At 47.3% G+C, this 57,047-nt stretch carries 56 protein-coding genes and 1 riboswitch (1 of these 57 running past the window's edge); of the genes, 36 read left to right on the top strand and 20 right to left on the bottom strand.

Annotated features, from left to right (window positions below; all coding sequences use genetic code 11):
- The 7 genes from N836_RS72110 to N836_RS72085 all read left to right on the top strand — a co-directional run.
- A protein-coding gene (locus N836_RS72110; RefSeq protein ID WP_023077056.1) for an Rqc2 family fibronectin-binding protein crosses the window boundary here: on the top strand, positions 1-1,682 show its 3' portion. Its footprint begins 70 nt before the window's first position; 1,682 of the gene's 1,752 nt are visible here — the last part of the coding sequence; the start codon falls outside the window, past its left edge; its stop codon occupies positions 1,680-1,682.
- Positions 1,682-2,710: a tRNA dihydrouridine(20/20a) synthase DusA gene (dusA, locus tag N836_RS72105; protein WP_023077055.1), complete on the top strand. Its 1,029-nt coding sequence runs from the start codon at positions 1,682-1,684 to the stop codon at positions 2,708-2,710. Before N836_RS72110 ends, dusA begins: the two co-directional genes overlap by 1 nt.
- Before the next feature lie 120 nt (positions 2,711-2,830).
- Entirely contained in the window at positions 2,831-3,103 is a 273-nt protein-coding gene (gene yccX, locus N836_RS72100) for an acylphosphatase (protein ID WP_031294799.1), read from the top strand.
- A gap of 312 nt (positions 3,104-3,415) precedes the next feature.
- Positions 3,416-4,174, top strand: a complete 759-nt coding sequence (locus tag N836_RS72095; protein ID WP_023077053.1) for a flavodoxin family protein — start codon at positions 3,416-3,418, stop codon at positions 4,172-4,174.
- A gap of 117 nt (positions 4,175-4,291) precedes the next feature.
- Positions 4,292-5,599, top strand: coding sequence for an efflux RND transporter periplasmic adaptor subunit (locus N836_RS0139960; protein ID WP_023077052.1), 1,308 nt, complete (start codon positions 4,292-4,294; stop codon positions 5,597-5,599).
- Between the two features lie 5 nt (positions 5,600-5,604).
- The gene (locus N836_RS72090; RefSeq protein ID WP_023077051.1) at positions 5,605-6,789 is read left to right on the top strand and encodes an ABC transporter permease; all 1,185 of its coding nucleotides are present in this window, start codon (positions 5,605-5,607) and stop codon (positions 6,787-6,789) included.
- Positions 6,789-8,342 (top strand): TolC family protein, encoded by a 1,554-nt coding sequence (locus N836_RS72085; protein ID WP_023077050.1) that lies wholly within the window; start codon positions 6,789-6,791, stop codon positions 8,340-8,342. The genes N836_RS72090 and N836_RS72085 overlap by 1 nt, the downstream gene beginning before the upstream one ends.
- A gap of 30 nt (positions 8,343-8,372) precedes the next feature.
- Here N836_RS72085 and N836_RS72080 read toward each other — a convergent pair whose 3' ends face one another.
- Positions 8,373-9,773 carry a hypothetical protein gene (locus N836_RS72080; RefSeq protein WP_023077049.1) on the bottom strand — a complete coding sequence of 467 codons (1,401 nt, stop codon included), beginning with the start codon at positions 9,771-9,773 and terminating at the stop codon, positions 8,373-8,375.
- 242 nt (positions 9,774-10,015) lie between these two features.
- Between N836_RS72080 and N836_RS72075 the strand changes: the two genes are divergently transcribed.
- A complete protein-coding gene (locus tag N836_RS72075) occupies positions 10,016-10,432 on the top strand; it encodes a hypothetical protein (protein ID WP_023077048.1) in 417 nt (138 codons plus the stop codon).
- A gap of 242 nt (positions 10,433-10,674) precedes the next feature.
- Here the strand turns inward: N836_RS72075 and N836_RS76855 are convergent, their stop codons facing one another.
- Complete coding sequence (locus N836_RS76855) at positions 10,675-10,821, bottom strand: hypothetical protein (RefSeq protein ID WP_023077047.1); 147 nt, start codon at positions 10,819-10,821, stop codon at positions 10,675-10,677.
- 43 nt (positions 10,822-10,864) lie between these two features.
- Positions 10,865-10,947: riboswitch (Glutamine riboswitch) on the bottom strand.
- A gap of 579 nt (positions 10,948-11,526) precedes the next feature.
- On the opposite strand from N836_RS76855, the gene pgr5 reads away from it, so the two are divergent.
- Positions 11,527-11,724 carry a cyclic electron transport protein PGR5 gene (gene pgr5, locus N836_RS72070; RefSeq protein ID WP_023077046.1) on the top strand — a complete coding sequence of 66 codons (198 nt, stop codon included), beginning with the start codon at positions 11,527-11,529 and terminating at the stop codon, positions 11,722-11,724.
- A 585-nt stretch (positions 11,725-12,309) separates the two neighbouring features.
- Here pgr5 and N836_RS76850 read toward each other — a convergent pair.
- The 3 genes from N836_RS76850 to N836_RS72055 form a co-directional block, all read right to left on the bottom strand.
- Positions 12,310-12,471: a hypothetical protein gene (locus N836_RS76850; RefSeq protein WP_023077045.1), complete on the bottom strand. Its 162-nt coding sequence runs from the start codon at positions 12,469-12,471 to the stop codon at positions 12,310-12,312.
- Between the two features lie 456 nt (positions 12,472-12,927).
- Positions 12,928-13,263: a cupin domain-containing protein gene (locus N836_RS72060; protein WP_023077043.1), complete on the bottom strand. Its 336-nt coding sequence runs from the start codon at positions 13,261-13,263 to the stop codon at positions 12,928-12,930.
- Positions 13,264-13,284: 21 nt separating this feature from the next.
- Positions 13,285-13,659 (bottom strand): pentapeptide repeat-containing protein, encoded by a 375-nt coding sequence (locus N836_RS72055; RefSeq protein WP_023077042.1) that lies wholly within the window; start codon positions 13,657-13,659, stop codon positions 13,285-13,287.
- A 440-nt stretch (positions 13,660-14,099) separates the two neighbouring features.
- On the opposite strand from N836_RS72055, the gene acs reads away from it, so the two are divergent.
- Positions 14,100-16,085 (top strand): acetate--CoA ligase, encoded by a 1,986-nt coding sequence (gene acs / locus N836_RS72050; protein ID WP_023077041.1) that lies wholly within the window; start codon positions 14,100-14,102, stop codon positions 16,083-16,085.
- A gap of 80 nt (positions 16,086-16,165) precedes the next feature.
- Positions 16,166-16,642 (top strand): DUF29 domain-containing protein, encoded by a 477-nt coding sequence (locus tag N836_RS72045; RefSeq protein ID WP_031294793.1) that lies wholly within the window; start codon positions 16,166-16,168, stop codon positions 16,640-16,642.
- A gap of 101 nt (positions 16,643-16,743) precedes the next feature.
- Here the strand turns inward: N836_RS72045 and N836_RS72040 are convergent, their stop codons facing one another.
- Positions 16,744-16,971: a hypothetical protein gene (locus N836_RS72040; RefSeq protein WP_023077039.1), complete on the bottom strand. Its 228-nt coding sequence runs from the start codon at positions 16,969-16,971 to the stop codon at positions 16,744-16,746.
- Positions 16,972-17,065: 94 nt separating this feature from the next.
- Complete coding sequence (locus N836_RS72035) at positions 17,066-18,115, bottom strand: hypothetical protein (RefSeq protein ID WP_023077038.1); 1,050 nt, start codon at positions 18,113-18,115, stop codon at positions 17,066-17,068.
- Positions 18,116-18,454: 339 nt separating this feature from the next.
- On the opposite strand from N836_RS72035, the gene N836_RS74080 reads away from it, so the two are divergent.
- From N836_RS74080 to N836_RS72015, 5 genes are all read left to right on the top strand, one after another.
- On the top strand, positions 18,455-19,099 hold the full coding sequence (locus tag N836_RS74080) for a helix-turn-helix transcriptional regulator (protein WP_161635067.1): 645 nt from the start codon (positions 18,455-18,457) through the stop codon (positions 19,097-19,099).
- Between the two features lie 864 nt (positions 19,100-19,963).
- Positions 19,964-20,377: a hypothetical protein gene (locus N836_RS74075; RefSeq protein WP_023077036.1), complete on the top strand. Its 414-nt coding sequence runs from the start codon at positions 19,964-19,966 to the stop codon at positions 20,375-20,377.
- Positions 20,378-20,771: 394 nt separating this feature from the next.
- Entirely contained in the window at positions 20,772-21,287 is a 516-nt protein-coding gene (locus N836_RS72025) for a hypothetical protein (protein WP_152532317.1), read from the top strand.
- Between the two features lie 629 nt (positions 21,288-21,916).
- Positions 21,917-22,378 carry a hypothetical protein gene (locus N836_RS72020; protein ID WP_023077034.1) on the top strand — a complete coding sequence of 154 codons (462 nt, stop codon included), beginning with the start codon at positions 21,917-21,919 and terminating at the stop codon, positions 22,376-22,378.
- 466 nt (positions 22,379-22,844) lie between these two features.
- Positions 22,845-23,690, top strand: coding sequence for a hypothetical protein (locus N836_RS72015; protein WP_023077033.1), 846 nt, complete (start codon positions 22,845-22,847; stop codon positions 23,688-23,690).
- A 5-nt stretch (positions 23,691-23,695) separates the two neighbouring features.
- Here the strand turns inward: N836_RS72015 and N836_RS72010 are convergent, their stop codons facing one another.
- On the bottom strand, positions 23,696-24,037 hold the full coding sequence (locus N836_RS72010) for a hypothetical protein (RefSeq protein ID WP_023077032.1): 342 nt from the start codon (positions 24,035-24,037) through the stop codon (positions 23,696-23,698).
- Positions 24,038-24,304: 267 nt separating this feature from the next.
- Between N836_RS72010 and N836_RS0139950 the strand changes: the two genes are divergently transcribed.
- The 3 genes from N836_RS0139950 (at position 24,305) to N836_RS75080 (ending at position 28,364) form a co-directional block, all read left to right on the top strand.
- Positions 24,305-27,484 (top strand): carboxypeptidase-like regulatory domain-containing protein, encoded by a 3,180-nt coding sequence (locus N836_RS0139950; RefSeq protein ID WP_023077031.1) that lies wholly within the window; start codon positions 24,305-24,307, stop codon positions 27,482-27,484.
- A 166-nt stretch (positions 27,485-27,650) separates the two neighbouring features.
- Complete coding sequence (locus N836_RS72005) at positions 27,651-27,836, top strand: hypothetical protein (RefSeq protein ID WP_023077030.1); 186 nt, start codon at positions 27,651-27,653, stop codon at positions 27,834-27,836.
- A gap of 357 nt (positions 27,837-28,193) precedes the next feature.
- Positions 28,194-28,364 carry a DUF4278 domain-containing protein gene (locus N836_RS75080; protein WP_081717030.1) on the top strand — a complete coding sequence of 57 codons (171 nt, stop codon included), beginning with the start codon at positions 28,194-28,196 and terminating at the stop codon, positions 28,362-28,364.
- A 287-nt stretch (positions 28,365-28,651) separates the two neighbouring features.
- On the opposite strand, the gene murG is transcribed toward N836_RS75080, so the two are convergent.
- Entirely contained in the window at positions 28,652-29,737 is a 1,086-nt protein-coding gene (gene murG, locus N836_RS72000; protein ID WP_023077029.1) for an undecaprenyldiphospho-muramoylpentapeptide beta-N-acetylglucosaminyltransferase, read from the bottom strand.
- A 272-nt stretch (positions 29,738-30,009) separates the two neighbouring features.
- Between murG and N836_RS71995 the strand changes: the two genes are divergently transcribed.
- Positions 30,010-30,774, top strand: coding sequence for a nuclear transport factor 2 family protein (locus tag N836_RS71995; RefSeq protein WP_031294778.1), 765 nt, complete (start codon positions 30,010-30,012; stop codon positions 30,772-30,774).
- A gap of 7 nt (positions 30,775-30,781) precedes the next feature.
- Here N836_RS71995 and N836_RS71990 read toward each other — a convergent pair whose 3' ends face one another.
- Positions 30,782-31,171 carry a pentapeptide repeat-containing protein gene (locus tag N836_RS71990; RefSeq protein WP_023077027.1) on the bottom strand — a complete coding sequence of 130 codons (390 nt, stop codon included), beginning with the start codon at positions 31,169-31,171 and terminating at the stop codon, positions 30,782-30,784.
- A gap of 161 nt (positions 31,172-31,332) precedes the next feature.
- Positions 31,333-31,827, bottom strand: coding sequence for a peptidoglycan-binding domain-containing protein (locus tag N836_RS71985; RefSeq protein ID WP_023077026.1), 495 nt, complete (start codon positions 31,825-31,827; stop codon positions 31,333-31,335).
- Between the two features lie 232 nt (positions 31,828-32,059).
- Between N836_RS71985 and N836_RS71980 the strand changes: the two genes are divergently transcribed.
- Positions 32,060-32,662 carry an RNA polymerase sigma factor gene (locus tag N836_RS71980; protein WP_023077025.1) on the top strand — a complete coding sequence of 201 codons (603 nt, stop codon included), beginning with the start codon at positions 32,060-32,062 and terminating at the stop codon, positions 32,660-32,662.
- Here the strand turns inward: N836_RS71980 and N836_RS71975 are convergent.
- Positions 32,641-36,066, bottom strand: a complete 3,426-nt coding sequence (locus N836_RS71975; protein ID WP_023077024.1) for a response regulator — start codon at positions 36,064-36,066, stop codon at positions 32,641-32,643. The two genes, N836_RS71980 and N836_RS71975, sit on opposite strands and share 22 nt — an antisense overlap.
- A gap of 161 nt (positions 36,067-36,227) precedes the next feature.
- Here N836_RS71975 and N836_RS0139945 point away from each other — a divergent pair, with 161 nt between their 5' ends.
- Together N836_RS0139945 and N836_RS71970 are read left to right on the top strand one after the other, a co-directional pair.
- On the top strand, positions 36,228-36,776 hold the full coding sequence (locus N836_RS0139945) for a GNAT family N-acetyltransferase (protein WP_161635066.1): 549 nt from the start codon (positions 36,228-36,230) through the stop codon (positions 36,774-36,776).
- Between the two features lie 299 nt (positions 36,777-37,075).
- Positions 37,076-37,708, top strand: a complete 633-nt coding sequence (locus N836_RS71970) for a hypothetical protein (protein WP_235071199.1) — start codon at positions 37,076-37,078, stop codon at positions 37,706-37,708.
- A 66-nt stretch (positions 37,709-37,774) separates the two neighbouring features.
- Here the strand turns inward: N836_RS71970 and N836_RS71965 are convergent, their stop codons facing one another.
- Together N836_RS71965 and N836_RS71960 are read right to left on the bottom strand one after the other, a co-directional pair.
- Positions 37,775-38,893, bottom strand: coding sequence for a histidinol-phosphate transaminase (locus N836_RS71965; protein WP_023077021.1), 1,119 nt, complete (start codon positions 38,891-38,893; stop codon positions 37,775-37,777).
- A gap of 62 nt (positions 38,894-38,955) precedes the next feature.
- A complete protein-coding gene (locus N836_RS71960; protein ID WP_235071198.1) occupies positions 38,956-39,627 on the bottom strand; it encodes a YqiA/YcfP family alpha/beta fold hydrolase in 672 nt (223 codons plus the stop codon).
- A 13-nt stretch (positions 39,628-39,640) separates the two neighbouring features.
- Here N836_RS71960 and leuB point away from each other — a divergent pair, with 13 nt between their 5' ends.
- From leuB to N836_RS71930, 6 genes are all read left to right on the top strand, one after another.
- Positions 39,641-40,723: a 3-isopropylmalate dehydrogenase gene (gene leuB, locus N836_RS71955; protein WP_023077019.1), complete on the top strand. Its 1,083-nt coding sequence runs from the start codon at positions 39,641-39,643 to the stop codon at positions 40,721-40,723.
- A gap of 188 nt (positions 40,724-40,911) precedes the next feature.
- Complete coding sequence (locus N836_RS77800) at positions 40,912-41,229, top strand: hypothetical protein (RefSeq protein ID WP_051394721.1); 318 nt, start codon at positions 40,912-40,914, stop codon at positions 41,227-41,229.
- Positions 41,230-42,021: a prepilin peptidase gene (locus N836_RS71945; RefSeq protein ID WP_023077017.1), complete on the top strand. Its 792-nt coding sequence runs from the start codon at positions 41,230-41,232 to the stop codon at positions 42,019-42,021.
- Between the two features lie 103 nt (positions 42,022-42,124).
- Positions 42,125-43,063, top strand: coding sequence for an acetyl-CoA carboxylase, carboxyltransferase subunit beta (accD, locus tag N836_RS71940; protein WP_023077016.1), 939 nt, complete (start codon positions 42,125-42,127; stop codon positions 43,061-43,063).
- 172 nt (positions 43,064-43,235) lie between these two features.
- Entirely contained in the window at positions 43,236-43,751 is a 516-nt protein-coding gene (psbV, locus tag N836_RS71935) for a photosystem II cytochrome c-550 (RefSeq protein ID WP_023077015.1), read from the top strand.
- A gap of 167 nt (positions 43,752-43,918) precedes the next feature.
- Positions 43,919-45,106 (top strand): extracellular solute-binding protein, encoded by a 1,188-nt coding sequence (locus N836_RS71930; RefSeq protein ID WP_081717029.1) that lies wholly within the window; start codon positions 43,919-43,921, stop codon positions 45,104-45,106.
- On the opposite strand, the gene N836_RS75070 is transcribed toward N836_RS71930, so the two are convergent.
- The 3 genes from N836_RS75070 to N836_RS71920 all read right to left on the bottom strand — a co-directional run bounded on the left by N836_RS75070 (position 45,036) and on the right by N836_RS71920 (position 48,952).
- A complete protein-coding gene (locus N836_RS75070) occupies positions 45,036-45,755 on the bottom strand; it encodes a hypothetical protein (RefSeq protein WP_031294766.1) in 720 nt (239 codons plus the stop codon). The two genes, N836_RS71930 and N836_RS75070, sit on opposite strands and share 71 nt — an antisense overlap.
- Before the next feature lie 25 nt (positions 45,756-45,780).
- The gene (locus N836_RS71925; RefSeq protein ID WP_023077013.1) at positions 45,781-48,459 is read right to left on the bottom strand and encodes a TIGR03960 family B12-binding radical SAM protein; all 2,679 of its coding nucleotides are present in this window, start codon (positions 48,457-48,459) and stop codon (positions 45,781-45,783) included.
- Positions 48,460-48,631: 172 nt separating this feature from the next.
- Positions 48,632-48,952, bottom strand: coding sequence for an STAS domain-containing protein (locus N836_RS71920; protein ID WP_023077012.1), 321 nt, complete (start codon positions 48,950-48,952; stop codon positions 48,632-48,634).
- A gap of 359 nt (positions 48,953-49,311) precedes the next feature.
- On the opposite strand from N836_RS71920, the gene N836_RS71915 reads away from it, so the two are divergent.
- Complete coding sequence (locus N836_RS71915) at positions 49,312-49,506, top strand: hypothetical protein (RefSeq protein WP_023077011.1); 195 nt, start codon at positions 49,312-49,314, stop codon at positions 49,504-49,506.
- 72 nt (positions 49,507-49,578) lie between these two features.
- On the opposite strand, the gene N836_RS71910 is transcribed toward N836_RS71915, so the two are convergent.
- Positions 49,579-50,010 carry a hypothetical protein gene (locus N836_RS71910; protein ID WP_023077010.1) on the bottom strand — a complete coding sequence of 144 codons (432 nt, stop codon included), beginning with the start codon at positions 50,008-50,010 and terminating at the stop codon, positions 49,579-49,581.
- Between the two features lie 401 nt (positions 50,011-50,411).
- Here N836_RS71910 and clpS point away from each other — a divergent pair, with 401 nt between their 5' ends.
- Positions 50,412-50,702, top strand: a complete 291-nt coding sequence (gene clpS / locus N836_RS71905) for an ATP-dependent Clp protease adapter ClpS (protein WP_006516948.1) — start codon at positions 50,412-50,414, stop codon at positions 50,700-50,702.
- 146 nt (positions 50,703-50,848) lie between these two features.
- The gene (locus N836_RS71900) at positions 50,849-51,619 is read left to right on the top strand and encodes a CPBP family intramembrane glutamic endopeptidase (RefSeq protein ID WP_161635065.1); all 771 of its coding nucleotides are present in this window, start codon (positions 50,849-50,851) and stop codon (positions 51,617-51,619) included.
- On the opposite strand, the gene argF is transcribed toward N836_RS71900, so the two are convergent.
- Complete coding sequence (argF, locus tag N836_RS71895) at positions 51,600-52,523, bottom strand: ornithine carbamoyltransferase (protein ID WP_031294763.1); 924 nt, start codon at positions 52,521-52,523, stop codon at positions 51,600-51,602. The two genes, N836_RS71900 and argF, sit on opposite strands and share 20 nt — an antisense overlap.
- Positions 52,524-52,630: 107 nt before the next feature.
- Between argF and N836_RS71890 the strand changes: the two genes are divergently transcribed.
- On the top strand, positions 52,631-53,245 hold the full coding sequence (locus N836_RS71890) for a class I SAM-dependent methyltransferase (RefSeq protein ID WP_023077007.1): 615 nt from the start codon (positions 52,631-52,633) through the stop codon (positions 53,243-53,245).
- Between the two features lie 17 nt (positions 53,246-53,262).
- Here N836_RS71890 and N836_RS71885 read toward each other — a convergent pair whose 3' ends face one another.
- Positions 53,263-53,592, bottom strand: a complete 330-nt coding sequence (locus tag N836_RS71885) for a hypothetical protein (RefSeq protein WP_023077006.1) — start codon at positions 53,590-53,592, stop codon at positions 53,263-53,265.
- A 380-nt stretch (positions 53,593-53,972) separates the two neighbouring features.
- Between N836_RS71885 and N836_RS71880 the strand changes: the two genes are divergently transcribed.
- The 3 genes from N836_RS71880 to N836_RS71870 are packed head-to-tail and all read left to right on the top strand — an operon-like array spanning position 53,973 to position 56,831.
- Positions 53,973-55,130, top strand: coding sequence for a DegT/DnrJ/EryC1/StrS family aminotransferase (locus N836_RS71880; protein ID WP_023077005.1), 1,158 nt, complete (start codon positions 53,973-53,975; stop codon positions 55,128-55,130).
- A 28-nt stretch (positions 55,131-55,158) separates the two neighbouring features.
- A complete protein-coding gene (gene crtB, locus N836_RS71875; protein ID WP_023077004.1) occupies positions 55,159-56,088 on the top strand; it encodes a cyanoexosortase B in 930 nt (309 codons plus the stop codon).
- Positions 56,089-56,135: 47 nt separating this feature from the next.
- Positions 56,136-56,831, top strand: a complete 696-nt coding sequence (locus tag N836_RS71870) for a cyanoexosortase B system-associated protein (RefSeq protein ID WP_023077003.1) — start codon at positions 56,136-56,138, stop codon at positions 56,829-56,831.
- Positions 56,832-57,047 lie beyond the last annotated feature (216 nt).

Raw genomic sequence — 57,047 nt, 5'->3', positions numbered from 1 at the left:
GTTGTGAGCAAGTGGTGCAACAAGATCGTAATACTATCTGTCTGGCATTACGTACATTTGATCGGCGAGGATGGCTGACAATTTCCTGGCATCCTCAGGCTGCACGTATTCATATCGGTGCAGCTCCCCCCAAACGGCCCGACACATTTACCTTTAGTCAGCAGTTAAAGCATCAGTTTAGTGGGCTGGCCCTAACCAAAATCAGCTTTCTGGCCCCTTGGGAGCGTGCTGTCGACTTGCAGTTTGCTCGTCGTCCCGATGAGTCTGCAGAGTGGCATCTCTATGTGGAGATCATGGGGAGGTACAGCAATGTGTTGTTGACCAATGCACAGCAAGAGATTGTTACAGCCGCCCATCAGGTGAATGAGCAGCAGTCGAGTGTCCGCACCATTCGCACTGGTGGTCAATACAGACCACCACCGGCCATTGTGGGCACGTTACCCCGTTTGGATGAGCCCTTTGTCGACTGGCAAGAACGGATTAGCTTAGTGCCTGGCAAACTGAGCAAAATGATGGTGAAAAGCTATAGCGGTCTCAGTACGGCTCTGGCTAAACAGCTGATTGATGTAGCAGGACTCGATTCAAATCAAATCACTGATAGTCTGACCGGTGATGACTGGCAGCAGCTCTATGTGCAGTGGCAACGCTGGTTGCAATGTCTCGAAAAAAATGACTTTCAGCCAGCTTATACAGCCAACGGATATGCGGTCTTGGGTTGGGCCGGAGAGCCAGCGACCGGATCAATTCAACAACTTTTGAACAATTACTACACCAGTCATCTCAATCAGCAAATCTTTTCTCAGCTGCATCATCAGCTCATCCAAAAAACGAAAACTCTAACAGGCAAACTACGTCAAAAGGCAGCCAATTTTTATCGCCGTTTGGATGATTCTGACCAGGCTGAACACTATCGGATTCAGGCTGATTTGCTGATGGCCTATCTCCATGAATGGCGGCCAGGGATGTCGTCTATTCAACTACAGGATTTTGAGTCAGGTCAACCCGTTACCTTAGCGCTAAATCCCGAAAAAAATGCGGTGCAAAATGCCCAAGCCCTTTATAAGCGACATCAAAAATTAAAACGTACCCGTGATGCGGTGATGCCCTTGCTCGAACAGGTGGAAACGGAACTGCACTATCTTGAACAGGTGGAGTCTGCTTTGAGTCAGACCGCTGAATACACAAATGCTGACGATCTCATGGCGCTTGAAGAAATTCGTGATGAGCTGGTGCAGCAGGGATATTTAGACGACCCCTATCAGCGCCAGGATAAACAGCGTAGCCGGGACAGGCTGCCTAATTTTTATAGGTTTCAAACCCCGAGCGGTACAGAGGTTTGGGTCGGTCGTAATAATAACCAAAATGAGGCCCTGTCGTTTAGAGCCGCTAACGACTATGATTTATGGCTCCATACCCAGGAAATTCCTGGCAGTCACGTACTACTGCGCCTAGAGCCTGGCGCTAAGGCCAGTGACGATGATCTGGCGTTTGCAGCTAACATGGCGGCCTGGTTTAGTCGCGCCCGTCAGTCTGAGCAGGTGCCCGTGGTATACACCAAACCCAAGCATGTCTATAAACCGAAAGGAGCCCGTCCTGGCATGGTGATTTACAAACATGAACAGGTGCTATGGGGCCAGCCACAGCAGGCTAAAGCTTATTTGGCCGCGGTGGGAGATCAGTAATGAGTTTTGACCAACCCTGCCACTCCCGTCTCCATCCCCTCAGTGTGGCTCCCATGATGGATCGCACCGATCGCCATTTTCGCTACTTTATGCGGCAGATTACTCGGAAAACGCTGCTATACACCGAGATGATTACGGCTCAGGCGATTCTCCATGGCGATCGCAACAAGCTGCTCGGGTTTGATCCGGCTGAAAAACCCCTATCACTGCAGATTGGTGGTGATGATCCTCAGCTGCTGGCCAAGTGTGCCCGCATTGCTGAAGATATGGGCTATGACGAAGTTAATCTGAATGTGGGCTGTCCCAGTAATCGAGTCCAAAGTGGTAATTTTGGTGCCTGTTTAATGGCGCAGCCGCAGCTGGTGGCGGATTGTGTGGCATCCATGCAGGCGGCTGTGGATATTCCCGTGACGGTCAAGCATCGGATTGGGATTGATGATTGCGATCGCTACGAAGACATGGTGAAATTTGTCACCACCGTCGCGGTCTCTGGCTGTCGCAGATTTACGATCCATGCCCGTAAGGCATGGTTACAGGGGCTCAGCCCCAAAGACAATCGCAATATTCCACCCCTGCGATACGGCGACGTTTATCGCCTCAAGCAAGACCAGCCAGATCTGTGGATTGAAATTAACGGCGGCATCAAAACCCTGGCCCAGGCCCATCACCACTTACAACAGGTAGATGCCGTTATGATTGGCCGAGCCGCCTATGACACGCCCTATCTGTTTGCCATGGCCGATCGCGATATTTATGGCGCAACAGAGCCCTTAACACGTCACCAGATTGTCATGGCCATGCTGCCCTACATTGCCCGTTGGACCGAGCGGGGCACAAAGCTGCACTCCATCACCCGTCATATGCTCCAGCTATTTCACGGTCAACCCGGTAGTCGAGCTTGGAAACGTTACCTGACTGACAACAGCTGTCGATCAGGCGCTGGTGTTGACACCGTCAAAGCCGCCCTCGCTCAGGTACCAGAGCCGCTGAGTAGAATTACCTATAATGCGGCTCCTTTGTCAACCTGAGAGCCGATGACATTTTGAAAGACAAATACTTTAGCCACTAAAATTTCGCTTCTTAATAAAACTTAAGAAAATATTACGTTTTGATACAGAATGGGAGCAACAATTCGTTCACTCCTTTAGATGTCAAGAATAAAAATTACGGTTTATGGCCGGGTGCAAGGTGTGGGCTTTCGGTATCACACACGCAGAAAAGCGCAGGTACTAAATTTAACAGGCTATGTTATGAACAAGCCGGACCACACCGTAGAAATTGTTGCGGATGGTCCTGATGAGCAGCTGAAGGAGCTGATCGAATGGACTAAGACCGGGCCTGAGCGGGCTAGTGTTAGTCGTATTGAAGTTGAAGACTGTTTGCCAATTAATCGTTTTGATGAATTTGTGGTTGAGTATTGACTCGTTTACAGCAAGATAAACACTGGGCATTTTCCCTCACGCTACCTATTAATAACTCGCTATATTAGCCACGTTTTAGGTCTCTAAATTGTATTGGTCAATCCTTCGCCTGATCTGTAGGACTATGCCATTCAATGCTCATAACTAGATCAAGAGTGTTGGGTTAAATTTTTCACTGGATGCGTTGAAGGCGCTATCAGTAATGTCAAAGTAACATTAGGGCGGCGGTGCCGCTGGCTGAATAAACCTATATCACCTTGTCAGAACAATGTTGACTTGTGTAAATGGTTGTTGCATTTAAAGCTTTAACTTATGACAGAACAACTTGCTAAAATTACCCAGCATCAGTGTGAAAACGCGCCTGCGAAGTATGACGATCTCAAGGCACTGTTCTTGAATTGCACCCTCAATCGTACCCCTGTGCTCTCCCATACTCGTGGGGTCATCAATATTGCTAAAGAGATTTTTGAAGCAAATGGTGTACAAACTGAAGTGATTCGTCCTGTCGATTACGAGATCCCGGCAGGGCTAGGGCTAGATATGTCTGAGACTCCTGAATGGGACCGTGATGATTGGCCGCAGCTACAAAAACAGATCGATGAGACTGATATTTTGGTGTTGTGTACCTCTGTGTGGCTAGGAGAGAAAAGTTCGGTTTGTAACCGTGTGTTGGAGCGCATGTATGGTTACACCCACGTGCTGAATGAGAAGGGACAATACCGCGACTATGGCAAGGTAGGAGCCACGCTGATTACAGGGAACGAAGATGGTGTAAAACACTGCGCAATGAATATTTTGTTCTCTCTTTCCCATATTGGCTACACCATTCCTCCTCAGGCTGATGCGGGTTGGCTGGGTGAGGTGGGACCGGGGCCATCCTATTTAGATCCAGGTTCTGGTGGACCTGATAATGATTTTACTAATCGGAATACTACGTTTTTAGCCTGGAATTGTTTGCATTTGGCGCGGATGCTTAAGGACTATGGTGGTATTCCAGGTCACGGCAATCAGCCCAATGTTTGGGATGCAGGATGTAAGAGTGACTTTAAGAATCCAGAGCATAAAGTGTAGCTTAGGTTGAAACATCACTTCCTCAAATTCTGATCATGATTGGACACTCGCCGGTTAATCTTTGTAAGATCTGACCAATGGACATCATGGGCATTTGCCGTTTAGACCGCAAGAAGTATGACAGATGCTAGATCTCCAGAGCATTCTGGGGAAGCGTTGCTCACTACTGTGGAGCCGCTGAGAGCTAATCCTCGTTCATTTAGGTATCGCGCGATCGCACTCGGCATCGTCGGTATAGTGGGTTTGACAGGTCTTGCTGTCTGGGGCTACAGGCGTTATCGCAGCTCTGGTGCAGAGCCGATTTCCGTCCCTCTCTATGCAGTGGAGCGTTCGACTGTGGAGCTGACGGTATCCGCTGGTGGCACCCTGGCCTTAGGCGGACAGCAGACCCTCAAGTCGCCGCAAAATGAAGCGACAGTTGAGCAGGTGCTGGTGCAGGTACGTAGTGCGGTGGACGCTGGTCAACCCCTGGTAGTACTGCGCGATCGCAATGCGGAGCAAGAATTGCGATCGCAGCAGGTCGAAATCCAAAAATTCCAGCTAGACCTGCAGCGTAATCAGGAAAAAGTGACCGAGGTCCAGCAGCGAGTTAATGCTGCCATCGAGCAATATCAAGAATCCCAGGAACTGGCCGCCCAAGGTTTTATCTCCGAAGACGAGGTGCGCGAAGATCAAACGGAGCTAGACCGGGTGCGCTCCGAGCTAAAAGATGCTCAGTTAGCGGTTACTAAGACTGAGTTAGATCTAAAAACGGCATCTGAGAAACTGACCTTTTTGGAACAGCAGCTAAATGATCGGGTAGTGACGTCGCCTATTGATGGTGTAGTACTTGAAGTGCAGGTCAGTGCGGGGGAAGCAATCGCCACAGATGCCAACCTCCTGACTCTAGGGGACCCTCGCCAGGAAATTGTTAACCTGCAGCTTTCTACCCTGGATGCGGCTAAGGTCAGTCTCAATCAGCCTGCCCAAATTCGAGCCATTGGCCCTGATGCCCAGGAACATGAGGGGCGTGTTGTGGCGCTATCCCCCCAGGCTCTAGCGGGCACCAACGGTGGTAATTCTCAAGAAGGTCAGGCTAGAGTTACTGCCAAAGTCCGGCTAGACAGCGCCAGCCAAACCCTCATTCCCGGTAGTTTTGTTAGCGTTGAAATCATTACCGAGCAGCAGGAAGATGTGCTGGTAATTCCTCCAGAAGCGGTGCAGCGAGAGGGAGGCCAGCCGTTTGTCTGGGTGCGTAATCAGCGCGGCAACGCGACTCAACAGCCGATCGAATTAGGGCTACAGGGTTTGGACTTAGTGGCGGTAACCGATGGGCTCAATCCCGGTGACCAAGTTGCTTTGGTGCCACCGACACTCACCATTACTCCCGGTATGCCTATCAGTGACCCTGCCGAATTACTCCCCCCTGAAGCATTAGACCAATAACTGCCATGGGACTTCCCTTACCTGATTTGTTGTTTATGACCTGGCGCTCCCTGACCAATCAGTGGCTGCGCTCTAGTTTGACCGCCTTTGGTGTGTTTATGGGGGTGGGAGCCGTCAGCGCCACCCTGAATATTCAAACCATTACCCGTGAACAGATTGACCTGAAGTTAGCTGAGCGCGATCAGCCTTTTGTCAGCCCCTGGATTTATGTCAGAGATGGCCCTAATCCAGAACTGGATGAAGCCGTGCAACAATCCCTTAAGAACTCCATCGCTGAAATTCGTGCTATTAGCTCTATCAGTAACGTTTACAGCCTGAATACGGCCCAGTATGAAGCTCAAGAAGCGGAAATTCGTGCCCGTAGTGTGTCTCTTAACTATTTAGACACCACCGGTCGACGCATGTTGCAGGGACGTTTCTTTGATCAAGGAGATGTCGAACAATATCGTCCTGTTGCTCTGATTGATGAACAGTTAGCGGTGAGCTTATTCGAGGGGCAATCTCCCTTAAACAGGGCGATCTATGCGGACGGCAATCGGTTAGTCATTATCGGGGTGATGGAGTCCAAGTCTAACTCTGAGTGGGGTGAGGGTGGAGAGCTTTGGATGACTGAAACCTTTGCCACGGTCTTATCAGGTGGTTACAGCTGGAATTCGATCCAAATTAGCGCCCATTCTTTGACCCAAATTGGTGAATTAAGCGAGGCAGTTGATACCTTTCTAAGACAGAGCTTTCCTCAGGCAGAGGTACATGTCTGGAGTAATGCGGATGATTTACTAGAAGACCTGGAAGTGCAAAAAATTGCCTCTGCTGCCCTCACTGGTGTGGGGTTAATTGCCTTGGTGATTGGAGGAGTAGGCATTGCCAACATTACGGTAGCCGCTGTACTGGAGCGCACCAAAGAAATTGGCATTCGTCGAGCGATTGGCGCATCCAAGCTGGAAGTGATGGGGCAGTTTGTTTTAGAAGCCGTGATTTTAAGTTTGTTCGGAGGTGCGATCGCAGTGGCGACTGTCCATGGCCTGACCCGAGCCGCCACGACGGTTGTGATTGAAGCACCCTACCGCTTTTCCCCTCGTAATGCGGCGTTGTCCATGGGAGCCGCAGTGGCTGTGGGTGTGGGTGCTAGCTTTATCCCAGCCCTGCGAGCTACTCAAGTTGATATTGTGAAAGCCTTGCGGAGCGACTAATGCGACTACAAAAGCGGCTACAAAAATTGCTCATAGCGAGTGTTCTAGCAGTCCCATTTTCGATCCCAATCACCCAACCAGGGCTAACTCAACTGCCAGAGCTACCACCAGCTCAAAATCCTGAGGCTAGCCCCGCTGATGACTTGAGCCCATCACCAACCGACAACAGCCATACTCCTAGCTCTATACCCGCAGTCTCTGGGACAGACGACTCTAGACCGGCCTTGGCCTTAACTGAAGCAGATGTTGTCTCTCTATTGCTACAAAACAATCGTGAACTCAGAAATGAAGCTTTAGAACGCATCGCTCAACGGCAAGAATTAAGAGAAGCAGAGAGTATTTTTAACCCTGACTTTACTCCCACAGTCAGTGTAGTCGTCCGTGATAGAACCGATGATGCTACCGAAATTACCCGTGAAGCTCGTCTGGGAGGAGAATTGCTCACACCTTTGGGGACAACCCTGGAGGTGACTGTTGATGTGATAGACGATCAGGATGTAGAGCTAACGGTCACCCAGCCATTGTTACGCGGTGCTGGTCGGGCTGTTAATACTGCCTCAGTAGAGATCGCTCGTTTGCAAGAAACCAACAACCAGCTGGATTTACGCCAGCGGCTGATTACGGATATTACCGTTGGTGTAAGCACCTATTATGCTTTGATTCGTGCCCAGGCGAGCTTACAGATTCAACAGCTATCCTTTGAAACTCAACAGCAACAGAGACGTTCGATCGAGGCATTAGTGGAGGCAGGGCGGCGGGCTCAATTTGAGCTAGTGGAAATTGATGCTAATTTGGCTGCGACTGAAACGGATGTGTTAGAGGCTGAAAATGCTCTCGAACAGGCTAAATCAGATCTCTTGGATCTGTTGGATTTAGAGGATTCTATTGAGATCACCATTCCAGAAGAAATCTTGACTGACTTAGTTGTGCAAGAGGCTAAGGTACTACCTTTAGAGGAACTGGTCGAAGTTGCCTATGATAATCGTCCAGACTATCGTCAGGCGCAGCTGGATTTACAAATTGCTGAGCTAGATGAAGTGGTGGCTGTTGATAACCGCCGCTGGAACTTGGATTTGCGGGCCAATGCTAGCACAGGAGATTTTTCAGAGGCGTCAACGGAGCTGGTGCTGACCAGGCTGTTGGAAGATGAGTCAACAGAAACTGCATTTCAGCGTAATCAGGTAACCCAACAACAGCTGCGCAATGATCTAGAACGCTTGCAGTCTGATATTCGATTGGAGGTTGCTGACCAGCTGCGGGATGTAGAATCTGCTCGTAACCGGATTGAAGCAACGCGCCTGGCCCGTGAACTGGCTGAACAGCGGCTAGAGAATGCTCGCGAGCGGGCTCGTCGTGGCCGCACTCGGGATATTTTTGAGGTGTTGGAGTTACAAAATGATGTGGTTGAGGCACAGAACAGTGAGGTGAATGCGGCGATTGATTTAGCTGATGCGATCGCATCACTCAATCAATCAGTAGGGACCACCCTCACCGTATGGGCCGATCAGGTCGAGTCTAGCCAGCTGCTAACGATGCCCTCATCACCGGACTAGTAAACGAGTAAACGCGCTACTACCAGCTGACTAAGTTTTAGGCTGACTCTGGGGCTGGGTCAAATTAGGTAAGGAAAAACCTGATGATGCTTTGGCCTCCGTGCCTACGGCGACGTTCTTAGCATTCAGAGCTCCTCCCGATATCATGACGCCATTGTTGAGAATGGTTGTTTGTCTATCCTTTAAATCAGACGTGTCAATACCCTTGCTATCTAAAAAAGAGATAATGCTATCCAAGATGTTGCGCTCAACCAGCTTGATATACATATCCTTATCTAACTGTTGGAAGTATTGGCGATATTTATCAGAACTAGCGATCTCTCGAATATTGGTCGTAGCCCCATAATCAAATGTAGGGGTATTCTTCACGAAAGTTTTCAGCCTTCTACGATCTCGATTTTTTGTATACAGATTTATCAGTCTACCAATGCTTGAAATTGGTGCTTTGAAGCATAAATAGAGACTAGTGATGCAGAGTTCTCCACCTAATTCGGAAATCTTTCTCAAGGTAGGATTCTGTTGAATCTCATCAATAGCTCTGTACTTCTTTTTTAGTGGAGGTAAAACTGCATAAGAAGCCTCGCTAAATAAGTTATTGCCGACTTTTATAAATCGCAAAAAAATGGATAGAACGATATCACCTTTCCAGCTGAAAATGCGAAACACTTGGTAATGTCTAATCTCTTCAGTAGGTCGCTCAATAAATTTATCTAAAGTTTTTTGGTCGACCTGAGATATAGGAGAGGATAGATGATCTGGAAGAAAACGTTTATCATCTCGTATTTCCTGACCATTAATATATAACTCGTCTTTAATGGTCAGATTTTTAACTCTCAAGTCCTTAATATTTTTCCCTATATGCTCATGAATTTCTTTGATATTAAAATCTTGAGGGTTTTCTGTCACCCCAGCTAAATCATTTTTACCTTTGCCAATATTTAGTGCGAAAGACCACCCGCCAATTTCAAATCCAGCACCAACAAATGGGGAATAGCCGCTATAAACAATAACATTAGAGCTATTCCTATACTGGATAGCTCCTAACCTTTTCTGCGCATTGGAGTCACCGTCCAATATAGGAATATTTGGATTGAAATTCTTCCTGAGCAGGCTATTGGCGATTATCTTATATCGAGTTGCCCATGCTTCAAAAAAGGTGACTATATAGATTGCGATCAGTCCAGGGATCAAAAGTCTATAGCCAGAAATGAGAATGCTAAAGACAATACCCGTTATGATTAAATCCCTTCGATTCTTGCGCTTTCTAGAATTCAAACAATGCTTGAGAACTGTATTAATATCAATTCCAGAGGGTAGGTTGATAGCCTTGTAGTTGACATCGAGTGTTTCATCAATAACTCTATTGGCAAAGCCTTGATCAAGCTGTGCCGCGCCGCATAGGTACCTAGTCGTTTCTGTGTTTTGTGCCATTGCAAACCCTGTTGGTATAGCTGGAACTGTTTGATTAGCTACAAATCGGTTGATTTTTGGGAAGATCAGAATTACTTTTGACCAGATGTTGATAGGTAAACACTGTTCTTACGGTAAATAAAACAACAATAGAGATCTTTGACAGAAAAATATTTCTCATACATAGAAACTGTCTAACCATTGAAAAGTTAAGATACTATAGGCTAAATGTTGTTAGATAGGTCTCGATCTAGGAAAGCGTAATGATGGCCTCAGAAAATCATGGGTTTATTATTTCTGGCGATGCCAAAATAAACATTGGTAATGTCGCCGTTGGCAAAGGTGCAAAGGTTGAGAATTCTCAGTCAGAAATTCACAGTGCATCAGAAAACGCTGGGAAATCAGCCCAAGAAGATTTTGAGGCTGCCCTTCAAGAGTTAGTTGCTGCTATTGAATTACATCAATCTGCGATTCAAGATAAGGATGACATTATTCAACTAATTCAAACACTATCTGAGGAAGTGCATAAGGGAACACAAATGGAAAAACCTAACAAGTTTACCCTTAAGGCATTATTTCGCGAAGTAAAAGAGTCCCTTGGTTCTGTAGTGGAAATCACAGGCCAAATTGGAAATCTTCAAACTGCGATTAACGCTCTTATAGGGATTGCATTGCTCTAAGCTTATTTATTAATTGTGTAAAATTATACATGGTTAGGCAGTACCCATAGGGGTACCTTTATATAGTCTTTTCAGCTACTGCTTGGGTCCTTCTGCAAAGAGAACCTCTACATTTTAGGTAAGGCTCCGGGGAGCATCGTTCAAGGTAAATGTTAAAAAGCCCAATGGGAGAGCTCATCTGGCACCTCCCATTGGGCTTTTAATTTTGTAATGTCGGTCAATAAACGGTCTATTCGATTAGTCTAAATAGACTTGCTTTGCTCAATGTTTTGAATAGAACGCATGAGCATAGATTGCTGACGCTGACGGTTGTGCTGACGATTCAGCTGACCAAGCAGACGACCTTGCTTCGCAACAGGGATTGAGTTGTTAATGTGATCAAAAGTCATTGGATTCGTTTCCTCAAGAGACAATAAAGTTTCTAGTAACTGAGGTACGTTCCTTCGCGTAACAGCTGAGCCGCTACCTACTTCCGTCCTAAACCTGGCAAAAGCCATAGGCTTTGGATGAACGAAACTATTTCTGTATCTATTGTTACCGTTTGCTTCTCGATTGTCAAGTGATCTTGATAACATTGGGAATTCCAATATTCTGCTCACTGTGTCTTAGTTCGGACTACATGGGTGGTGGCGAGATGATGACGGGGGCTATTAACAGAGCTAAACAGCACTTGGTTGTGAAGGGCTGGGCGGTCAAATCTAGTCTGAATTGATAGGTAAACGTCAGGGTAGCCAGCTTTGTTTTACGTTGCTTGTGTTTCGGGATGCGATCGCTCTCTCAACGCATTCGCCCTTGCTACTCATCACTAATTCCATCCGCACTCAAGGCTGCAACCGTCCCATCGGCTACAGTTCAATTTCGCTATCCTTCTCCATCACAGCTATTGGGGGGTGCTGCTGTATGTTCTACTTTCCAAGCGCGAGCTCCAAATAACCCATATAAGAAAAATAAATGCAATACGTTGTAACGTTATCGTTACATTGCGTTACTATTGTTTACATAGGTTGCAGAGCGTTACTGCTATCACTGCCTTCAATCCTCTTGAAGTAACGGCTCAGAAAACCGTCTCAACACTTATTTTCAAGGAGCCCCCCATGTTTGCACCTCTTGTAATTTTGCTTCGTAGTCAGTTTGGCAAGCGTGAGTTTAATCAAATGCGTGGTAAGGTTATCGCCCTGCATTCAAAAGTAATCACAACAGTTTGCAACTGGTTTGGTGTTGACCGCACAGAGCGTCAGAATTTGATTCGCCTTGCCCGAGACAATGGTAAGAGACTAGGGTTCCTGGCATAATCTCCAAAGCTCTGAGTTCTTTTAGGAGCGGTTCAGACTGCGCTATTACTTCTTCCTCTCAACAGAGATACAACACAGCATGGCTCCTACTGTTATCAGTGGGAGCTTTTTTTATTGAGTTGATGTGGCTGATAGTTGAGTGAGCTTATGTAATAGATGTAATGATCAAGATCACAAATATTGAACTGGAATTCTAGAAGCAGATCCTGTTGCTTAATTCAGAGCAAAATACAGTGCTCGACACACTGTCATTCAGGGGGCATCTACCATGTATTTAACCTATCGCGGCATTAGCTACTACCCATCGGTGAAATCCTTAACCTGGAAACAGTTCTGCAGCCTGAGAAGATTTATCGTGGCGTGTTTTTTTAGCTACAGCAAGGCCATGCACAAGCACCCAACCTAGGCATTCAACTGACCTATCAAAGATCTCGTTACACTATTTAAAGAGTCTTCAGCGTTCGATACAGCACAGATAATATCCCCTGGCAGTTAAGCCAGGGGATTTCTTAAAGGAGAGTTGTGGCTGAGAAAGTGTTTAACACTTTTCTTCGCTGCTATTCTCTATTGTGAAAGGTAACCCTTTTAAGACTTCTTTTTGGACTGTTTTCGAATAATGATGATATCACCATCTTCATATTCGGATGCCTGAGGCTTTTTTGCTTGGGTGGGTTGATGTGCGCCAGCACCGTGAGACATGAGAAAGAGTAATACAAACGGCAATGAAATAAAGAAGACGGGGGACATTGCATTATCTCCTGCAAAATATTGGTAGATCTGATTGATCAGCTTAATTACTGGGAGGATGACTTCCTAAGCTGGCGCATATCATTGGATTATGGCTGTTCGCTTTTATTATGCCTAATGTAGTATCTGTGTAAAAACTCCGGATTTTTAGCAGACAGTTGTTCAATTGGTCTAGATCCTTAAGCCAAAATACGGAAACTTCATCATCAAGGCTGTACAGCTTATAAAAGCATTGTATTCCTCAATGCCTATGCCCGAGTTACCCATAGGGGTACCTTTCTGCAGCAGTTGCATGATGCCGGTGATGACTATTCTGGATTGAGGTTTTTTGACTGCTTCTAGCTTAAAGCCGTAGGTGATCACTGCACCTACGGCTACGGCTTGGACTGTGACTGGGTTAAATGGGTGAGCTTCAGGTCTGGCTAGCCTGTAAGGGCGCTAATTAACTGCTGGCTGTTAAATGTTGACAGAATGAGTTAGGACAAAAGTCATGTTTGACAAAGCCTTGATCGCATAGGGAATCTGGGCCGGTACGGTAATAAATCGTCCTGCTTCTAAAAAACGTGCCTCATTTTGAAAAGTCAGTTTTCCAGCTCCTTCAACAATGTGAATAGTGGCGTTATGTGGAGCTGTATGTTTATCAATTTCCGTGCCTGCGGTGAGACAGAATAAGCTACTTCGACAAACAGCATCTCTTGCAAGAATACGACTATAGACACCTGATGCAGGATATTGGATCAGGTCTGGCAAGTGGATAGAGGTTGTTGGAGGTGATGCTAAAGTGGCAACCATGACGATATAAAAAGAGGGCGGTTATTTCGCTTCAATTTCAACAGGGCACATGTTTGCCTGACTTGGATCAAATTCGTTAGGGAATCGTGTTGTTCCGGGGATATAGTCGGCATCTTGCAGGTTGGCATCGTTTAAACTGGTCTCTCGTAGATCAGTACCAATTAGCATCGCTCCACGTAAATCTGCATGGTGTAAGTCGACCTGGCTGAGTTTGGCATAACTCAGATCAACGCCACGCAAGTTTGCCTTGCTTAGATCGACGTTACTCAAATCGCTATAGCTAAGGTCTGACCCTTTGAGATCTGCATGGCTAAGGCTGGCATTTGCTAAAGATAAGCCAGAAAAATCTCTTTGGCCAAGATCGTAGTTTTGGAGCAGGTTAGTAACTTGAGACATAGCGCTGATACCTAAGACTAGAGAGCGTTGTTGTCTGGAAACTGCAGATAAGCTGAATATGGGGTAGGTAACTTTTGCATCTTAAATGCCTTAACTAATCTACCGAAATCCGGTGGTCTTTTAGATGATTAGAGGCGAATCTTGATAGTCTTTAATAGACAACAAATTTGTTGTTAAAGCCAATAACCGCAATAACAGTTTTGGATGTACATAGTTCAGCGCCCTAAGGGCAGAACATAACAAAATGTCAAATCGTTATTATTCTTTGGCAGGAACTTTTTCTTCGCCTCTTACTTTTAATTTACGTTTTTCAACCAAAATGAATTCTGGATCCCATTACGTCGAAAAATATTGAGAAACATGGGCGGTTTCGGCCTGGCTGCGTTTGCAACCTATAGCCTTCAATGGACCGCATCTAGAAACGCTAGTAAGACGACACTATGGCACAATCCACTAACTCACAGCCTGCTATCGAATCGATTCTGCACGAGCAGCGATTGTTTGAGCCTCCTGCTGATTTCGCTAACAGTGCCATTATCTCTGGCGCTGATCAATATCAGGCTCTCTACGATAAGGCAGCGGCTGATCCAGCTGCATTTTGGGCTGAGCTAGCTGAGCAGGAACTCCACTGGTTCAAAAAATGGGATACCGTTCTTGATTGGCAGCCTCCTTTTGCTAAATGGTTTGTCGGTGGCCAGCTCAATATTTCCTACAACTGCCTTGATCGTCACCTGGATACCCACCGTCGAGATAAGCCGGCGCTGGTTTGGGAAGGCGAACCGGGGGATGCCCGCACCCTCACCTATGCTGAGTTGCATGGTGAAGTATGCCAGATGGCTAATGTGCTCAAGGACATGGGCGTGGCGAAGGGTGACCGCGTCGGTATCTATATGCCGATGATTCCAGAGGCTGCGATCGCAATGCTGGCTTGTGCCCGTATCGGTGCGGCTCACACCGTTGTCTTTGGTGGTTTTAGTTCCGAAGCTCTGCGCGATCGCCTCAATGATGCCGAGGCCAAGGTAGTGATCACCGCTGACGGTGGCTTCCGCAAAGATAAGGCCATGCCCCTCAAGTCTGCTGTGGATGCGGCCCTGGCGGATAATGCGGTACCCACTGTAACTAATGTGCTAGTGGTGCAGCGCACCAAGCAGGATGTGGAGTGGACCGATGGTCGCGATGTCTGGTGGCATGATGTCAAGCCCGGTGCTTCCACTGAGTGTGCAGCTGAACCTATGGACAGTGAAGACCTGCTGTTTATTCTCTACACCAGCGGCACTACTGGTAAGCCCAAAGGCGTGGTCCATACCACCGGGGGCTATAACCTCTACACCCACATGACTTTTAAGTGGGCCTTCGACATTAAAGAAGACGATATTTACTGGTGTACGGCAGACGTGGGCTGGATTACGGGGCATAGTTACATTGTGTATGGTCCCCTGTCTAACGGTGCCACTAGTGTGATGTATGAGGGCGCACCCCGTGCTTCTAATCCTGGTTGTTTCTGGGATGTAGTGCAGAAGTACAAGGTCACCATTTTCTACACCGCTCCTACGGCCATTCGTGCCTTTCTCAAAATGGGGGATCAGCATCCCAATGCTCGCGATCTGTCTTCTTTGAGGATTCTTGGGACCGTCGGTGAGCCCATTAACCCTGAGGCATGGATCTGGTATCACAAGGTGATTGGTGGCGAAAAGTGCCCGATTATTGATACTTGGTGGCAGACGGAGACCGGCGGTTTTATGATTACGCCACTGCCGGGTGCGATCGCAACCAAACCCGGTTCAGCCACTAAACCATTCCCCGGCATCCTGGCCGATATTGTCGATGCTGACGGTAACTCAGTCGGTGCTAACCAAGGTGGTTATCTGGTGGTCAGGCATCCCTGGCCCAGCATGATGCGTACTGTTTACGGTGATGATGCTCGTTTCCGTCGCACTTACTGGGAGCACATTCCCCCTAAGGATGGTAAGTATGTTTACTTTGCTGGAGACGGTGCCCGCAAGGACGAAGATGGCTACTTCTGGATTATGGGCCGTACCGACGATGTGCTGAATGTGTCGGGGCACCGCTTAGGCACTATGGAAATTGAGTCGGCGCTGGTGTCGCACCCAGCTGTGGCCGAAGCGGCAGTTGTCGGTCGTAAGGATGAGATCAAAGGTGAAGATGTCTTTGCCTTTGTGATTTTGGAAGGTACTTACACCGCCAGCGATGACCTTGAGGCTGAGCTAAAGCAGCATGTGGTTAAAGAGATTGGTGCGATCGCACGACCTGGTGCAATCCGATTTGCCGATGGTCTACCCAAAACCCGCTCCGGTAAGATCATCCGCCGTTTTCTTCGTAACCTGGCTAGCGGTGAAGAACTCGTCGGTGACGCTACCACTATGGAAGACCAAAGCGTCCTAGAAAAGCTACGTTCTGAAGCATAAAGCACACATTTGAACGAATGCTGGGCAGCAGGGCTAGAATTAAACTAGCTCTGCTGCCTGATAAAAATCGAGGTGTGCCCTTGTCCCCACTACCTTCAAAGCTGACTGAGTCTCTTTATGAGACTGATTTTTATGCCTGGACTCAATACCAAGCCCAGCTAATGCGACAAGGGCAATGGCACCGGGTTGATGTTGCTAATGTGATCGAGGAGATTGAATCATTGGGGCGGCAGCAACGTCAGGAACTGCGCAATCGTCTGGCGATCCTGCTGGCGCACCTGCTCAAATGGCAATATCAGCCTGAGAAGCGAAGTCGTAGCTGGCTGGCAACTATTCGAATTCAACGCTTAGATATCGCCGATTTGTTAGATGACAATCCAAGTTTGCAGCCCTACATTGCGGCAGCTTTTCAAAAAGCCTATGCAAAAGGTGTACAGCTTGCTGTTAAAGAAACTAATCTTGCTAAGGGAAAATTTCCAGAAATTGCTCCCTACACCTCATCGCAGGCTTTATCGAATAGCTTCTATCCTGGTAGCCCCAGTGATTTAATCGATTAAGCAACCAGATAATAACTCTCTAGTACTCTATGGCGTAAGTTTGCCCACCATCAAATGTGGATGGGTGGATGAAATATCTGCTAAATTTCTGCCATCGGATACTAGTCCCTATCGTCCATCAATCTTGGATCAAAATCACTACTGTCGACTGCTTCGGCTAGCCAGCTGATCCCGTCTACTTCTTGCGTCCAAGCTTCTAACCGGGCAGCCTGGCTAAGGGCAATGTGATAAGGCAATGGACGGAAAGACCTCAGCTTGTCATTAGGTGGTTGTGACTTGGCTCTTTGATTCAGCAATGGCCGAGAAGAGGGCGGTTTAGGTCGATTCATAAATGCTTAAATATATAACCAGCTTGATTTTAAAGGGGCCATGCTGCGTTGTGGTGTGTGGTTAACCACACAAAACTTGGGTGTGGTAGTGCCCTTAGCTATAACGATGACTGTAATCAAAATTGAGTAATACATCTTCGTAATCTAGGTCGAGAAATCGATCCAAAGGCATATAAAGCCAGCGCAATGAAGAATCAGGATCGGCTTTGGTCATGCGAAAGCCAAGGGTGAGAGCAAAGTCTTCTGAGAGAGGATGAATTGCAATCGTATAGATATCACTCAGATTAGGGAAATCGTCTCGAATTTTTTTCAATGTGATCCGAGAATCTTCTATAAATTCACAGGCAGTCTCATAGGTCCAAACATTCAGTTCAATTTGCCAACTACGAACAAATACTGTGTAACAGTCAGGGTCTCCTTTAGTAGCGACTTTTATCGGATCTTCTTCTCTTACATCTAGCCGACTTAAGTGCAAACTTCGACTTGGAGAGAGATCAAATTTCTCTTCTGAATCAGGATGAGCGGGTAAAAAGGCAGCGAATCCGACCGGTTCTTTGGTGGACATGCGTCTTAATACTCTGAGGCCATCAGGATATTGTCGAGCCCACTGGCGGATGCCCCGTTTGATGTTGTGCAACATTGATTCAGGGCGCTCTGGGTCATAGCTATAGAGTTTTTCCAAGATGTTGGCAACAAGTGTAGCATCGTTGCGAGGATCAAAATTGTCGGGATAAAAAGAGTCATCCTTCTCCTCCTCAGGCAGCTCAAAATTTTGGGGAATGTTCAAGCTAACCCGCGTAGCTACACCATCAGCTTCACCCCGTCTCAGTAGCGTTTTAGAAGCGAGCTTATCCAACATTTGTCCAGCTGCCCTGGGGGTTCCTTGGGTTTGGGTATAAAATAAGTCAGCTGCATCGCTGTGGGAGCAGTAGAAGCTATCAATTTGGCGATTGAGGTGAGTAATCGGAGCATGGTTTATGCCCCGTTGTATCAGATAGCCGTAGCCCCAGAGGCGGACGAAGTAGGTAGCCTGTCTTCGAGTTATCCTTAAACCTGGCTGATGAACAATATGTTCGATGTATTGGTTTTGTATGGCTAGCGGAAACCACTCTTCTACATCATTTGGTTTTGGTCCTTGATTCATAGTGACGATGCTCCTTTATGCCATGAAAAAGGGGACTCAGAATTTGCTTCACCCCTACTTCACCCTGCTTGATGCTAGCTCATGCTCCTATGGGGTGCCACTATTCGCTTGAACACCCATCATGGCTTTAATCCTGGCTGCTGTGAGTTTGCGATCGCTACAGCTTCCTCGTCGTCACTGTTCAGCCAGATTGCGTAGGTTAGGAGTGTGATGAGTTGAACTCAACAATACCGAAGTCCGCCCTCTAAATATTGAGGTATTAGTGACCACTCATCACTTGTTCCCCCATCTTCAAACAGAACCATGGCGCTCAGTACCTTAAGCAACCTGTCAATCCCCATGGATGAGGTCTGCCAGAACCCATCCACTCAAAGCTCAAAATCAGCAAAAGCCAGTACTCACGACTTAGATCTGATTTTTGAAATACTGCTAGGACAATTCTTTCCGTTTCGAGGTTTTATCTTGTTTGACGCAGCGGGGCATCTATTACGTAGTACGACCAAAGCGGATGAATTTTGTACACTTTTGCATAAAGGTGCGAAGAGTCAAGCATTTGGAGTGATTGATCGCCAGTCTGTTGCAACCACCATACCTGAGCAGATAACGACGCTTTGCCAGTATCTAAGTGAGAGCTGTGATGAATTTCCCGACTACACATTGCAGCTTTATGATACAGCGTTTCTACCCGGAGGCATTCGTTTCTATCTCAATGTAGAGTGGATTGATTTAACAGACCAGCCAACAAAATGTATGTTGGTCACGATTGAAGATCTCACTCAAATTGCTCAGCATCGAGCAACAGCTGATGCCTATCGATACGATTTGACTGAGCGAGAGACTGAAGTCTGGACACTCTATCTGCAGGGGCTTTCCTACCGTGAGGTGAGCGATGAGCTGATCATTGCACTCAATACGGTCAAAAAACATATGAAAAATATTTTTCGTAAGTGCAATATCGAATGCCGTTGTCGGCATTTAGTTTAAACATGGTGTCGGAATACACCTCTAAGATGAATGCAGCAGAATGGATGGAGTGATTGCAATCCATCCATTCTGCTGTTTGAACTCAGTAACCACGCCATGGCTTGAGTGATATAAAACACATGATTGTATAGCCAGGATCACTAGCCTGATTCTGTAACAGGTTAAGGTAAAAATGTATTCTTAACTTAGAACAGCAACGGCGTCACACCTCATTTATGCTCTCCCCTGCCCCAGTTATGCAGCCTGTAAACAGCCACCCACCCGATCTGCTTGAGGTGCTGTCTTCCATGTGTCAGTTGTCGCAGCCTTACCCACCTCAACCAATCGCCCGCTGGATTCTGGAAGAAGGACAAGTCCTAGGAGTGCTCATCGCTTCATTTTCCTCACCCCTATGTCGTGATCATCTTAATGTTGACGCACCATATCAGACTTTTGGTTAGTGTTTATCCAGAGATGATTGGATATCCTTAATGTACTACAAGTAAATTCGCTCAATTTTTTAGGAAACTATCCGTAAAGCCTATAAATACAGAGATCACAATAGAAATTGCACTGAGGTCACAGGGATTATACTTAGGTCTGACTGCGGTATAGTTGCCAAATATTACAATCAATCTCCGTAATTCCTGATGTGTGATTTCAATCACGTATGAATGAACAGCGAGCATGTAGTACTACGGATTACCATTAGTTCTTTACAGTAACAAGTTAGATAACGGCTAGAAACCTGTCTGTCTGTTAGTTTGATTGCTTCCAGTCTATACATGCCTTTAAAGGTCAGTATAGATTGCCAGATTGTTCAATTTTCTAGACAGAGCACCAAACCAGTAAATCCCATCAGCCAATATTCCCTGAGGATTTGTCATGTTACGCATTGTGTTCCCTTTGGCTGCTGTTTTTTTAGCACCTTTTTTAGGCATACTCTCTCCAGCCTATGCAGAGTCTACGATTCGGCTGATTAACAGTGGCGTTTTAGAAATCGATCCTTATGATCAACAAGTTTTAGAGACAGTAGCTCCTGCTGTCCTTGAAATTTGGAGTGATGAGCCGGTCAACCTGCAGGTACTCTCAGCAAGCCTTGCTTCTGGTCCATCTTCCGATCCATCTGGCACACATCACAAGATACAAGTCAATGCAGGCGGTCGTCAGGGTGATGCTGGCGACCGCTTAGCATTACCGCCTGGATTTACCCAGGTCGAAATTAATATGCGAGTGATTCGACCTGAGAGTTTTGTTGTAGGCAACTACAACTATATGTTTACTGTATTAACTGATTAAGCTGTTTAGCAGTCAGCTTTATTGATTGAGCTGATGTAGAGCGAAGAATTGCGCTCATTAAAATGTTTTTAGATCTGAACATGAGCTCTCGGTATGCTGATAATACCGACTCTGAACAATTTAGGGTGGGTTGCGATCACATCTATCTGTTTGAGATATTTCATGGATATGGCTATTCAATATAAGTCACGATGATGCTACATCACAGTGAGCTCACTGCGACAACCTTTCGAAGGTGTGCTGAATTACGGCTATGTCTATGACCAACCATCAGGTGTAGAACAATATGTCTAGCAACAGTTTAGTAAATCTAAAGAGTGTGATGGAAAGTCCAACATATCGCCTAACAGTTTCGACCGTAACTAGTAGTCTTGTGGGTGCCTCATCATCATTAATGATGTTATCTGCATTATTCTCTACAAGTGCACTAGCGCAAGTTAGCTCTCCTAGCATTAATAACAGTTCAGCAGATATTCCCTTTGGTGCTGGAGCTCCGAATGCCTCCCCTTCAGTTGATATTCCCTTTACAGGAGTAGTACAGACGACGTGCACATTTGATACGCCAGATCCTGGGCGTCTTGTGCCAGTTGGCACTCCCATTGCTGAAGTCCTCAGTAGTCTGGCTTCAGGAGGCTTACCTGGTCAAGTTAATCTAAAGTGCAATGCAGATACCCAACTCATCGTGAATGAACCGACTCAGGTGGGTGGTCCAAGTGTCGTGTTGTCTTTGGCTGAGGCGTTTGTTGATTCTAACGTCGGTAATACAACATCCAATAGTACGCCTCTAGCGATTCCGGCAGGAGTTGATATTCCATTGCAGGTGGATATGAGAGTAACAGCGGAAGATACGCGTCTAGGGTTTCCACCAGGAACCTACACGTACAAGGTGACGCTCACAGTTGCGCCCTAACTGCTAAGTGAATAAGCAAAACTATCCATCAATCTGGGCTATCTCCGTAGGAGACGCTTCGCGAACGACTCCGCTCAGCCCTCATTTCTCTAAATTAGCTGGTTGAGCGGAGTCGAAACCAGCGGTGTTAGGGACGTTTACTTTCGGCTATCTACTTAATAGTTATTGGAGGCTAATCAATAGGGTGAAATACCCTATTGATTGAGCAGCTATCTGATTTAAATGCTGCTCACTAATGGTTGTCTTCACACTAATGGTTGGCTCGACCATACATTATCTTCAACCCTGATTGCTAAACATTATAAAAGCAATTGTTGAGGCCTCATTAAGTATGAGACAACCTCTGAGTCCTTAATGCATATAACCATTTCAGAGTGATTCCTGAATAGGTTTAATATTTAAGATGACAGTTTTTAAGACAATTGTCACAATTTTTGCTGTCTATAAATTAATAATTTTATATCGTATTTTGTGGTTTTTTCTTAATATTTTAATCTCTGTGTTTTTCCGGAGAAGAGATATCCATTAAGTAATCTTTATCAGACCTTTAAAAATAGTCATTTCTAAAAAAATGGCTTTTAATTAGGTCTTTGTTAATCAAGTTTTTCCCAATTCCTTGGAGGTTTATTATGATTCGGCACTTAGCTTTAGCATCTGTTCTAGCAATCGGTAGCAGTGTATTTCTTGCACCTACTGCTAAAGCACAGGATGCTTCCACAAATGTTCCATTTTATGGAACTGTTGAAGAGTACTGTAACTTTGACTATACCTACTATGGTTACCTAGCGCCCGATGCTAATCCCGCAACTGAGCTGTCTAGTACCAATCCTGGCGGTTATCCAGGTTATACCTATCTGACCTGCAATGGCGCTGCTCAGGTAGAAGCTACTACAGTCAGTAAGACTTCCGGTCCTGCCCTTGCTCCATTTGAGTCTACAGCGGTTCTGAATGATGATGACGAAGTTATCGTATTCGATGATCCTGTAGATATGGAGTTGATTGAAGTTGACCTTACAGTAAGTGAGGGTGGTGACCTGTTGACTCCTGGTGACTATGAGTTTGAAGTTACTGTCACTGCAACTGTCCTCTAGTAGTAGTGATTGAGTCCCTCTACATTGGATGAGATGGAGGAAAGATATTCTGCATTGGCCTAAGGCTTTTAACCCTCAAGAGTGTTTCCCAATTTAATACTCGTAGGAAATGACCTTTGAATGTAATAGAAAACCCTAAGTATGTTAGTTCGCTAACATTGTTGTCATTTTTTAGGGTTAGAAAAACCTTTGGTTTAATGGAAATCTCATCATCGAAGGGTGTGTCTACTATCTTTTAGAAGATGTCAGTAAATGTTGTCTTCAGAGGCGTTCCATTGAACGCCTGTACGGCAAAAATAGGATCTAATTAAATCCTCATTCCTTAGTTGGATGGTGAATGAAAATTGCTAGCTTGTTATTAGTAGAAATCCATCTGTGAATCTGGATGTTGTTTTGGCTTTTCAATAGTCAAAAAATGAGTGTGTAGTGTTTTCCTGTTTCTCGGTCTTTGTTGGATGTTGATGTCATGTTTAATATAAAGAAGTTATCTAGTTGTCGTTTTTTGACAGCGGTGAAAGCCTTGAACCTGAGTTTAGCTGGTTCGGTGTTATGGGCTGGTGCTGCGCTGGCCCAAGTTGGTCTGTCCCCTCTGGTAGTTGAGTTAGATGCTGAGCGTGGAAGAGCCCAAGGGGTGATTACAGTAACCAATGACACAGAGGATATTTTTCGAGCCAGAGTATACATGGAACCCTTTACCTATGATCAAGAAGAAGGGTTTCAAACAGTAGAATCATCGCCTCATGATTTATCACCCTATTTGCGATTCTCTCCCATCGAGCTTGAGGTGCCAGCTGCTGAATCACGTAAAATTCGATTTGTTGCGCAGCTGCCTCCTAGCCTGGCTGAAGGTGAATACCGAGGAGTATTGTTTACTGAAACTTTAGTTGAAACGCTCAATGAAGAAGGTGTCAGCGTTATTCTCAAAACGCGTGTTGGTTCAACGATATATGTGCGCCATGGGGATATTGCACCCAATTTAACTGTTAATGGGGCTGCCGTTGACTTAGAGGATAATCGGCTAGAACTACTTGTCAATAATAATGGTCCTGCTTCAACACGTCCAAGGGTGAACTGGCAACTATCCCAATCAGGTACTGAAGTAGCAACTGGAGAAACAGAACCTATTTCTATTATTGCCGGCGGTGGTCGTTCTCTGGGGTTGGGTAATCTTGGCGAAAGTTTGCCAAATTTGGGGCCTGGACAATATCAGCTCAGTGGTGAATTAATTTGGTCTGACGATAATGACTGGGAAACACTATCCTTTTCGGTGGATTTAACTGTGCCCAATGCTGTTTCCACTGTGAACCCTTAGCTACTTTAATGTGCTGTTATTGTGATGACGCCTAGTTCTTGATTGCGACTGCTATCTGGATAAGTATGTTCAGAGAGGCTAGGGGAAATTATAGGCTCAATATGGGTTGACTCATAATGTAGTCTAGTCTCTTCATTACAATTAGCTAGACGATTAGCCACTACAATTTGTGGGTCTAATTGTTCTACAGAAGATAACCCCTCAAAGGCACAGGTTACAGGTACAGTACCTGTAAAAAGAATGTCTGTGTTGGCATTCTCTGCATGTGCAGGTTGGATTTGAGTTAGCAGGCTGCCGCTCATGAAAAATGCGCTGGCAATACTCAGGCCATGTGAGTGTTTAGTCATGCTGATTGAGGTGATGAAGTCACTGAAAAACACAAATGAGGCGTAGAGGAACCATTTCACTTCTCTAGGCTAATCAGATCATTGCTACCAGTCCTCGATGGTCTCACCTGTTTCTTAATTAAGAATCTCTTGAGTGATTTCCAGTAAATTACGGAGTTATGGCCAGATAAGAAGTGGGTATAAGCGTTGCCTCGACACGCAAGTTTTCATTAACTCACGAGTGCTATAGAAAAAACTATTTGAAATCAGATTGGTTGTGAGGTTCCCATGTCCTACCCTATTGACGCTCCTAATCTTCCCCCAACATTATCGCTGCCGAAGCTAGACTCTAACTTGGAGGTTACAGATCAGGCTTTGCCGGAAATAACAACTGTGGTGACACCGCCTGTAACGTCACCCGATGTAGCCTCACTTCATGTAGGTAAGCAGGAGATGCCACAACCGTTATTTGCTCGGACTCGTAATCTAGAACCTGCAGTCTCTTTTAGTCCTAAAGATGAACAAATGCTACAACGGCCTGAGTTTGCTGAGGTTTTGTTGTCAGGAGCTGAACAAACAGACGGTGGTGCAGTTGATAACTCTTTAGGTGGAGTTGTGGCTAATGAGATTATTGAAGATTCTGGTGTGTCGCCCGCTGATGGCGTTGCGGAAATAGGTGTTGCAGAGGTTAATGTTTCTGAATCTCTTTTAGACTCTCTTGAGTCTGAGCAGCAGGAGTCTGAGCTATTAAAAAATACCTTGAATGTTGTTGATTCTGGGTTCCTTGAGCCTGAGGAGCAACTGACGGAGCCATCAGATGAAACTGTCTTAGCTGACACTGAGACTGTAGAAGGGGCCGAGGAACTCAAAAATCTTGAGGAGGGAGAAACTGTTGAGCTTAATGCACCCAACGCGACTGCTGAAAATGACGCTGTAGAAGCGGATGAGAGACTGTCCCAGAGTGAGGTATTTGATGTTTTTCCTGTCGGGATTAATGTTAACGAGCGCAGTGTTTTACCAGGTGAGCTAGTCAAAGGAAAAATTGATGGTTCGGATGCGATTGATTTTAGTAATTGGTTAATTCCTTACGATGTTGTGGTTCAGGCGTTGCGTCTGCAGGTGGATGTGGATTCTGATGGGCAACTGGAAATTCGTTCACCAGGTTTAGTGACTCGCTTAGATCCTGACTCCATTCGGACTGATGATGATTTGGGCCTAGTCTTCTCGGTTCAAGATCTGCAGGATCAATTTAATGTGGTTGCTGAGTTTGATATTAGTGAGTACGCGGTTCGATTGAATCCTCCTTGGGTTGTAGGAGGGCGTGGGGCACGTCTATTTCGAACATCAGAGGTTCAATTAGAAGGCTTACCGTTAGTAGCAGCGCCTCAATCTACAATCACAGCGTTTGAGCAAGAGTTGGACGTTGTCAGTATTGGCGATCGCGATACGACATATCAGGGAGATTTCTCCGCAGTAGGAACACTCTGGAATGGCAGTTGGTATCTGAGTGTAGATCAGCCTGAATTTTCTGACTCACGCTCATGGGATTTAGCCGAAGCCCAATACTTTCGGCCTAGCGATCGGTTTGACCTAGTGCTCGGTTCCCAAGGACCTTTCTGGGATTCAGCTGGTTCCAATGATTTATGGGGAGCTACCTATGTGCAGCGACAAGGATATGATCCCAAGGATCAGCGTAATGGTGCTGCTGATGTAGGGCAGCGGTTACAATCGGGTAACCAGATTGGGCGGATGATCACCGGGGAAGCTGAGCCAGGAACGTTGGTTCAACTGACTGAAGGCTTTAGTAATCGAGTGATTGATCAGGTGCTGGTTGATTCGTCGGGGCTCTATCGCTTTAATGAAGTGGATGTTGGTCGCGATATCTTGAGCCGCAACTATCAGGTGTTGCTATATCCCAACGGTCGTCTGACTGATTTGCCAGAGGTGCGTGTTGTTAGTTTTTCGGATGTGGCAGGTCAATTACCAGCAGGTGCATCCGCCTGGGTAGCATCTGCTGGCTGGCAGCGTGATGCAGGGAATAGTTTTTTGGGAGATTTTGGTGAGCCGCGTGGCGGCCTGGCCTACCGTTGGGGGGTCTCAGAAGAGCTAACTCTAGGGGTGGGCGCAGTTTATGATGAGAATTTTCAAGGCTTAGGGGAATTATTTTATCAACCGACAGATATCCCCCTGCAGGTAGCGGCCCAAGTGCTGACTGCAGATGATGAGGGTACATGGGATGTGGATGCGGTGGTGCGCTACGACCCGTCAGACGATCTGAGCACTCGCTTTATCAGCAATCGGTTTGAACGTCGGTTTAATGTTGATTTGCAGTTAAGTCCTGAGGTAACACTGCTAGGTATTGCTAGCGATCGCGAAGCAGAAGCTGTAGGTGCACAGGTTGCCTTCGGAGGTGAAGATGCCTTCACCTTTGCTAGAACAACCATCAATACAGACGGTAATTTTCGTTGGAATTTCCTTCAGAATCTAGGCGATCTTGAGATTGATTCACGCGGTGATGAAGTCAGTACATTATCAGAAGTCAGCTATAACTTGTCCGGTTCAAATGCATTTGATTCAGGGCACTCAGTCTTTACCAATTACGAAACCCGTAGCCAAGAAAATAGCGGCAACCTTGTGTCAACGGGATGGCGCTACCGATCACGAGAGCGAGCAACCGATGGTAATTTTGCCTGGGAAGCTCAGTTAGGATATGCCACTGGTAGTGAAGGGTCTGGAGTAATTGCTTCAGCCCAGACAACGATAGTTCCCGGCTTATTGCTAAGGGCTCGATATCAAGGCGTTTCTGTAACATCTAGCGATGATTCTTTCCGTTTAGAGCTAGTATCTAGCATCAATTCTCAGCGAGGCTTCCGTCCGGGTGATCGACGCACTGATTTTCTCAGGCCCCAGGGAGGCATTCTGGTAGAACCTTACTTTGATCGTAATAACAATGGTCAGCGAGATAAAGCAGAAGAGTTCTACACAGAAGATGCGGATCTGTTGTTGGCGCTTAATAACGAATCAATTCGAACCTATCGACCGGAAATTAATGATGATGGTGTTTTAATGCGTACAGCTCCAGGTATTTATCGTTTGGACGTTGATCCAGCTGGCTTCCCATTGGATTGGCAGGCAGATGCGGGTGCAATGGCTGTGGAAGTTGTGCCTGGTAGCTATACCCCGGTCTCGATTCCTCTTGTACCCGCTTATACATTTATTGGGATTGTGACAGACGCTAGCGGTAATCCTGTAGCTGGCGCACGGGTTGAGGCAATTTCAGAGGATGGTAGCTCTCGGCGTTTTTCTGTTACGAATGATGCGGGTGTTTATGCCTTAGAACGTTTGGAACAAGGAAACTATCAGTTGCAAATTAATGGCCAACCTGCCGAGCCTGGCTCTGTAATACTGACCGAAGAGACTGAATTTTATCAGGAGTTGAATTTGCAAGCGCCAGCGGCTATAAAATAACCGTCCATTTCTGTTCTTTGTGATTGTAATCACTCACTTGTCTCAGGTAATTTCAGAAATGTTTTAAAGCCTTTTCAGACATTGTCCAGATTAGGTTCAGGTTACCTCAGCATTCTAGTAAGTGTTCGGTGCGGCCACACCTCATAACACTACTGGAGCCCCTCAGATGAAACGTACTGTATTTACTGCCATTGCTTTAACAACTGTGCTAGCTTTCTTTGCACCCCTTGCCCAGGCTGAATCTTTACGTTTTAGTCTCAGTAATGGTCAGCCAGATTCGATATATCGTCCCTTTGGGCGTTCGACTGAAGCGGTTGACAACAGTACCCTATCTGACCGAGGTGACCTGTAATAGAGACATTGACAGAATATGCAGAGGAAGATAGGGGCAAACAGCTTAGAGGCCCCGAAATTTGTGACCTCAAGTATTTCTCTGACCCCTCTAGCCCCATTCTTCCCTCCTTTGCTATGAGAATACTTTTGTATGAAAAGCTGCAGTGAGCTGCTCTTTCCAATAGTGGAAAAAAAACTATATAACTTTTCCATCAGTGGAAGACCTAAGCGATTTGGCTTAGCCATACTAAGGTCAAGTCAAGCGGAACACTGTCGGTTTTTTGCGTCTCTGGCTGATTGTATCCAGCACTGGCAGTATGCTGTCTAGTGCGCTAGGCCTCTCCCCTGCTCAACACACACTTATTCGGACTGACTTATGCAACTTACTCATCTCGGTGTACCCTACACGCCATCTACCCAGTCTATTGAAACTGTTGAAACCCAGACTAAACTCTCTTTTCTGGGTCGTGCGTTTACCATGAGAGCGCCTCTTGCAATACCGGCTAAGCCTACTTCTAACAGTCTCATCTATCGCGGTGTACGCTAGAGCTTAAGGCTTTGACCGTCTCAGGATACAGTGTTTGATACTACTGTGCTTCCTATTTTTCATTTGCTGTGACAAGCATCCAAGGTTCATCACGACACTTGTTATGGCCTCTGACGTTTTGTCAGAGGCCATTTTTTTCTTTAGTGAACCTACGCACTGACTTAAGGGCTTGGGATGCAACAATCCCCGCTAGATGTGCTGAATTTGGTGTTGTTTTTGGCTGTGTATTGCCGGATCTCTGATCGCGCTTTGACTGCTGAGCCAAGAGGATGGCCTCCGACCTAAATTTATTCCATTAGCTTTTGTAATAAATTTGCTACTTGCTCGGCGCTGTCATTGACTGCAAGGGCCTCGGCGGCTACCCGCATGCAGGCTAGTTCATCTGGAGTTTCGAGTAAGGCTAAAACTCGTTTTTGTAGCGTGTCGCCGTTGAGTTCTGCTTGTCGATAGACCTTGCTAGCTCCAACGCTACCAAAGGCATTGGCATTGTAGGCTTGGTGATCGTCGGCTGCAAATGGATAGGGAATTAGAACAGAGGGGCTATGGGTCATGGCTAACTCGGTTAGGGTTCCAGCCCCAGCTCGACTAATGACTAAGGTGGCTCGCTTAAATAGGGCGGCGACATTCTCAAAGAATGGTCGATGAAGATAATGGGGATGGCTTAGACTTTCGGTGTCTGGATCGTTGGTGCCGGTTTGATGAATGATCCAGGCTCCTGCTTCGAGCCAGGCTGGGGCAGCAGCTCGCACGAGTTGGTTGACGGCAACGGCTCCCTGACTACCCCCAATCACGACGATCACAGGGACATTGTCAGGAATGTCAAAATTTTCAAGGGTGGCTTGACTGTCGGCTAGAAACTGAGATCGCACCGGGGTGCCTACCCATACGGTCTGCGTCTGCCCAGGCAGATACTGACGAGTTTCCTTAAAGCCAATGGCCACTAGAGAACACCAGCGACTGAGCCAGCGGGTTACCTTTCCCGGCATGGCATTGGACTCGTGTAGCACTGCCGGTAATCCTAGACTGCGAGCCGCAATAATCGCAGGAGCCGCAATATAGCCCCCGGTTGTAAAAACCCCCCGAAAGTTGCCCTGTTGTAACAATCGGCGTGTGGTTAGTGTTGCCTGTGCAAATTGGAATAAAACTTTGAAGATACCCAGTCCCACTTTGCCCTGAACGCCACCCATGCGAACCGTATGAAGGGGGTAACACTTGGGGACAAGCTCAGTTTCAAGTCGATCGGGGACGCCTAACCACTCGATCGGCCCCGGTAGATGTTCGGCAGTTGCGATCGCAGGAAAAAGGTGGCCGCCAGTACCACTGGCCGCAATCAAAAGCTTATTGCCTTCACCATTTTCTCGTCTGTCGTCCATAATGTGAGAAACCCTGACTACCGATTGGCGGAAGCGGCCCCAAACTTAGGTCTGATGGCTGTTTCTTAAGTTAAAAATCGGAATAGGGTACTATTTAGCGGTAACTTAGCCAGGAGCTATTATCCGCTGAATCGGTACGAATCGGTCAGTGCTTTCATTGCGATCGCGTTCAACCAGTCGGCTCTAAGATTAATGCTTTTTGGTTAATTTGCCTACTGCTTCCCTGGCTGACATATAACTGTCATAGATAATTACTATCGAGGAATTTACATATGATTCATCCTTGCCGCTGGTCGCTCTGTTCACTGAGTGTCCTAGGGATGAGTGTATTTGGCTTGACTGCCCAAGCAGCTCCTCCAGAAACCGCACCAGCAGCTCTAGTCAATGCCTTAGAGCAGATTGAATCTGCGTCCAATAATCAAGATATTGACGGGGTGATGGCCTTTTATGCCGAAGGGTTTACTAATAATGATGGCTTTAGCTATGACACCCTCCAAGCGACATTACCCCAGCTATGGGAACGTTACGACACCCTAAACTATCGAGTCGAACTACAGTCATGGGAAGACGTTGAGGGTGGATACGTGGCTGAGACCGTGACCTACATCGACGGTATGCAAACGACCCCTCGACAGCTCACCTTGGAGTCAGTAATTCACTCCCGCCAGCAATTTGCCAATGATAAAATCGTCTCTCAAGAAGTTTTATCCGAGCGCAACCAACTCAGTTCCGATAGCACTCCTCCAGAAGTAGTAGTGATCTTGCCAGAACGAGTAGAACCAGCAAGTAGCTATGGATTTGACGTCATTGTTCAGGAGCCTTTAGGTGAGCGCTACCTGCTAGGGGCTGCTCTAGATGAGGGGACTACACCGGAAGATTTCTTTACCCCGCGTCCCATCGACCTAGAGCTACTATCGGCTGGTGGGCTGTTTAAACTCGGTGATGCCCCCACAACTCCCGATAACCTCTGGGTATCTGGACTGCTGATTCGAGAAGATGGTCTGATTGTCATTACCCGACGTCTTCGAGTAGAGTAAGCGCTTGCTATGGGCGCTGAAGTGGGCTGACTCCATCTGGAGCTACCGTGCCCCAAAGGTTGCTATCTACAAAAATTGCGTTAGCAATGGTCGCCCCGCTTAGATCTGCAGCCCGCAGATCGGCCTGCTTTAGATTTGCCGTTGTCAGGTTCGCCCGCCGTAGATTGGCGCGGTGTAGATGGGCTTGGGTCAAATTAGCGTTAGTTAGGTTAACATCGCGCAAAATTGCCCAAGTTAAATCTGTGCCGACCAAGGACGCTTCCCTTAAGACACTGTAACTAAGGTCAATCTCCGGCAGCTGTAAGTGACTCAGGTCGCAGCCGCTCAGGTCCAATCCGTGGAATATCCGCTCACCCTGTTGGTAACGTTCGATTAAATGTTGAATGCTCGATTGCATGATGCCGCTCATCAAAGGATTCTAGTAGGCTTACTCACTTACTAGTGATGGCATCCGTGTATCTGTGACCGGTGGGTGTAGTGGTCAATACAATGATTGGGTCAGTAGACACCGTCTGCTTAAATCCTTAAAACCCTCTCTGGCAAAAGGCTGCAGCCTTTTTATTGGCTGGCGGTATCAGGGGTATGAATTGGTGATGGCTGTGGCAGTTGTCCCTGCTGAACGCAACATTGCTGGATGGCGGCTTTAGTCGATTGCCCCATAACGCCGTCAATGGCTCCGCTATAAAAGCCCTCCTCTTTGAGGTATTGCTGCAGATTTTTGCGCTGGGATGTTTGGAGACGGTGGGCTAGATCCTGAAACGCTTCATCTAGCCATGCTTCGTTAAGACAGGTCTGTATTTTTTGCTGTTGCTCAACAATATAATTCTCGTCGATTAAACCATGGAAGTGAGCTAACATATGGTCCGCCTCGTCGATTAAAAAACTAATTAGCGGATCGGCCTCAGCAATGGCCAAAATGGCATCAAGTTGCTCTGTATCACTTTCATTTAGGGTAGGCTGAACAGATAACTGGCAATAGGTTTGGATCAAGTCGCGATGTTGCTGGCTATAAGCGCTCAGGCTTCTATGATTGATGCTTGAGTTGCTGGACATGGGATTGTCTCCATTGCAGTGTGCTGAATAAATACGCTAAGTGGTTAGTGGCTGGGGCTACAGGGCTGTGACGGCTAATATCAGATGATTTCTCAATTAGCCGACTTTGTTCTGATGAATGGCGGTGTCTAATCCGCAGATCTACGTACCTCTGAACAACTATAGCCATGGTGCGGAATGTCACTAGTTCACACTGAACGTCACTATTAAGAGAATTACCTGGCTCATTGGTATGGCTGACCAACCTGACTTGCCGTTATTGGATGTTTTGGATCTTGCCCTTTCAGAAATTTTAGGTAGTGGTAATTCCTACGCCTACTCCACTCTGGCTACGGTGCGTCGTCATCTCTATCAGTTTCGATTGATACACCAGTTTGAGCCCTATGAAATTTTGTTTGAAGCCTATTTGCGGGGTAAAAAACGACAGCGTCAGGGCGAAGTAATTTACAACCCCCATGCTTGGTTAAAACGTACAGCTTTCAACATTGTGCGTGAAAAGAGTCGCCAGGCTCAACGTCAGGCCTCCCAAAGCTACGACGATGTTGAGTATCGCATTAGTGCCGAGCCTGAGTATGTGTTAGAAGCTATTGACTTGAGCCACGAAATTAACTTGCTGTATAAAGCGCTCAGGGCCTTGTCGCGCGAAGATGATCATACGGCACAGCTTTTGGTGTGGCGTACTATTGAGCAGCTGTCGTGGGAACAAATTACCAGTCGTTTAACCGCACTTGGAGAAACAGATATTCCCACCCAGGCGACCCTGCGCAAGCGAGTGTCACGGGCGAAAAAACGAATGCGGCATATTATGCACAGCTATGGATTGCCGACGGGGTAAGAAGTTGTAGCTGAGGACTGAGGTCTCAAAATTGCCTCTAGCGGTGTTGTTTTGACATGAAATGTCAGAACGGTTTCATCAATTCCCTTCAGCTGAAGGGGTCTGCATTTAAAGATTTCCTTTTCGTTGAGGTAGTCGGCGACGGCAGCAGAAACCAGGATGCTTTTACCGTCGGCAGCGGCTTGCAAGCGGGCGGCAATGTTGACGCTAGGGCCAATGGCAGTATAGTCGGCTCTTTCGGCACTGCCAAACATGCCGACTACAGCGGTGCCCTGATGAATACCACAGCGAAACTTCACCGTCGGTGTGCCTTGCTGGGTCCATTTTTGATTAAGTGTTTCGAGGGCTTGGTACATTTGTCGGGCCGCTGCGATCGCACGTCTAACTTGTTCATTGGGGCTTAAGGGCTCTGGAGCTCCAAATAGGGCTAAAACAGCGTCCCCCATAAATTTATCGACGGTGCCGCCATGGGCAAAAATAGCCTGGGTCATCACTTCAAAATATTCGTTGAGTAGTTCGGCTACTCGTCGCGATCGCAGCGTATTGGAAAGTTGAGTGAATCCGACAATATCGCTGAATAAGACCGTTACCAATCGTGGTTCTGGCTGTAAATTGAGTTGAAGTTCCCCTTGCGCTGCTTTTTGCACCAAAGTAGCTGGTAAAAACCGTTTGAGTACAGATTCAGTTAAATATTGATTGTGGTCTGCTATCCGACGTTCATTGGCCTTCAGTGCTAACAAATTGTGGATTGCTGCTAAAAGTTCACGATCCTTAAATGGCTTGGAAATATATGCATCTGCCCCTTGTTCAACGCCTTCTAGACGGGTGTCATCATCGACCTTGGCTGTGAGTAAGATAATCGGTGTGCCCTGGAGATGAGGATCGAGGCGGATGCGCTGAATCATTTCTATGCCCGATACCTGGGGCATCATTAGGTCAGTGACAATGAGCTGAGGCCGAATTTGAGTAGCGATGTTCAGACCACTGGCCCCATTGTCCGCAGTTTCAATGCGATACCCCTGACGCTTTAAGATACTGGCCACATAGCTACGTAAATCTGGATTGTCATCAACGACAAGAACGGTTATGTCTTTTTGGGCCGTCGCCTGGACGATATTTTGACTAGGGTTTGCCAGAGTAGCTGCTTGCTCACTATTTGAAGTTTGCAATGTATCTGATGGCGTCGCTACTTGGGCGTGCAGATCGGCAAGCTCGACAGCCGCACGTCGCTGCTCTAGGGTGCGGCTATTTTTGCTGACGCGGTCGGCAGGTAGATGCTCAGCACCTACGGGCAGTTCGATGGTAAACAGAGTGCCGGTGCCATAGGTGGAGGAAACGCGCACTTTCCCGCCGTGCAGTTCCACTAACTCTTTGACAAGGGCCAATCCTAATCCTGTGCCTTCATGGGTGCGGCTGGCAGAGCCATCGGCCTGTTGAAAGCGTTCAAAGATATGGGGTAATTGTTCTTTACGAATGCCAATGCCCGTATCTTCGATTTCTAGATAACAACGTTGTTCAAAGGTGTTGAGAGTGATTTGAATAGAGCCTCCTGTCGGTGTGAACTTTACGGCGTTAGACAGGATGTTGTAAAGCACTTTGTCAAATTTCTCGAGATCGAGGTAAACCGATGGACAAGGCTGAATTTGAGTAGTGAGGGTTAGATGTTTGCGATCGCAATAGGTCTGAAATGCCTCGGCAACGCTTTCCACCACCTGGTCAAAATCGCAAGGATAGAAGGTGGCCTGCATCTGTCCAGCATCCAGACGTTGGAGATCAAGCAGCTGGTTCACTAAGCGGAGTAATCGTCGCGAACTGCGCAGTGCCATCACTGATTGATCTAGACTGAGACCAGTCTTCTGTTCCACGGCTGCTTCCAAAGGTCCAATAGTCAGAGTTAAGGGGGTGCGGAACTCGTGGGAAATATTCTGGAAAAAAGTAGTCTTCTGTTTGTCTAGGGCCAGTAATTGTTCAGCTTGTTGACGGGTTTTTTGGTATAAACGCGCCTGCTGTACGGCAATGGCGGCTTGATTGGCCACCGCCTGGGCCAAGTTAATTTCTTCCATATGCCAGTGCCGTGGCTGGGTCTGGCGCAAGCTGATGCTACCGATAATGTGCCCATCGGTAATCAGGGGGACTATTAGCAGCGCTGCTGTCTGATGATGGAGTGATAGATGAGTAGCCGTAGTCGATGCCGATAAATCATCCAACACGACGGGTGAACGGCTGGCTAGAAGTTCTTGCAAGATAGAATTGTCGCTAATTTTGACCTGGGATTTTGGCCGTGTCAGAATTTTTGCTTGTTGAGCATCGTATAGACCCACACAGTCGACATAGTCATCGTCCTGGGTCCACAGAGAAATAGCACAGCCATCTGTTTGTAGGGCCTGTCCTAATTTCTGCGTGATGGCAGCAAAAATTTGTTTGGGTTCCAAGCTGCTGTGGATGGCTTGGGTAATTGTGTTAATTAAGACCTCTCGCTGGGCTAAAGCCTGTACCCGTTCATAAGTCCAAGTTTGAGCTAGGGCCAGGGCAGCCTGGTCGATTAGAGTGGTGAGCAATTTAAGTTCTTCCGGTTGCCAAAGCTTCGGTTGCTGGCAATGGTGTAGAGCTAAGATCGCCAGAGTTTCTCGCTTGCTAGTCAGGGGTATGAGAATGCTGGCATAGGGAGCCAGGGCGTGATAAGCATTTTGATCAAGACGAGGTGGCGTTGTCAGGACTTGCAGATTACTGGTGTCGAGCACGGTATTTGCTAGCAGCTGACCGTCAATGGTGGTGGCTGACTCTGCTTGGTACGTCCAATAATGCTGTCTTTGACCAGGGGCGTCATATAAAGCACGCAGGACACAGTAATCGGCCTCAAATGCTTTACCCACGGTGTGGGTAATGACCTGTAGCATTTCTTGGGAGGTTTCGGCACTGCGAATAGTATTGGTACTTTCGTTGAGTAGGGTTTCCTTTTCTAGAATTCGATCTAAATCTTGAGTTCTAGACTTAAGGACCAGATGAGTTTCTACAGCCTGTTGGACTACGCTTCTCAGTTCCTCTTGATCCCAAGGTTTCGTGATGTATTTAAACACCTTGCCCGTATTGATGGCGTCAACCAGGTCTGCCACATCGGTGTAGCCAGTCAACATAATTTGGATGGTGTTGGGATAATGCTGAGTCACGTGTAGCAGCAAATCTTTACCGCTCATACGTGGCATGCGCTGGTCTGAAATAATTGCCGCTGTATCGGGATGTTCGGCTAGGCATGACAGTGCCTCTAGCCCATTCGCTGCTCTCAGGACCTGAAATTCTCGATAGAACGTGCGATAGAGCAGGTCTAAATTGTCAGACTCATCGTCAACGACTAAAATCTTGGCCTTGGCGATGTGGACGGGTCGATTCGGTTTTGGACTGGACATGCACCCTATTGCTTATCTAATCGACTGTAGGAATGTATAGATTGCAGAAAATGTAGTGCGCCCTTGGACCCAGCTTCTAACCATTGATTACGATGTGAACATTACCTGGTTGAATGGTCCTATCACCTATTCAGAGTTCCCCAGCTGGTAAGCTGCTCACCATGTCCATCCTGAACTGGGATAGAGTCCACACTCTGCCCCAAGATTACCGGCTACGACCTGCCTCTCCCGGCGATTTACCTCAGTTAGTTGAGCTACTTCTAGCTAGTTTTTATCCTAAAGATCCCTTCAATCATTGGCTTTACCCGTTGATGCGTTTGGGTATTCGAGAAGATATCAATCGCCGCCTCAAGACCTCAACCGGTCAGTATGGTTGTCTAGTTGTGGTTGATAAGTCTGCTGGGGCGGCCATTGTGGGAACGGTGGAAATATCATTGCGATCTCAATTCTGGCAGCCGCTCCAGCCTCGTCGTCCCTACATTGCTAACGTGGCGGTGGATTTTCGCCATCGTCGTCGAGGTCTAGCTCAGCAAATGCTTCTCGCCTGTGAATATGTTGGTCGAGCCTGGGGCTGTCAGCAACTTTACTTACATGTTGCAACCGATAATCCACCTGCGATCGCGCTATATCGAAAGATTGGCTATAGCGCCTGTAATCAAATACATCCGTGGCAGCGGCGGCAAATGATGGTTAAAGAGCTGTTTTTCTAAAATATTTAAACTTAATTTCTACGAATAGGAATTTCCGAGAGAATAATGGAAATCCAGTCATTTACGTATATGCAGTGGTCATATGGAACTTTAGATACAGTGTCTAGAACCCTACACCCCGTGAAATTATCCATATACTCCTGATAAATATTATTTTTTATGTAGTGAGTATGAGGAGGGACTGGTAACTATCAAAGACTGGATAAAACTCTACTGATTTAGTGCACTAAAGTTATTGTGCTCGTATCAAATAAGAGTAACTAGTCTGAATTACCTCAGCCTCAGGTAGACGCTCTAAAATGATGGATGCTCAATCCAAACCACCTTCACTCTACTCGTCGTCGGTCAAACGCCTTGACCAGAAACGTTCCCATATTTTTACTGTGCAAGCAAAACCACCCTCTGGTAATGCTATGCATCTAGAGGATGGTACGGTAAAGTGGTGGACTGAGCGAGCAAAGCAGCCTTTCGGTTCAAGTTCTAATGTGCCTGTGAATGAAACCCTAGCTGTTGATAGTCTGCTCAAAAAAATCAATCGTGGCGATTTGCTAGTCGTCAATAGTCGTCGTCGTAACGGCCTGATTCTTTTTCGTGAGTTTTATGCTGAATTTGCGGGTCCCGGAGCAGCTGTGGGCGGAGACTTCGATCAGGGATGTCATAAAATCATTCCCCTTGGCAATCTGTCATTGATTGAACCCCATGACCACGAAGATCATCAAAAAGCACTCAAGATCCGTCTACAGTGGATTCGCCTCACTCAAAACTTTACCGATCAGCCGCGTTCTGCAGATCGAGCACAGATGATTCTGGATCAGTTCAAGACCTATTTTGATAAAAGCACTATTGATAATGTGCCTAATGAAGCGTTTGCTTTGATGGTTGGGGTATTACCTCAAACCGTACGTCGTGTGCGCCAAGGGATGGGGCGTTAGAAAATCGATACTGGAAAGTTGTCTATGGGGGTCGACACTTTTTCCCATAGACAACTGACAGCTGGATCAGCCGATAATGCTTTGTAAGTGAGCTTGTGTACGCTGATTTTCCGCCGCTGTGCCTAGGCTAATGCGCAGACCACCCCCTGTGTAGCGTATCAGTGTGCCTTGCTGACGTAGTTGGGTGAAAATATGATGGAGCCCTTCGGCCTGGGTCATGCCTAGCTGAGATAGCCCTTTATTACTTAAGCGGCAGTAAAGAAAGTTGGCTGCACTAGGCCACTGGGTGATCATGGGTTGTTGAGCTAACCACGCGGTCAAGTTTTCTCGTTCTTGGCGGGTGGTCTCTACGGCTGCTAGCAGTTCTGTGCGATGGCTTAAAGCGGCCAGGGCTGCAGCTTGGGAAAAGCTGGGTAAGTTATAGGGCAGCCTAACTTTTTCGAGGGCGTTGATCAGCTCTGCCTGGGCCACGGCATAGCCAACCCGATGGGCTGCAAGGCGAAAGGCTTTCGAAAATGTTCGCAACACCACCCAGTTGCTACGACTGAGGCTATCAGCTACCAGCGTGTGTCCACTGAATTCAAAGTAAGCTTCATCGATCACTACTAGTACATCGTCTGGCAGCTGCCGGAGCCAGTCAATTTCAGCTGATGTTAAGGGGTTGGCGGTGGGAGAGTTAGGATGCACCATAAACACTGCTCGGATCGGAAATTCTTCCACCGCAGCTTGGGCCTGCTCCAAATTAATCTGAAAGTCTTCCCCGCGGCCTACATCGACTACTGGAATACCCAAGGTTTGAGCCAGGATTCCGTACATTGAGAACGTGGGACTGGCAACCAAAATGGAGCCATTACCGATGGCTGTAGCAATGAGTAAGGAACGAATGAGCTCATCAGAACCGTTACCGACGGATATGTTCTCCGTCGTTATCTGATGGGCTGCTATGTCTGCCGCAGACTCGCACACATACTCGGCAATGGTTCGTTTTAGTGATTTGTGTCCGCCATCAGGATAGCGATTGGCGGCAATGATTTGCTGATAGTGAGCTGCCAGAGAAGCTTTGATCTCTGTGGGCAGATCAATCGGGCTCTCATTGGTATCCAGTTGGTCGTAAGGTTCTGGAATGGGCGGATGTGGTTGATATGCTTTGAGCTTGGCCAGATCAGCACGCAGGAAGGGCAGCATGGAAAAACTATGGGCAGTAGGCTCTTTATTGTGCCATTTTGCTGTCGCTGATTTGTGGATTGTTACAGGGCACAAAAGTCCTTGATTAGGGGCCAAATGGCTGCCATGGCGTTGGTCATGCCATGATCGGTATCAAGGGTAAGCAATGTTACCCAGGGTCTGTGCTGAGCGTAGAGACGACTGGTCTCTGCCGCGATGATTTCGTCGCGGTCTCCGTGAAGAATCAACGTGGGGATAGACTTTTTTAGTTGGCTGTCTGGGTAACGTTGGGCATCGGTCAAAAAATCATAGTGCAATCGTTGCTGGGACTGGAAACCATAGTGGTATATCGACAGCCAGCCTGTGGATTCCCATTGGTTAAGTTGTTCTGGGCTGAGTCGGGGTAACCACTGGTTCAAAAACTGAAAGGCAGGGGCCAGTAAAATCAAGCGTTCAACGTGTGCTGATTGCTGGGTTACCCAGGCGGCGACTAGACCCCCAAGGCTAGAGCCGATCAGGGTGGTGGGGCCTGGGAGTTGCTGGATGACCTGAGTAATTTGGCGGGTTAGGGTCAGATGAGCAAAGTCTCCTTGGTTGAGGTCCATGAGTTGTAGGTCAATGCCGTGGGTTGCAAATTGAGATCGCAGCCAGGTGCCCTTGAAGGACTGAGGTCCAGATGCAAACCCATGAAGATAAATGTAGTCGCCCATCGCTTCGCGTACTTCACCATGCTTACAATATGATGTTCTGATCATCCGAGTCGCCTCCATGACCCAGCAGTTTCGTATTACTCTTCTTCCCGGCGATGGCATTGGCCCTGAAATTACAGCAGTTGCTGTTGATGTTCTTAAGGCGGTCGGTGTGAAGTTAGACATCCAGTTTGACTTTACCGAAGCGCCCATTGGTGGTTGTGCCATTGATGCCACCGGTAATCCTTTGCCCGATGAAACCCTGGAAACCTGTCGACAAAGTGATGCAGTATTGTTGGCAGCTATTGGCGGCTATAAGTGGGATTCATTGCCCCGAGCCCAGCGGCCAGAGACAGGATTGTTAGGACTGCGGGCTGGCCTGCAATTATTTGCTAATCTACGTCCGGCCACCATTTTGCCTCAGTTAATAAATGCCTCGTCCCTCAAGCGTGATGTGGTTGAAGGGGTAGATATTATGGTGGTTCGCGAGCTGACTGGCGGCATTTACTTTGGCAAACCCCGAGGCATTTTTGACGCCGATGGTGACCAGCGAGGGGTTAGCACCATGGCCTATACCGGTACCGAGATTGACCGCATTGGTCAGGTTGCATTTGAAATTGCCCAAAAGCGCCAGGGTCGCCTCTGTTCAGTTGACAAGGCTAATGTCCTCGAAGTGTCTCAGCTGTGGCGCGATCGCATCACGGCCCTCAGTAACAACTATAGTGATGTGGAATTGACCCATATGTATGTAGACAATGCAGCCATGCAGCTGCTGCGCTGGCCTAAGCAGTTTGACACCATTGTCACAGGCAATCTATTTGGTGATATTCTTTCCGATGCAGCAGCAATGCTCACAGGCAGTATTGGTATGTTACCCTCAGCTAGTTTGGGGGCGACAGGTCCGGGGGTATTTGAGCCTGTCCATGGTTCAGCTCCCGATATCGCGGGTCAAGATAAAGCCAATCCATTGGCCCAGGTTCTAAGTGCTGCCATGATGCTGCGCTATGGTTTGAACCAACCTAAGGCCGCCAACATGATTGAAACGGCTGTGGATACAGTCCTCAACCAAGGCTATCGTACCGGCGATATTATGGCCGAAGGTATGACTATAGTTGGGTGTACAGCTATGGGAAACGCTCTTTTGCAGACCCTGGCTGAGTAACGGTTAAAAACCCTGGCACAATCAATAGATGATCGCTAGTATTATTGTACTGAATAGTGGCAGGGCTGTTTCCATTTGCGGACATAGGGTATTTTCAGCGAGTACACTGCTGAATTCATCACTGAATTTGTCTAACGTCAAGACAGTTCAATCACAAAAGTACTATTAAGCAAGAGAGGTATTCAGTCGTGTCATCTTTACAGCGGCCAGAGTACGGTAACTATGGTGAGGCGGCCGTTCACCCCAGTGTGGCCGCAACTGGTTTGCAACGGAGTCCGCTGAATTTACGGTCCCCGTCGTCCATGTTAGACCCAGCCTTATTGCGAGCGGCTCGTCATATTTATCGCACCTACTATGAGGTGCATCCAGACGTGATAGAGCGTCCTATTGGTGTGGCCATCGGTCGTACTACTCGCCGTGGCAAGCTCATCTTTGGCCCCAAACCAGTACTTTTACCCCATGAGAGTTTTATTCCTCTGACTCAGTTAGAGCCAGGCCTGCACTAAATGCCAAGTAGCTTAGTGCCCTCCCTATTTGTCTTTGTGCTAGGGGCTGCCATTGGTAGTTTCCTAAACGTTGTTATCTATCGCTTACCTGCTGGACTTTCATTGTTGTCGCCCCCATCTCGTTGTCCCCATTGTCTGACACGATTGCGGACTTATGACAACGTGCCCGTCTTTGGTTGGCTATGGTTGCGTGGGCGCTGCCGCCATTGTCGAGCCTCCATTTCACCTCGCTATCCCCTGGTCGAAGGTGGGAGCGGGTTTCTCTATGTGGCGTTGTGGTTACGATTTGGCTGGAGTCTGGAGACACCTTTGTATTGGGCTTTGATCAGCTGGTTGGTTGCATTGGCCCTGATAGATATTGATACCCTGACCTTGCCAAACCCTTTGACCATGTCCGGGGTATGTTTGGGGTGGCTGGCTCAAGGGTTTTTGGCCACTGATCAAACCGTAGTATGGGCTCTTGGAGCTAGTGTGGCCGCTAGTGTTTTAGGGCTATGGTTATTTGATGGGATTGGTCTTGTGGGGGCCATAGTGACTGGTAAGACCGTGATGGGCGGTGGAGATGGTAAGTTGGCTGCCATGCTGGGGGCATGGTTAGGCTGGCAAGGATTGCTTCTAAGTATTCTGCTGGCTTCAGTGTTGGGGGCAATGGTCGGTGGTCTGGGGATAGTACTCAGGCGTCTAGATCGTCGTCGGCCGATTCCCTTTGGCCCATTTTTAGCCTTGGGTGCAGGAATTAGCATATTTTTTGATAATGCCTTGATACGCGGTTATTTGAGTCTATTCTTCTAGGACGAGTCGTAATCTATCACGACGATAAAATCGCTGCAGGCTATTCCAGGTAGGAAGGCTAGCCGGTAGGATTGGAAAAAGCGATGTATCGAGATCAGGGTCTATGTCCCTTTTTGACTGGTTTGCAAATCGTAAGAAAGAAAGCCCCATCAGCCAAGAACGTCAGGAGCGGGAAATTGCTGACGGTCTTTGGACTAAGTGTGGCGAGTGTGGAGTACTGACTTACACCAAGGACCTTCGGGCTAATCAGATGGTTTGCCCGGAATGTGAACATCACTATCGTGTTTTCAGCGATGAGCGGGTTCTACAACTGATTGACGCCGATACGTGGCAGCCGTTAAATGAGCAAATTGCTCCTAAAGACCCGTTACGATTTCGCGATCGCAAAGCCTACAGCGACCGGCTACGCGACATGCAAAATAAGACCAAACTTAAGGACGGTGTCCAAACTGGCATCGGCCAGATCAACGGTGAAGGTATTGCCTTAGCTGCCATGGACTTTCGCTTCATGGGCGGCAGCATGGGCTCGGTGGTTGGCGAAAAGATTACTCGTTTGATTGAGCAAGCAACGGCAACCCGTCTCCCTGTTGTGATCGTCTGTGCCTCTGGCGGTGCTCGCATGCAGGAAGGGATGTTGAGCCTGATGCAAATGGCTAAAATCTCAGCGGCTTTAGAACGCCATCGCGATAGCCGTCTGTTGTATATGCCAATTCTCACCCATCCCACCACAGGGGGAGTCACCGCCAGTTTTGCCATGCTGGGGGATATTATTTTGGCAGAGCCCAAAGCGACTATTGGTTTTGCCGGGCGTCGAGTGGTTGAACAAACGCTGCGAGAAAAGCTACCAGACGACTTTCAAACAGCGGAATATCTTCTCAAGCACGGGTTTGTCGACAAAATTGTGCCGCGTACTCAGCTCAAAGATACGATCGCACAGCTGATTCGTTTGCATAAGCTACCTGAATTGTCTCCCTCTCTGAGTCATGTCTCTCTGGAAAGAGCAGCTAACGGACAACCGGTGCCGATCAAACCGGTTATATAGTCAAGCCTGTAACTGTTTTGGGAATTGACCCTATCGGTGGCATGATAGTTATTAAATATTGGCTAACTGAATCATCAGATAGCTGCAAATCGCGAGCTTAGCCTGGTGTTATTGGGCTTATTGCTTTGTGCTGTGTTGCGTCTTTTGTGGGCGATCCATTTCGAGGAGAATCATGTTGAAAAAGTGCATTTGGCTGGTGGTCGCGGCTGTTTTTCTTGTCGGTAACCTAGTTGTAGGTGGCAACGCGATGGCGGCTGAACTGGATGAAAATATCCGTACCATTCCCCTGAATGAGCAGGGTGACACAGTTGTGCTTTCCTTAGAGCAGGTTTCCCAGGGCCGGAAAAAATTTAATTACGCCTGTGCTACTTGTCATGTGCAGGGTATTACTAAGACTAATCCAAACGTTGGTCTAGAACCAGAAGCTTTGGAAGGAGCTTATCCTAACCGCAATAATTTGGAAGCGCTAGTAGATTATTTGAACAACCCAACAACATACGATGGGTTGACCGAGATTTCTGAACTACATCCCAGTACTCAGAGCACCGACATTTTTCCTAAAATGCGCAGTCTGACCGATGATGATTTGGTAGCCATTTCAGGGTATATTCTGCTTCAGCCTAAGGTGATGGGTGATATGTGGGGCGCTGGTAAAACTCGCTTCTCTGCACCTGCGACATTTGACTAGTTTTTCACGACTTCTGATTTCGTCGTCTAAATACCGTCAACAGTTAAAAAGGGCAAGGTTGCAAAGCCTTGCCCTTTTTATTGGCGATCGCAAGTTTTTATTAGTGTTCTATATAGGATTTTGCTCACCTATTAAGCTAGGTTAGGTAGGCAGTTTAGCAAAACAACATGGTAAAACGACGCACAGTCATGTGGGGATTGTTAGGTTTAGGGACTGCTGTTGCTAGCTGTCGTCCCAGTGCGTCTGCTGACTTAAACGTGAAATTGCTAGCACGTTCAGTGCCGTCTCAGGTTCTCAAGGCCTTTGGTCGAGAAACGCTAACCCGGTTTGAGGCTGAAACCAGCCTGGTTGATATCTATCAGCAGTTGCAATGGTGGCAGGCTCAGACACCGTTATCTCCACCTCTGTGGCGACGGTTAATTCCTTTAGGCAATTCAACCCCAGAAGGGACAGTGTCTGCTAATGTGGACACTCATCTCGTCACCCTCAGCGATCCTTGGTTGGAGCATGCGATCGCTCAAGATCTAATTCAACCCTTACCAGAGCTGGACGTAGTAAAAACCTTGCCCGAGCCCTGGCAGCGACTGTTACGTCGTGATCATCAAAAACGATCCATCCCCGATGGCAAGCTGTGGGCAGTTCCCTATCGCACCCAGGGATTGATGATTGCTTACCAAAAGCACATCTTCAAGGTAAATACCAACAATAAGCCCATTACTAAGTGGGCTGATCTCTGGCGACCAGAGTTAGCTGGGCGGATTGCCATCTTAAATCAACCTAGGTTAGTCGCCTCTATTGTTCTGCAGGCATTGCAATATTCGGTTAACGATGAAGCGGCTTTGGCTAGAGATGATGTCAAAGAGCAACTTTCAGCGCTCTATCGTCAGGTGAAGGTGTTTGATTCCCAGGCTTATTTAAAGGCCCTTGTTAATGAGGATGTTTGGTTAGCGGTAGGTTGGAGCGGTGATATCTTGGCGACATTAGTGCGCTATCAACGGCTTGGTGCTGTTCATCCCCAAGAAGGAACTGTGCTCACCAGCGATCTTTGGGTGGCTCCAGCTGGTGCAGAACTCAATAAAGCCGCCCAATCCTGGATGGAATTTTGTTGGCAGCCTCCGATCGCAACTCAAATCTCAGTATCGAGCTATGGGTTATCGCCTTTATTTTTCTCGCCGGATGCGGATGTGCCATCTCAGTTAGACAAGCAGACACTGCTGGTGCCCGACCATGGCGAAGTGCTGTTGCCCTTATCTCAAGAGGGGCAAGCAAATCTAGCGGCGTTGTTTAGCGCTGACGACTACCCCGAATTGCACCTGGATCAAAGTAATTCAATACAACAGCACAAACGGGTGTAAGTACAACTTCATCGGGTACTGTTGGGCTTTCTAAGGGAATCGGACTAACAATATCTCCATCGAAATCGCAGACTTGCAACCCTACTGGGCGGTTGCCGATAAAAATTCGGAGCTGATAGCGGTAATCTTTAGCACTCTGTCCCAGCTGATTCATCAAGGAATATCGCTCTAAATAATTCAGGGATGGCCATAGCTGACCATTGACTACCACATCTACGTGGGAGGCGTTGTTCGAGGGTATTTCGCGACTTTGATCGGTGTTGCCGCTGTTGTCGTAAGCTCGCCAACTATCAATTAAACGTTCATTGATAGCATCGCCTACCTGAATTTGTGGCCACCACAGACTCGGTATTGTGAAGGTCTCAGGTGATGGCTGCTCGTCGCTTGCGATCGCACCCTCATCGGTTCTTGGTTGCACCTCATTGATTAGACAGATAGCCTGTATCTGGCCTTTAAGCAATGCCTGCTGAGAGGAAGGATCATTGTTCGCTGCATTGTTGTCCCTCGCATCTCCATACCGCCAGGCTTGTGCGATGAAGCTTTGACAGAACCCACCTCCAGACTCATTTGTCTGTTCTGGTGCTTGGGCGAAAGCGTACTGCCCCAACAGCCACACAATTGAGATAGCTGGCCACAAAATGAATTTCATAACTGCACCTATCTAACGCAACTCGCTAGGCCATAATTAGCCGCTGACGATGCACATGTCCCAAAAGTAATGTCTGATCCTCTGGTAGTTGTCGTTCTAACATACGCATTAACTGTTCAGGACGCAGCATGTTGCCATCATTCCGGCAGCTGCCAACGTAGCGAATGACGACATCACCCGTCATCTTGAGTTTGTGAATAATGCTATCAGGCAAGTGATTAGGGATAGGGTTGATGAGCTCCAGGCTGTGTAGACGTTCTCTTAAATTAATTTGTTTGATCTTGCCAGATTTAGTTGTGTGGGTATCTAGAATTTCGTCCGCAGCTAAGATTTGATCAATGCAAAACTGCCAGGGAATTTCACAGTCACCGTGTGGTGCGGTGATCGCTAGCAAGTAGTCAGCCTGCTCCAGGGCTTTAGTCGCTGATGGAGCCTTAATATCAACCGCTTGAACATCATAAATGGGTAGAGTGTTAGCAAGCTGTACCTGCAATCGCTGTTTAAATTCAGCAATGTCCATCTGCTGAATTAATTCAAAATCAATCACTTCTGCAGTACTCGTTGCCCCTAACAATAGGGCATTGGCCGGGGCAATGCGTGGACCTGGGTGATAGCCCCCGGTAAACGAAATTGGCAGTGCCGCTCGTCTAACAGCACGGTCCAACATTCTGACCAAGTCTAAGTGACCGATCAGAGCCATATCCCCAAGCTTACCCAGGGTGATTCGCAGCCGCTGTACTCGCTCAGAGCTAGGTTTGGCATGTCCCTCAAAAACAGGGATGGGTAAGGGCGGAATCACGATATTGTGGCCAAAGTCAGTGCCGCATACTCCGCAATGGGAGCAGCCCTCAAACGAGCAGTCAGGAACGACGGCTGCAGCCAATGCCCGTCGCAGATCGTCTTGAAGCCAGCTCTTATCGATACCTGTGTCTAGATGGTCCCAGGGCAATGGTGTGTCCATCGCTTTTTGCCAACGGTCAAAACTCTCTGTCTGTGGTGGAGTCTCCTGTTCTAACGATTCGCCCAGGTTCCACTCTCCCTGTTCCACCTGGCGATACTTCCAGGTTAAACCGGCATCATCAATCGCTTGAGTCCAGGCATTGAAGGCACGTTCTAGACTTTCCCACCAAGCGTCCATGCCGGCCCCTAACTCCCAGGCACGTCGGACTACGGGGGCTAACCGTCGATCGCCTCGACCAACAAAGTCTTCCATCGCTGAGATGCGCACATCGGTGAAGTTGACCTTTACCCCACGAATAGGGCGAAATGCTTCTCGTAGCATAGCCTGCTTACGTTTAAACTCACTGGTTGAAACAGAATGCCACTGGAAAGGCGTATGGGGTTTGGGAGTAAAGTTAGAGACCGTGATGTTGAAATTCAAGGCCCTGCGTCCCTTGGTGCGACATTCTCGCCGTAGCCACTGGATAGTTTCGGCAATTCCCAGCACATCGACATCCGTTTCTCCGGGCAAGCCAATCATGAAGTAGAGCTTGACCTTATCCCAGCCTTGTTCGTGTGCGGTTTTGACCCCACGCAGGAGTTCTTCATTAGTCAGCCCTTTATTGATAATGTCTCGCATCCGCTGGGTGCCGGCCTCTGGAGCGAAGGTGAGGCCTGTTTTCCGAGTACCCCCAACAATGTGAGCAATATTTTCATCAAACCGATCAACACGCTGACTGGGTAGAGAAAGGGAGACGTTGTCGTTTTTTAGCCGATTTTTAACCTCAACCCCCACTGCTGGCAACGCTAAATAGTCTGAGCAGCTGAGGGAAAGCAGCGAAAATTCGTTGTAACCTGTTGCTCGCATGCCGCGCTCAATTGTGTCGATCACCTGTTCAGGAGCGACATCGCGCGCCGGGCGTGTCAGCATGCCGGGCTGGCAAAAGCGACAGCCGCGAGTGCATCCTCGGCGAATTTCGATGGTGAGACGATCATGGACGGTTTGCACATGGGGGACTAACCCAATGGAATAGTCAGGAATGGGGGTAGCAACTCGTCTGAGAATCCGCGCTGGAACATCGTCACGATTCGGGTGGACTGAACCATCATCAGCCATGTCGTAAAACTGGGGAACGTAGACCCCAGGTACCTGGGCCAGGTCCAGCAGAATTTCTTGGCGAGTCATGCCAGCTGCTTTGCCCTCTTCAAGCACCAAGCCAATTTCTGGCAACAGCTCTTCACCATCACCCAGGGCGATAAAGTCAAAAAAATCGGCGTAGGGTTCTGGGTTGGATGTGGCGGTCTGACCGCCTGCAAAGATTATCGGCCAGCTAGATTCGTCCCACGGCCCTTCGCTGTTGCGTTCTTGCCAGGTGAGGGGAATACCTGCCAGGGTCAGCATTTCTAGGATGTTAGTAGCCCCTAGTTCATAGCTAAGGCTAAAGCCCAGGATGTCAAAGTCAGTTAATGGTTTGCGAGACTCGACACCAAAGAGAGGAGTTTGGGATTCTGTTAGCTTTGTAGCTAAATCTGGACCGGGTAAGTAGGCGCGATCGCACAGCTGTCTGGGCTGTTGATTAATAATGCTGTAGAGAATGATATGTCCCAGATTTGAGGCTCCCACCTCATAAATTTCTGGATATGTCAGCACCCAGCGAATCGTAGCAGTGTCCCACACCTTGTGTACTGCTCCAAGTTCATTACCCAAGTAACGAGCAGGACGATTAATATCTGGGGTGATCAGTTGATCTACAGCGATGGCCACGGCAAATAAAAAGCAACTTAAGCATTAACAACTATAGCTAATTCACACCATAAGCGAATGGTCTTCCCATCAGTGGGAAGACCATTCGCTATCGTTGCTAAGTTGATTAGACTGCTGTTATCACAACCTTTGCCAAAGCCTCAGAGAACAGCGATAACGACTGTAGGGAATACTAAGCAGCCTGTAGTTCTTGACTATCAACCATAGAAACAGCCCGATCAAGCTGTGCTAATTCAAAGACAATCCGTACCCGAGGGGCAACATCACACAGACTTAGACGCTTGCGATGCCGCTTAGCAGTATCACATCCAGCAAGTAATGCAATGAGCCCAGAGTTGTCCACGCTGTCCACTGCCGCCATGTCAATTGCCACCTCATTAGCACTGGTAGAGGTAATAGCATGTATCATCTCTTCTTTAAAAGCATCAACATTAGCGGATGTCAGAGCGCCTACAGGCCGCACAACCTTAACTGATGTTTCAACGCTACGCATAATCTGTCTCCTATCAGTTTGATTAGATTGAAATTAAGTGTCGGACCACGACCTTTCCATATGTCGTTGAAGCTAACTTGAGGAATCTGAGCTTGCCCAGATGACCAACAACGCTTTGTGGAATCTTAATGTCTGGTCCAATTCTTTGAAGTTTCTAAAAAGTCAATTGAACAAACAGTAGCGAATGCTACGTCATTGATAGTGATGTAGCATTGCCATGCTCTGAGTGATGCGGATCACTGAGTTTGCCAACTTCAGCAGTTTCACTTGAGATAGCCCCAAATTAGGAAGCCTCTATTCCAGATTGGAAAATGGCCTCTTGGGAAATACATCATTATTAAAAACTTGCTAGGAGCACCATGCACTCGTTTGCAATTCGTCAGCTGGTAGAGAAAGCTCTTTACACAAAGCAGCTGACTCCTGATATTGAAGAAAAAATCAACTCTGAGCTTTCACGCTTAGGCTATATTTCTGAGGTTGATTATGAAGCCCTTGAGCTTTTGATGAGCGAAATGGATGAGGGCCGTATAAAACTAGTTCCAACTGTGCGATAGCAGTTGTAGAAATTGTAATTTCTCTGTCCGCACACAGCTAGTCAAGCTTCTATTTTTCTTAATAAAAGATATTTATCTGATTGAGACTAACTTTGTTGATGAGTGAGGGGTATCGTCATCAAAGTTGCCGGTGTTCCAACATGTGTGTAAGAAATATTGAAAACGTTGCTTTGCTAGTTCTTCAGGGCCAGTATCGTCAGCAATCCGTAAATGGAACAGCAGTGCAAAAAAGTCTGTATCTAACGCTAGCTTAAACCTATCGATTGGCCAGACCAGATCAGGGGCTGTTTTCAAATCGTAGAGTTCTAAGCTGCATGCTTCTAAATCAGCAGCGGCTTTCGCAATCATCAGTTGCTGCTGCCGAGAGCCATGAGGCAGGTGACCAACCAGCATCAAGGGCCTACACCATAGGCGTGCTGAGCCAGCCAACTGAATTGCCTCAACATAGAGACGCTGATCTAAGCATTCAAGATAAACAATTTGCCCAGGATTTATGTTAACCATTTTGAAAAAGAAATTTCAATCAAAAGAATGGAGATAAACAAGTAACTAGGGTGGGAGATTGTCTAAATCCCTTATAAATCAAGGAATTAATGACTATACGGCTACTTTATGGCTGAATGAGATGCAAAAGTTCAATTTTTGTTAAATTAGCTAATACGCTACCACTAAGTGTGTTTCGAAACATTTACTTAAATTATTTATTTGTTGCTTTTTAAGCTTGTCGAAATTATTGACAATCAGCAATCCCTTGTCTGATATCTGTTTGCGACCTTCTGCCTAAGTTTTAAGATAAGTTCTGGTTAAAATTAAAAAAAGGTGCGTTTGGCCTATGTTTTGGAATCATCCATAGGTTAAACGTCCTTCTAAAGTGAACTTGCTTGATCTAACGGATAAATAAGACCATGGTGTCTACAGGGACAATCGAAAAAACAGTTACGTCCAATAAGCGGCAGCATGCTCCCCGCTATCGGGTCCTATTACATAATGATGACTTCAACTCTATGGAGTATGTAGTTGAATCCCTGGTTAAGACCGTCCCTAGTCTCTCAGTGCCGCAGGCGGTCGATATTATGATGCAAGCCCATAATGCAGGTGTTGGTCTAGTCATTGTGTGTGAGCTAGAACACGCTGAGTTTTACAGTGAGATGTTGCGCTCAAAAGGGCTGACTAGCACCATAGAGCCAGACGAATAAGTGACTGTCCCTACCTACGCCTCTATGTCTAATTGTTTCTGTCAGCTACTACTGGTTGCCTGGCTATGATGCGTTGGAGCAGGTACTGTCGGCAAGTTGCCAAGGTTATCTTGCCTGGGCGGATTCTTATATTTTTTGCCCTCTTGTTGCTGCTTTGGGCCCCGCTGGCAGTGCCTGTGTATGGAGTCGGTGTTCTTTGGGGGTTGTCCAATATAGCCAGTATTGTCGCACTCGTTTTTTTATATAGCTGCTTTATTGGTATTGCTTGGTTTTGGGGGCGCTGGGTACATAAGTGGCGGCAACCCTGGAGCCATTATGGTCTGCTGTGTCGCAGGCAGTTTGTCAGCGATGGGTGCGTTGCTTTACTCGTGGGCTTTGGCTTGGTAGTGGCTATGTTTGGCTTACAAGTGCTGCTGGGTTGGGCCAGCTTTTACCCTCGGTCGTTGACTGGTATTGCCTTAGAAGGCTTGCTGGTAGGGTTGGCCATTGGATTTGCTGAGGAGCTATTATTCCGTGGTTGGTTACTGGCTGAACTCAAGACCAGCTTGCCCCGCTATCAGGCCATCCTGTGGAGTAGCCTCATTTTTGCAATAGCGCACTTTATTAAGCCTTTGCCAGAAGTTTTGAGTACATCTCCACAATTTTTGGGATTGCTACTGCTCGGGTTGATTCTAGGGGCTGGACGATATATAAGTCGTCTCAAACCTACTTTTGCCAGTTTAGCGTTGCCCATGGGTTTGCATGCTGGCTTGGTGTGGGGATATTACATTGTGGACGTGGGTGATTTAGTCATCCCTTCGGGGCGTGTGCCTGAATGGGTAACCGGTATCCATGGCAATCCCCTATCTGGAGCCTTAGGAGTATCTATTTTGAGCTGTTTGACAGTTTTGGCTCTGTTTAAACTGCGTTCAAAATAGCGGCTAGTAAGGCTTTTTGGGCGTGAAGACGATTTTCGGCTTGGTCCCAGAGACGCGATTGAGGGCCTTCCATGACATCGTTGGTGATCTCTTCGCCACGGTGGGCAGGTAAACAATGAAGCACAATTGCCTGTTTGTTTGCCATGTCCAGGATAGTCTGATTGATTTGGTAGGGCTGGAATTTAGGGATTCTGGATGCTGCTTCCGATTCTTCCCCCATGCTGGCCCAGACATCAGTGTAGAGGGCATGACTGCCTTGGGCTGCAGCCTTGGGGTCGGTTGTAATAATGACATCGCTGCGGCCTTGACTTAAATGTTTGGCTTGATTGACCACAGCGGGGTTAGGGCCATAGCCCTCGGGCGTTGCGACTCGAACATTGACGCCTGCCAGGGCGCAGCCCAGCATGAGAGAGTGGGCAACATTGTTGCCATCTCCTAGATAGGCCATAGTTAAATTTTCTAGGCTACCAAATGCTTCTTTGAGGGTGAGTAAATCGGCCAAAATTTGACAGGGATGCTCAAGATCTGTGAGGGCGTTAATCACTGGTATTGAAGCATACTGGGCAAATTCCTCGATCTCAGATTGTTCAAAAGTGCGAATTGCCACCACATCTAGATAGCGATCGAGCACGCGGGCAGTATCGGCTGTTGGTTCACCACGGCCTACTTGGGTGACGCCAGCGTTAAGGTCAAGAACTTGACCCCCTAACTGATACATGGCCACTGAAAAGCTGACACGGGTACGAGTAGATGCTTTGGAAAACACTAATCCAAGCACTTTATTCGGGCATTTGGGCTGTTTAGTACCCGCCTTGAGTTGTGCTGCTAATTCTAGAATTCCGTGCAGTTCTGCCCTGGTTAAATCTGCCATGCTTAGCAGATTCCGTCCCTTCAGTGAGTCCATAAGGCCTTTGGTGATAATCGGTGGAGTCAACAAGATACTACTATTTAGCCTGGGTAGGCAGTATTGATGTTTTAGGTGGATATTGTTGAAGGTTTTGGGGGTAAATCATGGAATTGTATTCGCGACTGATCTTTCCACGTTTGTTGGAATTGACCATGTCCGGTCGAGAGTTAGGGAGCTACCGTCAGTCGTTGCTGCAGTCGGTTAAGGGGCAGGTTCTGGAAATTGGTTTTGGGACGGGGTTGAATCTGCCTTACTACAGCGATGGTGTGACTGCTTTGACGGTTGTGGACCCTAATCAAGGAATGACTGCGATCGCAACTCCACGCATCCAAAGCTCAAATCTAGATATCACTCTACAAATAGCCAGTGCTGAAGCGTTGCCGATGGCGTCAGAAAGTTTTGATGCGGTGGTTTGTACGTGGACCCTATGCAGTATTCTCCACATTGATCAGGCCCTATCCGAAGTCCATCGAGTGCTTAAACCGGGTGGCAAATTCTTTTTTATTGAGCATGGCCTGAGCCCTGAACCTGGGGTGAGTACCTGGCAGCGACGCATTACCCCTTTACAGCGACGGGTTGCTGATGGCTGTCATTTAGATCGACCAATGGCCAATTTGGTCAAGACCGTCTTTGATCAGGTGGAGTTAGAGGAATTTTATGCGATCGATCTACCAAAATTGCTTGGCTATTTTTATAAAGGCAGTGCGACTAAGCATTGATATTGGGCCAGATGCAATTATGCGTCACCTTTAAAGATTTGAGCGATTGCGATCGCAATCCGTTCAATATCAGCATCTAACAAAGGAGGCCACTCTACTCTTGCCCGTTTACCTTGCTCATAGAACTGACGACTTTCATAAGCTAACTGATGTAAGGCATAGACCAACGTGAGCTCCAACTGTTTAGCAGCTTTGAGATCCGCTGTAAGTGTCTTTAGGGCTAACAATAGCGATGTCATTTGCCCAGGTACGGGTGGTTGATGCTGCCTTAATCGTGTCAAAAACGAATCAGACACAGTCAAATCCGCTTGGGTCATCACCACATCTCGGGCTGTCTTAATATCCATACTGTGAGTAAAAAATAGGAAAATTACCGTGGATGACTTAAATTCCGCTCACCATAAGCTTAGATATGACCAGCGTCAATTCTGAAGCAGAGACGAAGCTATTCCATAAGCTTTATAGAGAATTCACAAGGTAGGGATGCACAATTATTAAGTCAACAAGGGAAACTGAGTAGTAGAACCGTTGGTGTGCCAATCCGGTCCTGATGAATCTCGTCTCAACAGCTGTATCAGCCAAGTTTGGCTAGATTGCACTTCCCTCAGGTGCTAATTAGCTTTATGTAGGGAATATTTTAAAAATGGCGATTAATCCAATCAATATGTGTTGGTCATCGTAAACATCATGGGAGCAATTGCCAGTATGTCCCTAGAGATTTCACATCATGGCTAGTCCAAGCTTTGTTCCCTTTGTTGATCTAGCTCAGCAACATCACCCGCTACGGTCTGAGCTACTGGCGGCAATGGCAGCTGTGGCGGATCGGGGCGACTATATTCTGGGTAGGTCGGTACTTCAATTTGAGCAGTCGTTTGCTGCAGCCTGTGGCGTTTGTCATGGGGTTGGGGTTGGTTCTGGTACCGATGCGCTGACCTTGGGGCTGCAGGCCTGTGGTGTTGGTCCTGGAGACCAAGTGGTTTTGCCAGTGAATACCTTTGTAGCTACCTTAATTGGTGTGCTGCAGGCTGGAGCTACACCTGTTTTTGTGGATTGTGACTTAAAGACAGGCTTGATGGATTTGACGGCTGTAGAGCAAGCCATTACCCGCAGGACTCGGGCGATTATTCCTGTTCACCTCTACGGTCAGATGGTTTCGCCTCTGGCGTTGCGAGCTTTGGCTAAGGCCTACGATGTCATTGTTTTTGAGGATGCTGCCCAGGCCCACGGTGCTGAACGAGAGGGCTTGAAAGCGGGTAGCGTTGGCTTAGCAGCTGCTTTTAGCTTTTATCCCAGTAAAAATCTGGGGGCAATGGGCGATGGAGGGATGGTGGTGGCTCAGCAGGAGCTGGTGGCTCAAACGGTCAGATCCCTGCGCAATTATGGTTCAACTCGCAAGTACTACCATACTGATCCTGGTGGGACGAATAGCCGTTTAGATACGCTACAGGCAGCCGTATTACAGATTAAGCTGGCTCATTTAGACGCATGGAATTGCGATCGCAATCGTTTGGCCAAACTCTATGATCAAGCCCTGAGCCCGTTAGCTCACTCAGGTATTTTCCCCATGGTCAACGACAGCGGCAGTGGCCATGTCTATCATCTCTACGTTATTCGTCTGACCCAAGACTGCCCCGTTGATCGCACACGTCTGCAGCAAGAACTGGCGGCTGAGGATATCCAATCTGGAATTCACTATCCAGTTCCTTGCCATTTGCAGCCTGCATTCCATCATTTAGGATGTGGCGCTGGAAATTTTCCCATTGCCGAGCGGCTAAGCCAGGAAATTTTATCGTTACCCATGTTCCCCGGCATGACTGACAACCAGCTAGAGTACGTGGTAGAGACCATTGCGAAAGTAGTGAAAGCACATCCAGTTTTGATTTAACAAACTCAATGATTTTGATATACCAGCTATGATTAGCGTTCCTCAATCTAAAGCTTCGCGGTGGACACTTGAACTGATAGTGATTAGCTGTCTGGCTATTCTCTATGGCCCCTTACTCTACCACTGGGTTTGGGATGGCTGGATTAACAAGAATATTAGTATCCAACATGAGTACTTTAGTCATGGCATCTTAGGCCTTCCTTTAGCTGGCAAACTTGTTTGGGACAAACGACACACCTGGCAACGACTCAGTGACAACTGTCATTGGTCCGGCATTATGTGTTTGGTCTTAGGGTTTGTGTTCTATGCCAGTGGAGTGATGGATGCGGTAAATTTATCACTGCCTTTGATGTTAACGGGATTGCTTTTATGTCTCAAAGGGCCATCTGGTCTAAGACTGATGCTGTTTCCGTTGATCCTGATTGTCTTTTCTACCCCGACACAGCTGCCCTACTTGATTGAACCTCACATTTTGCCACTACAGCGGTTAATCGCTACCGTAGCAGGGGCTATTTTGCATGGTTTTGGCTACGAAGTAGAAGTTAACAACATCTACTTAAGTATGAATCAGCAACTCGTGGAAGTTGCCCCCCACTGTGCGGGCTTGAAAATGCTCTTCACAAGTTTGTACATGGGGTTAGTTCTTACCTATTGGACTGGTATATACCGTTCAAGATTGCGTACAGGCATCTTTTTCGTGGGCATCATTTTGGTAAGTGTTATTGGTAATATCCTCCGTAATACGATTTTGACTTTCTTTCATGGCAACAGCATGTCCGAAGCGTTTCACTGGTTGCATGAAAGCTGGGGAGGCGATCTTTACTCTGCCATCATGCTAGGGTCCTTGGTTTTGATAGTTAATGCTATTCAGGACCACATACCCACTAATCTAGCGCTCAAAAATGTCTATGCAGACAATAGTCGAGCTGTGAAGCAAGTTCCTCCTGTTGATTTCTAACGCTATGTTCCAGAAGAAAAGCGCTCCTCTATGGATATTTTGAGCCAATGGTTTTGTCATTATTTTCCTCGGATGCCAAGCCTAGATCTTGGGTAAAGTGGCTGGTTGTTGTTGCCCTGGCCATCATTATTGCTGCTGCTGCTCTTCCTCGTTATATGTATGCTCAATGGCCGTGGCAGTCTCCTCCGGGGGTAGCGCAAATTCGTGCTATTCGCGATTTAAAGGAAACAGGATTGGCTATAGATGGGTGGTCTGAAGACTTTCAACAGAAGATTTCCATGAGTGGCTCTCAGTGGTCAGTACAACAATTGACCCATACTAGTGAGGCTACCTCAGAGCAGATGGTACTCTTCCTAAAACCTCAGGGGCAAGCAAACGATCAGCCTGAAGTTGAGTGGATTGATATCAAGGGGGCTCAAAAATGGCAAACCTCTGATCATCGTCGTTTACGATTTGGAACACTGAATGTTGATGCGTTTCGAGCCTGGACATCTAGCCAGACCTTTGCTGTGGCTCAATGGTATGCTCTGCCAGATGGCGGACATCCGGCTCCCCATCACTGGTTTTGGCAAGATCAAAAGTATCAATGGAATCGTGGCGAACGTTTGCCTTGGGTGGCCGTAAGTATGCTCATACCCATGCCCCCCCTCGGAGATGTATCGTTGGTCTATTCTGATTTAGAACGCCTGAGCCAGCTTGTGCAATCTTCTTTGCGGGAAACTGTTTTTGTCGCTCCATCCTAGGTTGATGCTATGTCCAGGATCACGGTGAATTGGTGAAACTCTGATGGTGCAAAGGATGAGTTAAAGTAACTACATTGAAAAAAGCATAGTGTTCACGACTAGATATATTTCAAGCATTTTTAATTAAGTTTTGAGTTGGTATGGTTCTCATCAAAAAAGCCACAAAACTCCATGTGTTTGGAGAGAAAAACCTAAGTTTATTGGCTGGGCAGTTAG

The organism is Leptolyngbya sp. Heron Island J, from assembly GCF_000482245.1.
GTDB lineage: Bacteria > Cyanobacteriota > Cyanobacteriia > Phormidesmidales > Phormidesmidaceae > Leptothoe.
Note: the sequence above shows the minus strand (reverse complement) of the source record. Positions and strands in the feature narration are given on the sequence as shown.

Coding starts and splice junctions, on each gene's coding strand:
- pgr5 (WP_023077046.1), top strand. CDS start 11,527: ATGTTTGCACCTCTTGTAATTTTGCTTCGTAGTCAGTTTGGCAAGCGT.
- crtB (WP_023077004.1), top strand. CDS start 55,159: ATGATTAGCGTTCCTCAATCTAAAGCTTCGCGGTGGACACTTGAACTG.
- N836_RS71970 (WP_235071199.1), top strand. CDS start 37,076: ATGATGGATGCTCAATCCAAACCACCTTCACTCTACTCGTCGTCGGTC.
- N836_RS75070 (WP_031294766.1), bottom strand. CDS start 45,755: ATGAAATTCATTTTGTGGCCAGCTATCTCAATTGTGTGGCTGTTGGGG.
- N836_RS0139945 (WP_161635066.1), top strand. CDS start 36,228: ATGTCCATCCTGAACTGGGATAGAGTCCACACTCTGCCCCAAGATTAC.
- N836_RS72090 (WP_023077051.1), top strand. CDS start 5,605: ATGGGACTTCCCTTACCTGATTTGTTGTTTATGACCTGGCGCTCCCTG.
- N836_RS71965 (WP_023077021.1), bottom strand. CDS start 38,893: ATGCTGCCCTTCCTGCGTGCTGATCTGGCCAAGCTCAAAGCATATCAA.
- N836_RS0139960 (WP_023077052.1), top strand. CDS start 4,292: ATGACAGATGCTAGATCTCCAGAGCATTCTGGGGAAGCGTTGCTCACT.
- argF (WP_031294763.1), bottom strand. CDS start 52,523: ATGGACTCACTGAAGGGACGGAATCTGCTAAGCATGGCAGATTTAACC.
- N836_RS71910 (WP_023077010.1), bottom strand. CDS start 50,010: ATGGTTAACATAAATCCTGGGCAAATTGTTTATCTTGAATGCTTAGAT.
- N836_RS72035 (WP_023077038.1), bottom strand. CDS start 18,115: ATGAATCAAGGACCAAAACCAAATGATGTAGAAGAGTGGTTTCCGCTA.
- N836_RS71985 (WP_023077026.1), bottom strand. CDS start 31,827: ATGTCCAGCAACTCAAGCATCAATCATAGAAGCCTGAGCGCTTATAGC.
- N836_RS71960 (WP_235071198.1), bottom strand. CDS start 39,627: ATGATCAGAACATCATATTGTAAGCATGGTGAAGTACGCGAAGCGATG.
- yccX (WP_031294799.1), top strand. CDS start 2,831: ATGTCAAGAATAAAAATTACGGTTTATGGCCGGGTGCAAGGTGTGGGC.
- N836_RS72010 (WP_023077032.1), bottom strand. CDS start 24,037: ATGACTAAACACTCACATGGCCTGAGTATTGCCAGCGCATTTTTCATG.
- N836_RS71975 (WP_023077024.1), bottom strand. CDS start 36,066: ATGTCCAGTCCAAAACCGAATCGACCCGTCCACATCGCCAAGGCCAAG.
- N836_RS71890 (WP_023077007.1), top strand. CDS start 52,631: ATGGAATTGTATTCGCGACTGATCTTTCCACGTTTGTTGGAATTGACC.
- N836_RS72005 (WP_023077030.1), top strand. CDS start 27,651: ATGAAACGTACTGTATTTACTGCCATTGCTTTAACAACTGTGCTAGCT.
- N836_RS72060 (WP_023077043.1), bottom strand. CDS start 13,263: ATGGTTGCCACTTTAGCATCACCTCCAACAACCTCTATCCACTTGCCA.
- N836_RS71880 (WP_023077005.1), top strand. CDS start 53,973: ATGGCTAGTCCAAGCTTTGTTCCCTTTGTTGATCTAGCTCAGCAACAT.
- N836_RS71945 (WP_023077017.1), top strand. CDS start 41,230: ATGCCAAGTAGCTTAGTGCCCTCCCTATTTGTCTTTGTGCTAGGGGCT.
- N836_RS71990 (WP_023077027.1), bottom strand. CDS start 31,171: ATGCAATCGAGCATTCAACATTTAATCGAACGTTACCAACAGGGTGAG.
- N836_RS72075 (WP_023077048.1), top strand. CDS start 10,016: ATGATGGCCTCAGAAAATCATGGGTTTATTATTTCTGGCGATGCCAAA.
- N836_RS72085 (WP_023077050.1), top strand. CDS start 6,789: ATGCGACTACAAAAGCGGCTACAAAAATTGCTCATAGCGAGTGTTCTA.
- N836_RS71870 (WP_023077003.1), top strand. CDS start 56,136: ATGGTTTTGTCATTATTTTCCTCGGATGCCAAGCCTAGATCTTGGGTA.
- N836_RS74075 (WP_023077036.1), top strand. CDS start 19,964: ATGTTACGCATTGTGTTCCCTTTGGCTGCTGTTTTTTTAGCACCTTTT.
- N836_RS71995 (WP_031294778.1), top strand. CDS start 30,010: ATGATTCATCCTTGCCGCTGGTCGCTCTGTTCACTGAGTGTCCTAGGG.
- accD (WP_023077016.1), top strand. CDS start 42,125: ATGTCCCTTTTTGACTGGTTTGCAAATCGTAAGAAAGAAAGCCCCATC.
- N836_RS71930 (WP_081717029.1), top strand. CDS start 43,919: ATGGTAAAACGACGCACAGTCATGTGGGGATTGTTAGGTTTAGGGACT.
- N836_RS72040 (WP_023077039.1), bottom strand. CDS start 16,971: ATGAATCGACCTAAACCGCCCTCTTCTCGGCCATTGCTGAATCAAAGA.
- N836_RS76855 (WP_023077047.1), bottom strand. CDS start 10,821: ATGACTTTTGATCACATTAACAACTCAATCCCTGTTGCGAAGCAAGGT.
- psbV (WP_023077015.1), top strand. CDS start 43,236: ATGTTGAAAAAGTGCATTTGGCTGGTGGTCGCGGCTGTTTTTCTTGTC.
- N836_RS72080 (WP_023077049.1), bottom strand. CDS start 9,773: ATGGCACAAAACACAGAAACGACTAGGTACCTATGCGGCGCGGCACAG.
- N836_RS74080 (WP_161635067.1), top strand. CDS start 18,455: ATGGATGAGGTCTGCCAGAACCCATCCACTCAAAGCTCAAAATCAGCA.
- N836_RS72095 (WP_023077053.1), top strand. CDS start 3,416: ATGACAGAACAACTTGCTAAAATTACCCAGCATCAGTGTGAAAACGCG.
- N836_RS72015 (WP_023077033.1), top strand. CDS start 22,845: ATGTTTAATATAAAGAAGTTATCTAGTTGTCGTTTTTTGACAGCGGTG.
- N836_RS0139950 (WP_023077031.1), top strand. CDS start 24,305: ATGTCCTACCCTATTGACGCTCCTAATCTTCCCCCAACATTATCGCTG.
- acs (WP_023077041.1), top strand. CDS start 14,100: ATGGCACAATCCACTAACTCACAGCCTGCTATCGAATCGATTCTGCAC.
- N836_RS71920 (WP_023077012.1), bottom strand. CDS start 48,952: ATGCGTAGCGTTGAAACATCAGTTAAGGTTGTGCGGCCTGTAGGCGCT.
- N836_RS71915 (WP_023077011.1), top strand. CDS start 49,312: ATGCACTCGTTTGCAATTCGTCAGCTGGTAGAGAAAGCTCTTTACACA.
- N836_RS75080 (WP_081717030.1), top strand. CDS start 28,194: ATGCAACTTACTCATCTCGGTGTACCCTACACGCCATCTACCCAGTCT.
- dusA (WP_023077055.1), top strand. CDS start 1,682: ATGAGTTTTGACCAACCCTGCCACTCCCGTCTCCATCCCCTCAGTGTG.
- N836_RS72020 (WP_023077034.1), top strand. CDS start 21,917: ATGATTCGGCACTTAGCTTTAGCATCTGTTCTAGCAATCGGTAGCAGT.
- N836_RS71885 (WP_023077006.1), bottom strand. CDS start 53,592: ATGGATATTAAGACAGCCCGAGATGTGGTGATGACCCAAGCGGATTTG.
- N836_RS72055 (WP_023077042.1), bottom strand. CDS start 13,659: ATGTCTCAAGTTACTAACCTGCTCCAAAACTACGATCTTGGCCAAAGA.
- N836_RS71980 (WP_023077025.1), top strand. CDS start 32,060: ATGGCTGACCAACCTGACTTGCCGTTATTGGATGTTTTGGATCTTGCC.
- N836_RS72025 (WP_152532317.1), top strand. CDS start 20,772: ATGATGTTATCTGCATTATTCTCTACAAGTGCACTAGCGCAAGTTAGC.
- clpS (WP_006516948.1), top strand. CDS start 50,412: ATGGTGTCTACAGGGACAATCGAAAAAACAGTTACGTCCAATAAGCGG.
- leuB (WP_023077019.1), top strand. CDS start 39,641: ATGACCCAGCAGTTTCGTATTACTCTTCTTCCCGGCGATGGCATTGGC.
- N836_RS76850 (WP_023077045.1), bottom strand. CDS start 12,471: ATGTCCCCCGTCTTCTTTATTTCATTGCCGTTTGTATTACTCTTTCTC.
- murG (WP_023077029.1), bottom strand. CDS start 29,737: ATGGACGACAGACGAGAAAATGGTGAAGGCAATAAGCTTTTGATTGCG.